This is a genomic window from Rhodocaloribacter sp. (genome assembly GCF_056451265.1).
In genome coordinates this window covers 1-57,671 of sequence record NZ_JBWOPL010000125.1, presented here as the reverse complement: position 1 = coordinate 57,671, position 57,671 = coordinate 1, and the positions used below count along the sequence as shown (strand labels likewise).

At 64.7% G+C, this 57,671-nt stretch carries 48 protein-coding genes (1 of these 48 running past the window's edge); 22 read left to right on the top strand and 26 right to left on the bottom strand.

Translation table 11 applies throughout. The features are described from left to right. Nucleotides 1-1,420, bottom strand: partial view of an asparagine--tRNA ligase gene (locus tag AC1HIY_RS18165; RefSeq protein ID WP_479578300.1) — the 5' portion only. The gene continues 86 nt to the left of window position 1, outside the view; only the first 1,420 of its 1,506 coding nucleotides appear in the window; it begins with the start codon at nt 1,418-1,420; its stop codon lies beyond the left edge, outside the window. 518 nt (nt 1,421-1,938) lie between these two features. Between AC1HIY_RS18165 and AC1HIY_RS18160 the strand changes: the two genes are divergently transcribed. Both AC1HIY_RS18160 and AC1HIY_RS18155 read left to right on the top strand, forming a co-directional pair. Further along, nucleotides 1,939-2,520, top strand: coding sequence for a hypothetical protein (locus AC1HIY_RS18160; RefSeq protein WP_479578297.1), 582 nt, complete (start codon nt 1,939-1,941; stop codon nt 2,518-2,520). Nucleotides 2,521-2,732: 212 nt separating this feature from the next. After that, nucleotides 2,733-2,990 carry a hypothetical protein gene (locus AC1HIY_RS18155; RefSeq protein WP_479578295.1) on the top strand — a complete coding sequence of 86 codons (258 nt, stop codon included), beginning with the start codon at nt 2,733-2,735 and terminating at the stop codon, nt 2,988-2,990. Nucleotides 2,991-3,405: 415 nt separating this feature from the next. Here AC1HIY_RS18155 and AC1HIY_RS18150 read toward each other — a convergent pair whose 3' ends face one another. The 3 genes from AC1HIY_RS18150 to AC1HIY_RS18140 form a co-directional block, all read right to left on the bottom strand. Then, nucleotides 3,406-4,332: an NAD-dependent epimerase/dehydratase family protein gene (locus tag AC1HIY_RS18150; protein ID WP_479578294.1), complete on the bottom strand. Its 927-nt coding sequence runs from the start codon at nt 4,330-4,332 to the stop codon at nt 3,406-3,408. A 54-nt stretch (nt 4,333-4,386) separates the two neighbouring features. Further along, entirely contained in the window at nt 4,387-5,514 is a 1,128-nt protein-coding gene (locus tag AC1HIY_RS18145) for a 6-phosphofructokinase (RefSeq protein ID WP_479578293.1), read from the bottom strand. Nucleotides 5,515-6,245: 731 nt separating this feature from the next. After that, on the bottom strand, nt 6,246-7,394 hold the full coding sequence (locus AC1HIY_RS18140) for a hypothetical protein (protein ID WP_479578291.1): 1,149 nt from the start codon (nt 7,392-7,394) through the stop codon (nt 6,246-6,248). 191 nt (nt 7,395-7,585) lie between these two features. Between AC1HIY_RS18140 and AC1HIY_RS18135 the strand changes: the two genes are divergently transcribed. The 4 genes from AC1HIY_RS18135 to AC1HIY_RS18120 all read left to right on the top strand — a co-directional run bounded on the left by AC1HIY_RS18135 (nt 7,586) and on the right by AC1HIY_RS18120 (nt 12,975). After that, nucleotides 7,586-8,500, top strand: a complete 915-nt coding sequence (locus tag AC1HIY_RS18135; protein ID WP_479578290.1) for a dihydrodipicolinate synthase family protein — start codon at nt 7,586-7,588, stop codon at nt 8,498-8,500. 280 nt (nt 8,501-8,780) lie between these two features. Beyond that, complete coding sequence (locus AC1HIY_RS18130) at nt 8,781-10,568, top strand: PAS domain-containing sensor histidine kinase (protein ID WP_479578289.1); 1,788 nt, start codon at nt 8,781-8,783, stop codon at nt 10,566-10,568. A 201-nt stretch (nt 10,569-10,769) separates the two neighbouring features. Continuing rightward, entirely contained in the window at nt 10,770-12,131 is a 1,362-nt protein-coding gene (locus AC1HIY_RS18125) for an NfeD family protein (RefSeq protein ID WP_479578288.1), read from the top strand. Nucleotides 12,132-12,183: 52 nt separating this feature from the next. Beyond that, nucleotides 12,184-12,975 (top strand): slipin family protein, encoded by a 792-nt coding sequence (locus AC1HIY_RS18120; protein ID WP_479578287.1) that lies wholly within the window; start codon nt 12,184-12,186, stop codon nt 12,973-12,975. 11 nt (nt 12,976-12,986) lie between these two features. Here AC1HIY_RS18120 and AC1HIY_RS18115 read toward each other — a convergent pair whose 3' ends face one another. The 8 genes from AC1HIY_RS18115 to AC1HIY_RS18080 all read right to left on the bottom strand — a co-directional run bounded on the left by AC1HIY_RS18115 (nt 12,987) and on the right by AC1HIY_RS18080 (nt 21,867). Beyond that, nucleotides 12,987-13,457: an aminoacyl-tRNA deacylase gene (locus tag AC1HIY_RS18115; protein ID WP_479578286.1), complete on the bottom strand. Its 471-nt coding sequence runs from the start codon at nt 13,455-13,457 to the stop codon at nt 12,987-12,989. Nucleotides 13,458-13,634: 177 nt separating this feature from the next. Then, nucleotides 13,635-14,873, bottom strand: coding sequence for a nucleotidyltransferase domain-containing protein (locus tag AC1HIY_RS18110; RefSeq protein ID WP_479578284.1), 1,239 nt, complete (start codon nt 14,871-14,873; stop codon nt 13,635-13,637). 65 nt (nt 14,874-14,938) lie between these two features. After that, a complete protein-coding gene (locus AC1HIY_RS18105) occupies nt 14,939-16,522 on the bottom strand; it encodes a nucleotidyltransferase family protein (protein ID WP_479578281.1) in 1,584 nt (527 codons plus the stop codon). A 712-nt stretch (nt 16,523-17,234) separates the two neighbouring features. After that, a complete protein-coding gene (locus tag AC1HIY_RS18100; RefSeq protein ID WP_479578279.1) occupies nt 17,235-19,169 on the bottom strand; it encodes an asparagine synthase-related protein in 1,935 nt (644 codons plus the stop codon). A 64-nt stretch (nt 19,170-19,233) separates the two neighbouring features. Beyond that, complete coding sequence (locus AC1HIY_RS18095; protein WP_479578277.1) at nt 19,234-19,719, bottom strand: lasso peptide biosynthesis B2 protein; 486 nt, start codon at nt 19,717-19,719, stop codon at nt 19,234-19,236. Next, nucleotides 19,716-19,982: a lasso peptide biosynthesis PqqD family chaperone gene (locus AC1HIY_RS18090; protein WP_479578275.1), complete on the bottom strand. Its 267-nt coding sequence runs from the start codon at nt 19,980-19,982 to the stop codon at nt 19,716-19,718. The genes AC1HIY_RS18095 and AC1HIY_RS18090 overlap by 4 nt, the downstream gene beginning before the upstream one ends. A 98-nt stretch (nt 19,983-20,080) precedes the next feature. Continuing rightward, nucleotides 20,081-20,941, bottom strand: coding sequence for a sulfotransferase domain-containing protein (locus AC1HIY_RS18085; protein WP_479578273.1), 861 nt, complete (start codon nt 20,939-20,941; stop codon nt 20,081-20,083). Continuing rightward, entirely contained in the window at nt 20,938-21,867 is a 930-nt protein-coding gene (locus AC1HIY_RS18080; RefSeq protein WP_479578271.1) for a hypothetical protein, read from the bottom strand. The genes AC1HIY_RS18085 and AC1HIY_RS18080 overlap by 4 nt, the downstream gene beginning before the upstream one ends. Nucleotides 21,868-22,061: 194 nt before the next feature. Between AC1HIY_RS18080 and AC1HIY_RS18075 the strand changes: the two genes are divergently transcribed. The 8 genes from AC1HIY_RS18075 (at nt 22,062) to AC1HIY_RS18040 (ending at nt 30,745) form a co-directional block, all read left to right on the top strand. After that, entirely contained in the window at nt 22,062-23,546 is a 1,485-nt protein-coding gene (locus tag AC1HIY_RS18075; RefSeq protein ID WP_479578268.1) for a S8 family serine peptidase, read from the top strand. Between the two features lie 75 nt (nt 23,547-23,621). Continuing rightward, a complete protein-coding gene (locus AC1HIY_RS18070; RefSeq protein WP_479578267.1) occupies nt 23,622-24,137 on the top strand; it encodes an N-acetyltransferase family protein in 516 nt (171 codons plus the stop codon). Between the two features lie 211 nt (nt 24,138-24,348). Continuing rightward, nucleotides 24,349-24,825, top strand: coding sequence for a hypothetical protein (locus AC1HIY_RS18065; RefSeq protein WP_479578265.1), 477 nt, complete (start codon nt 24,349-24,351; stop codon nt 24,823-24,825). 47 nt (nt 24,826-24,872) lie between these two features. Beyond that, complete coding sequence (locus tag AC1HIY_RS18060; protein WP_479578263.1) at nt 24,873-25,436, top strand: hypothetical protein; 564 nt, start codon at nt 24,873-24,875, stop codon at nt 25,434-25,436. An 84-nt stretch (nt 25,437-25,520) separates the two neighbouring features. Then, entirely contained in the window at nt 25,521-28,115 is a 2,595-nt protein-coding gene (locus AC1HIY_RS18055; RefSeq protein WP_479578260.1) for a hypothetical protein, read from the top strand. Nucleotides 28,116-28,425: 310 nt separating this feature from the next. Then, the gene (locus AC1HIY_RS18050) at nt 28,426-28,974 is read left to right on the top strand and encodes a hypothetical protein (protein ID WP_479578258.1); all 549 of its coding nucleotides are present in this window, start codon (nt 28,426-28,428) and stop codon (nt 28,972-28,974) included. A gap of 42 nt (nt 28,975-29,016) precedes the next feature. Then, nucleotides 29,017-29,649, top strand: a complete 633-nt coding sequence (locus tag AC1HIY_RS18045; RefSeq protein ID WP_479578256.1) for a hypothetical protein — start codon at nt 29,017-29,019, stop codon at nt 29,647-29,649. Nucleotides 29,650-29,722: 73 nt separating this feature from the next. Then, entirely contained in the window at nt 29,723-30,745 is a 1,023-nt protein-coding gene (locus AC1HIY_RS18040) for a hypothetical protein (protein ID WP_479578253.1), read from the top strand. Between the two features lie 85 nt (nt 30,746-30,830). On the opposite strand, the gene AC1HIY_RS18035 is transcribed toward AC1HIY_RS18040, so the two are convergent. From AC1HIY_RS18035 to AC1HIY_RS18025, 3 genes are all read right to left on the bottom strand, one after another. Next, nucleotides 30,831-31,163, bottom strand: coding sequence for an LPD29 domain-containing protein (locus tag AC1HIY_RS18035; protein ID WP_479578251.1), 333 nt, complete (start codon nt 31,161-31,163; stop codon nt 30,831-30,833). A 120-nt stretch (nt 31,164-31,283) separates the two neighbouring features. Then, complete coding sequence (locus AC1HIY_RS18030) at nt 31,284-31,505, bottom strand: hypothetical protein (protein ID WP_479578250.1); 222 nt, start codon at nt 31,503-31,505, stop codon at nt 31,284-31,286. Then, nucleotides 31,502-31,702: a hypothetical protein gene (locus AC1HIY_RS18025; RefSeq protein WP_479578249.1), complete on the bottom strand. Its 201-nt coding sequence runs from the start codon at nt 31,700-31,702 to the stop codon at nt 31,502-31,504. The genes AC1HIY_RS18030 and AC1HIY_RS18025 overlap by 4 nt, the downstream gene beginning before the upstream one ends. A 194-nt stretch (nt 31,703-31,896) precedes the next feature. On the opposite strand from AC1HIY_RS18025, the gene AC1HIY_RS18020 reads away from it, so the two are divergent. From AC1HIY_RS18020 to AC1HIY_RS18005, 4 genes are all read left to right on the top strand, one after another. Next, complete coding sequence (locus tag AC1HIY_RS18020; RefSeq protein WP_479578247.1) at nt 31,897-32,178, top strand: DUF427 domain-containing protein; 282 nt, start codon at nt 31,897-31,899, stop codon at nt 32,176-32,178. A 14-nt stretch (nt 32,179-32,192) separates the two neighbouring features. Next, nucleotides 32,193-32,696: a GAF domain-containing protein gene (locus AC1HIY_RS18015; RefSeq protein ID WP_479578245.1), complete on the top strand. Its 504-nt coding sequence runs from the start codon at nt 32,193-32,195 to the stop codon at nt 32,694-32,696. Nucleotides 32,697-32,786: 90 nt separating this feature from the next. Continuing rightward, on the top strand, nt 32,787-33,560 hold the full coding sequence (locus AC1HIY_RS18010) for a hypothetical protein (protein WP_479578243.1): 774 nt from the start codon (nt 32,787-32,789) through the stop codon (nt 33,558-33,560). A gap of 109 nt (nt 33,561-33,669) precedes the next feature. Continuing rightward, nucleotides 33,670-34,779 carry a PfkB family carbohydrate kinase gene (locus AC1HIY_RS18005; RefSeq protein ID WP_479578241.1) on the top strand — a complete coding sequence of 370 codons (1,110 nt, stop codon included), beginning with the start codon at nt 33,670-33,672 and terminating at the stop codon, nt 34,777-34,779. Here AC1HIY_RS18005 and AC1HIY_RS18000 read toward each other — a convergent pair. The 4 genes from AC1HIY_RS18000 to secA all read right to left on the bottom strand — a co-directional run bounded on the left by AC1HIY_RS18000 (nt 34,755) and on the right by secA (nt 43,277). Next, entirely contained in the window at nt 34,755-35,561 is an 807-nt protein-coding gene (locus AC1HIY_RS18000) for an inositol monophosphatase family protein (protein ID WP_479578239.1), read from the bottom strand. The two genes, AC1HIY_RS18005 and AC1HIY_RS18000, sit on opposite strands and share 25 nt — an antisense overlap. 123 nt (nt 35,562-35,684) lie before the next feature. After that, a complete protein-coding gene (locus AC1HIY_RS17995) occupies nt 35,685-37,943 on the bottom strand; it encodes a phosphohexomutase domain-containing protein (RefSeq protein WP_479578237.1) in 2,259 nt (752 codons plus the stop codon). A gap of 107 nt (nt 37,944-38,050) precedes the next feature. After that, complete coding sequence (recN, locus tag AC1HIY_RS17990) at nt 38,051-39,766, bottom strand: DNA repair protein RecN (protein ID WP_479578235.1); 1,716 nt, start codon at nt 39,764-39,766, stop codon at nt 38,051-38,053. A 103-nt stretch (nt 39,767-39,869) separates the two neighbouring features. Continuing rightward, nucleotides 39,870-43,277, bottom strand: a complete 3,408-nt coding sequence (secA, locus tag AC1HIY_RS17985; protein ID WP_479578232.1) for a preprotein translocase subunit SecA — start codon at nt 43,275-43,277, stop codon at nt 39,870-39,872. A 612-nt stretch (nt 43,278-43,889) separates the two neighbouring features. Between secA and porQ the strand changes: the two genes are divergently transcribed. The 4 genes from porQ to AC1HIY_RS17965 all read left to right on the top strand — a co-directional run bounded on the left by porQ (nt 43,890) and on the right by AC1HIY_RS17965 (nt 47,834). Next, a complete protein-coding gene (gene porQ, locus AC1HIY_RS17980; protein ID WP_479578230.1) occupies nt 43,890-44,855 on the top strand; it encodes a type IX secretion system protein PorQ in 966 nt (321 codons plus the stop codon). An 82-nt stretch (nt 44,856-44,937) separates the two neighbouring features. Next, a complete protein-coding gene (locus AC1HIY_RS17975) occupies nt 44,938-45,285 on the top strand; it encodes a hypothetical protein (protein ID WP_479578228.1) in 348 nt (115 codons plus the stop codon). A 58-nt stretch (nt 45,286-45,343) separates the two neighbouring features. Next, nucleotides 45,344-46,369 (top strand): type 2 isopentenyl-diphosphate Delta-isomerase, encoded by a 1,026-nt coding sequence (fni, locus tag AC1HIY_RS17970; RefSeq protein ID WP_479578224.1) that lies wholly within the window; start codon nt 45,344-45,346, stop codon nt 46,367-46,369. A 94-nt stretch (nt 46,370-46,463) separates the two neighbouring features. Further along, nucleotides 46,464-47,834, top strand: coding sequence for an MATE family efflux transporter (locus AC1HIY_RS17965; RefSeq protein WP_479578222.1), 1,371 nt, complete (start codon nt 46,464-46,466; stop codon nt 47,832-47,834). On the opposite strand, the gene AC1HIY_RS17960 is transcribed toward AC1HIY_RS17965, so the two are convergent. The 7 genes from AC1HIY_RS17960 to AC1HIY_RS17930 form a co-directional block, all read right to left on the bottom strand. Then, the gene (locus AC1HIY_RS17960) at nt 47,817-48,338 is read right to left on the bottom strand and encodes an HmuY family protein (RefSeq protein WP_479578219.1); all 522 of its coding nucleotides are present in this window, start codon (nt 48,336-48,338) and stop codon (nt 47,817-47,819) included. The genes AC1HIY_RS17965 and AC1HIY_RS17960 overlap by 18 nt on opposite strands. Nucleotides 48,339-48,436: 98 nt before the next feature. Further along, nucleotides 48,437-50,617 (bottom strand): PAS domain-containing sensor histidine kinase, encoded by a 2,181-nt coding sequence (locus AC1HIY_RS17955; RefSeq protein WP_479578216.1) that lies wholly within the window; start codon nt 50,615-50,617, stop codon nt 48,437-48,439. 497 nt (nt 50,618-51,114) lie between these two features. Next, a complete protein-coding gene (locus AC1HIY_RS17950) occupies nt 51,115-52,866 on the bottom strand; it encodes an ABC transporter ATP-binding protein (protein WP_479578306.1) in 1,752 nt (583 codons plus the stop codon). Between the two features lie 137 nt (nt 52,867-53,003). Then, complete coding sequence (locus AC1HIY_RS17945) at nt 53,004-53,945, bottom strand: ribonuclease Z (RefSeq protein ID WP_479578214.1); 942 nt, start codon at nt 53,943-53,945, stop codon at nt 53,004-53,006. Nucleotides 53,946-54,109: 164 nt separating this feature from the next. Next, nucleotides 54,110-55,912, bottom strand: a complete 1,803-nt coding sequence (locus tag AC1HIY_RS17940; protein WP_479578212.1) for an ABC transporter ATP-binding protein — start codon at nt 55,910-55,912, stop codon at nt 54,110-54,112. A gap of 197 nt (nt 55,913-56,109) precedes the next feature. Beyond that, nucleotides 56,110-57,258, bottom strand: a complete 1,149-nt coding sequence (locus AC1HIY_RS17935) for a hypothetical protein (RefSeq protein WP_479578210.1) — start codon at nt 57,256-57,258, stop codon at nt 56,110-56,112. Beyond that, the gene (locus AC1HIY_RS17930) at nt 57,248-57,610 is read right to left on the bottom strand and encodes a hypothetical protein (protein WP_479578208.1); all 363 of its coding nucleotides are present in this window, start codon (nt 57,608-57,610) and stop codon (nt 57,248-57,250) included. The genes AC1HIY_RS17935 and AC1HIY_RS17930 overlap by 11 nt, the downstream gene beginning before the upstream one ends. Nucleotides 57,611-57,671: the final 61 nt, after the last annotated feature.

The window sequence follows — 57,671 nt, the reverse complement described above, 5'->3', positions numbered from 1 at the left end:
CGAGGCCGAGACCGAAACCGCTGTGGGGCACCGAGCCGTACCGCCGGAGATCGAAATACCATTTAAAGGCTTCTGGCGGGAGGTTGTGCTCCGCCACCTGTTTTTCGAGGAACGCCAGATCCGTGGCCCGCTCGCCGCCGCCGATGATCTCGCCGTAGCCCTCGGGCGCGAGGACGTCCATGCCCAGGGCAAGGCGCTCGTCTTCGGGGTCGCGCTTCATGTAAAACGCCTTGACGGCGGCGGGATAGCGGTGCACGATGATCGGCCGGTCGAAGTGCCACGTGAGGACCGTCTCGTCGCTTCCTCCGAAATCGCCGCCCCACTCGAAGGTGCGGGCGGATTCTTTCCATTTCGGCAGATTGCGAAGCGCCTCCTCGATCTCCGCCATCCGCTTCCGGATCTCGATCTCCCGCGCATCGAGGCGGCGTTTCTCGCTTTTTTTGGCCTGCCCGTACCGCTTTTTGTTCTCCGCCAGTTCCGTTTCGAGCGCCCGTTCCTCTTCGCGGAGGGCCTCCATACGGGACGTGAGCATCTCCGCCGTTTCATCACTGCGGAGAAGCGCCACCGCCTCGTCATACGACAGGCGCGGGAACGGCGGGCGCACCCGTTCGAGCGGCGCGAGATCCCGCCCGAGCACTTCCAGTTCCGTCCGGCTCTCCCGGAGCACGTCCGCTACGATGCGCGAGAGCAGATCCTCGGCCAGCTCCATATTCATGTCGAGATCGTAAAACGCCATCTCCGGCTCGATCATCCAGAACTCGGTCAGGTGCCGACGGGTCTTCGACTTCTCGGCGCGGAACGTGGGGCCGAACGTGTAGATTTTGCCGAACGCCATCGCCATCGCCTCGCCGTGAAGCTGCCCGCTCTGCGTCAGGTACGCCTTGTCCCCGAAATAGTCGATCTCGAAGAGCGTAGAGGTGCCTTCGACGGCGTTGCCGGTGAGGATGGGGGCGTCCATTTGAACGAAGCCCTGCTCCTGAAAGAAATTGTGGATCGACATGATGATCCGGTTCCGAATGCGGAGAATGGCCCATTGACGGCGGCTGCGGAGCCAGAGGTGCCGGTGGTTCATGAGAAACTCGACGCCGTGCTCCTTGGGCGTGATGGGGTACTCCTCGGCCCTGTGAAGCAGTTGCACGGACGACGCCTGCACCTCGTAGCCGCCCACCTGCCGTTCGTCGCGCCGTACGACGCCGGTGACCACGAGCGCGCTTTCCCGCGTCGCAGCTTCCGCCGCTTCCCACGACGCCTCATCCACCGCATCTTTCGCCACGACGCACTGCGCCAGCCCCGTCCCATCACGCAGAATGAGGAAATACAGCCCCTTCGAGCCGCGCTTGTTGTAGAGCCACCCCTTCAGCGTAACCGTTTCGCCTTCGTGTTTGCTCAGGTCTTCTATGTACGTATGATCGAGCTTCATGCCGGAGAATTGCCTGGTGGAGTGGATCAGAGGAAGCGGGAAAATCCGAAATCCCCCCGGAGGAAACAAACACACGCGACGTCCCTCCGATCCCATCCGCGTGAAGAATGAAGAAAAGCGCCCCTTCCCCGGTGAAACGGACGGGGCGATCCCTCCCCCGGACCGCCGCGTGTTCGAACGAAGGAAAGCCCGGTCCCTTGCGAGACCGGGCTTCTCCACCCAGAACCAATCAACACTGAGCTGTGCCCCACTGACATCGAGCCGCGATGCGAACCATAACATCGGAACCCTTTCGATCAGTGGCTATCGGTTAGATACCATCTTTCCGGCGCAATTTCTATCGGGGAATCTACGCTTGTGCGTGTGAGCGAAGACCCCACACCCGCTCCCTTTCCCCTTCCTCTCCGGATTTCCGTTTTCTTAAGGAGCCTGCAAACTTACCGAAACCGGGAGACATGGGATCCGGCGAATTCCTGAAGGTCCCCCATCATTCCACACCATATTTCAGGAGAACACACATGAAACGTTTCCGCATCAACCTGACCACCGGGTTGCTGTGTTTGACGGCGACGTTCTTTTTCGGATGCGACTCCGTTCCAGACACCATCGTCTCTTTCGAGACGCAAGAACCGGTACATGAACCCCAGCTCGACGCTTTTTTCTTCGGCAAACGAGACGCCGGGAAAAGCCGCGCGACGTCGATGGTGGACAATTACGGCTCCGCGTGGACGCTGACGGCCGCCAACGCCGAAGGCGAGCATTGCGTGCAACGCGAAGCCTCGCTCGCCGGCAGTTCGGACGCCTTTCCCACGGCATCGGCCTCGGGATACGTATGCAAAGAGGAGCGGACCGTCTACCTGGAGACGATCAACGAAGCGCCGGACGACTGCCGAAGCCATTCGGATGCCTTCGTCTATGAGGGCGAGAACACCGGTTATCTGACGTTTGCCGGTGTCTGGACGAGCTATTGCGGGGAGACGGCCATCGCCTCCGGAGCCTGGGACGGCGTCTTCGACGCACCGAAGGCCGAGCGTCCGGCGCTGCGCCCCGACGGCGTCCGCCCCACCATGGGCCGCACCGCCCTCGGTCTCACCCGCTGACCAACCGCTCCGCGCGCGCTCCATCTCTCGAACCGTCACATTTTTCTGTGTTTCGGCTTCAGAATCGCGCACCGGGTCCGATATCAGAACCAGGAAAAGGCCTGTTCTCCAGGCTCACCCCAAAGACGGAGAACGACCACGACGTACAGGGTTTTGTATCTACCACGAAGAGAGGTACCCAGATGAGTCCGATTTCAAGCTCGGTTCCGCAGATGATGCCGCCCGAAGTGGCCACGCAACGAGCAGATCGCTTTTCAGAGAAAGTGGATGCGCGCCGCGAGCAGTTCGCCGGGAAGGTTGACCAGCGACGCGCCAAGATCGAGCGTCACGCCGCAACGGCTGATCCGGCCAAAGTCGAGGACCGCCTCGAACGTCTCGAGACCAAGAGCAGCGAACGCACGGAGCGCTTCGAGGAAAAGGCAGAGAAACACCGGAATCACGCGGGCAGTCGCATTGACGTGTTCGCGTGATCACTCGAAAAAACTGAAACGATAGCGGCTATCACCGGACCCGCACCGGGGGCATCCCGAGCCTGTCATAATCATTCATGCTCCCGGTGTGGATCTGCAGCCGTCCCCGACAAATGATCCGTGGAGGGGAAAATCGGCGTTTCGCCGTATCGGTCGGGCTCTTTTCCGATCGCCCGTTCACATACTTCTCGTTCTTCTTCATCGGCTACGCACTTCAGCTGAGAGACTTTTCCTAAAGAACGCGAAAACTCCTGATTTTGACTTCGGGACAGCCGTGGTCACCGGTTTTTCACAAATGAACGCCTTCCGGGCGGAGATCGGTCTGCGAGATCGGGCCACGACTCCCCCGAGCCTGGAAGACTTCGGCTTAAGCGGCGGCGTGGGGAGTAGAAAATCCCCGGAGGCTCTTCGAACGTCACACCCGCAGCTTGAGATAGGAAAGATGCTCCGGGGTGAAGGGACGGTAGGTCAGGTCGAAGTCGCGATACAGGGCAGTGGGATCGCCGGTGTTGCCTTCGATGAGCATTTCGAACTGGTCCGGCGTGATGGGCAACAGACCGAGCCGGCCGACGGTGTGTATGACGGGCCGCACGAGCCAGATCGGCTGAGGGAGCTTGGGTTTCGGTGAGAGCCCGAGCGCGCGCGCGATGACGTCGAGGATTTCGGCGTACGTGTACACCACTTTGCCCACGGCCACATAGGTTTGCCCCGCCGCCTCCCGACGCGTGAGCGCCTGCACGAACGCCGAGGCGACCTCCTCGACCGAGATCGGCTGCATCGGAATCTTTCCGTCGCCGAAGACGGGCAGGATGGGAAAGGGCTTCACGAGCGTCCGCGCCAGGCGCGTGGCGAAATCCTCGGCGCCGTCCGGCCCGGGGTCGCCGAAGACGAGCGAGGGGCGGAAGACGACGGCATGCGGAAACGCTGCCTTCCCGAGGTACTGCTCCGCTTTCCACTTCGTCGTCTGATAGGCCGAGACGCCGTCTTCCCGCGCGCCGTTGGCGCTCATGAGGACGAACCGCTCGATGCCCGACGCTTTCGCCTCGTCGATGACGTGCGCCGCACCCTCCCAATGGATCCGCTCGAACGTGACGCCCCTGGCGGGCTGCTCCTCGATGATGCCCACGAGGTGCAGCACGGCGTCGCACCCGCGCATCGTGCCGGCGAGCGACTTCGGGCGGGTGACGTCTCCCTTCACACGTTCCACCTTCTCCCGATCCTCGACGGCAAGTCGCGCATCGGCGTTCCGTACGAGACATCGCGCCGTGTGCCCGGCCTCGATCAACGCGCGCAAAACGTAGGATCCAACGAATCCCGTTCCCCCGGTGAGATATACGTGCATGAGCTTCGAAACGTCTTTATGCGCCGGGCGCCGCCCCCGAGGGTGGTGCGCCGGTCATGATACCGTCGGGGTTATTTCCGTGCCGGAGAAGCGGTGCGTCAGGTCGGTGACCCCGAACGAGGTGCCGACGGCGAGCGCGGCCGCGAGCATCGGTGCGTCGGGGGGGACGGTGCGCGTGCGGTTGGCCACATCGGCGATGGGCACACTCGTGATCTGATTGTGCCGGAGCGCGACCATGCGCCCGAACGCCCCGGAAGCGACCATCGCGGCGGCATACGTCCCGAACACCGTTGCGAGATTGCGGTCGTAGGCCGAGGGCGTGCCGCCGCGTTGCACGTGCCCGAGGATGGTCGTGCGCACCTCACTCTTGACCCGCTCGCTCAACTGCATCTCGAGGATGCGTCCGACGCCGCCGAGCCGGATCGGGTCCGGACTCTCTTCGACGATGTCGCGCACGACGAGTTCGCCGCCCCTGGGCTTGGCTCCTTCGGCGATGACGATGATCGTGAAGCTGCGTCCGTAGCTCTCCCGCTCCCGGATGACCCGCACCACCTCATCGATCTCATAGTCGAACTCCGGGATGAGGATCACGTCCGCTCCGCCGGCCACGCCCGCATACAACGCGATCCAGCCGGCATAGCGCCCCATCGTCTCCACGATCATCACCCGCTGATGGCTCTGCGCCGTCGTGTGCAGCCGGTCGAGGGCCTCGACGACGATGGACACGGCCGTGTCGAAGCCGAAGGTGCGGTCGGTAGCCATGAGATCGTTGTCGATGGTTTTCGGCACGCCGACGATGTTGAGGCCCATCTCCTGAAGCCGGTGCGAGATGGACATGGTCCCGTCTCCCCCGATGGCCACGAGCGCATCGAGGCCGAGGGTATGCGTATACTTCAGGACCTGCGCCGAGACGTCGGCCCCTCCGCGTTTGTAGAAATTGAACGGGTTGGCTTTGTTGTGGGTGCCGAGGATGGTGCCGCCGCGCGTGAGAATCCCGCTGACGTCGCTATACGTGAGCGTGCGGACCCGGCGTTCGATCAGCCCGAGAAAACCGTCCTCGAAACCGAGCACTTCGGCGTTGTGCTCCAGGATGAGGCTTTTCGTCACGGCACGAATGACCGCATTCAGTCCGGGACAGTCGCCGCCGCCCGTCAAGACGCCCACACGTAATAACTTCGACATTGGAAAAACGGATGGATCCGGGATAAACGAGCCGCGCGGGATGTGCCTTCTTCCGAAGACACCACAAAGGCCCAACATGCTGTGTATGATAGACTTGACCCATGCAGGATCAGCCTCCCATTCAGTATACCGCTTTCGCCGCAGACAAGCGCGATGCTCGACGTCAAATTATCTTTTCCACCGTTTTTTCGGGATCTCTTCCACCGAACCGACGACATGTCCCCGTCGCATAAAGACCCGCCGCATGAGGCGCGGTCCTCTCCAGTCCCGGCTACCCCTTGATTTTTCTGATCTTAATCGTTTTACCCGACGCCTGAGCGACCGATATCGAGAGAAAGTCCTTCCCATTCTTTCTCGAGGTCTCCATGCGCAATCCGATCGATCAGGCCATTCGCAATATGACCTTCGGTGCGGGGATCGTGAGCCTGCTCGTCCTGACGGTGTTCACCCTCCTGTGATGCACACCTTCCCGGCGCCACTCCTCTCGTCGAATCGCCTCCGTCAGATCCACGGCCGCGGGGCGTGCGCCCGGCTTCCGAAGCGGTCTGCGGCGAGCCCGAAGAAGCGCCCGCCGCGACCAACGCCGACGCCGCCCCTCGGATGCCCCGCCTCGGACAATCCTCTACCCGCCGACGTATCGTATCCCGCCGCGAAGCCGGGGAAGGCCGCCGCAAACACCCCGAAGCCGGTCTTCAACCAGGCGCGCCGAAGCCCTTCCGCACACACAGGCCTCAGGCTCGGATCGCATAGACGGAGACGGCGTCGACGGCCGTGCGTTCGTGGGTCGTCCCTGCCGCCTCGACGTGAGCGCTCACGTCGAGAACCGTCACGGGAGACGGAAACGTGAGACGGACCTGCTTCGGCGAGACGGATACGTCGCCGCGCCGAAAGCTGTCGGCCGGCTGCCAGACGAGGAGATAAAAGACGCCGTCCCGCTTTTGCAGAAGGAGCGTGCGCACGTCGTCCGGCGCATCGAGCTCGCACACGAGGCGACCGGGTTCGAACGCCGGACCGCGATCCGAGAGGAGCACGATCAATTCATGCAACGCATAGAAGGCCGGCTTCGGCGTGAGGTCGCCGCGGATGAGACCGAACTTGTTCCGTTTCGCGCCCTCGCCCGCGTCGTCCATGAGTTCGAAGAGGTACGTCCGCTCGACGCCGCGAAGAAAATACTCGGCGAACAGGCGCGGGATGTATTTCGCGGCGGCTGCCTCGGAGACGTGCGGCTGTTTGCCGGGGACGGAGCGGGTCAGATAGCCCGTCTCGGTGGCCCACAGCGGCTTCCCGTCGAAGAGGCGCTTCATCTGTTCCACCACCCGGCCGATGTTCGACTCGGGGGGACGACCGCCGGGGTACGAGTGCGTATTGCTCTTGTCGAGGTACGGGGTCAGGTCGGGGGCGTCGCGCCATGCCTTTCCCTTGGCCATCGAGGGCCCGACCACGACCGTCTCGGCCTGCTCGTACAGGGCCTTCTGGTATTTCAGAAGGTTTTCTCCCCAGTTTTTGTCGGCCCGGAGGAGGTGGTCGTACTCGTTCGGCCCCTCCACGGCGACGAACACGTCCGGGTGCGCGTGCACGGTGGCGAGAAGGCCGGGAATGCCGCCGGGATCGAGAAGGCGGGGCCGCCCGCGTCGCCGACTGTCGACGAGGGCGAGGATGCGGATGCCGAACGCATGATAGAGATCGAGCATCTTCGAGACCTTGTCGCGTTGCCTCGGCCCGTAGGCCACGTCTCGGACGTGCCGAACGCCGAGCGATTCGAGGTGGCGACGGACCTCCGCGTAGGCGCGGACATACGGCCGGGAGCCGTAGCCGAATTTGGTGTTGATGCCGATGCTCTCGACGAAGGCATCGGCGGAGCGGGCTTGAAGGGTTCTCATGAGGCTTTTCGGAGGAAGGGAGGAATGCCCGGTCGGCCTCTCATACCGCGACGTCAGATTTCGGTTGCGGGGAGGCTGTCACGGCCCTGTGCGAAAAGCATGACATCGGTCCATATGCGCCGCTCCCGGTCTTTGCTTCGGGTAAGGAGAACCGTTACCTTCTCCCCGATCTTCACCCACCGTCGTGCCCCATGCTCCCGCCCTCGCGCGTGCCCAACGGCGTCTATGCCGCCGCCCTGACCCCGCTCCGGGCCGACCTGAGGGTCGACCACGCCGCACTCGCCGCCCACTGCCGCAGGCTCCTCGCACACGGCTGCGACGGCGTGGCGGTGCTCGGCACCACCGGCGAGGCCAACTCGTTTTCGGTGGACGAACGTCTCGAACTCGTGGACCGGCTCGTGACGGCGGGCCTTCCCGCATCTCGTCTGCTCGTCGGAACGGGGGCCTGCGCCCTGCCGGACGCCGTCCGCCTGACCCGGCACGCCGTCGAACACGGGGCGGCGGGGGCGCTCGTGCTTCCCCCCTTCTATTACAAAAATGTGCGCGACGAGGGCCTCTTCGAAGCCTTCGCCCGCCTCATCGAGGGCGTGGGCGACGACCGGTTGCGCCTCGTCCTCTACCATTTCCCCCGCATGAGCGGCGTCCCCGTCACCCGCCCCGTCCTCGAACGCCTCCTCGACGCCTATCCGGACGTCGTGGTTGGCATGAAGGACTCCGGCGGCGACTTCGCGCATATGCGCGGACTATGCGAGGCTTTTCCCGGCTTTCAGGTCTTCACGGGGACGGAACGCTTCCTCCTCGACCTCCTGCGCGCGGGCGGCGCGGGCTGCATCACGGCGACGGCGAACGTGACGGCTCCCCTCGCGGCGGAAATCTTCGCGGCTCCGGAGGCTCCGGAAGCCCGCGCGCGGCAGGCCCGGCTCTCCGCGATACGGGGCGCGCTCGAACCCTTTCCGTTCGCCCCGGCCCTCAAACGCCTCATGGCCGACCGGACGAACGCTCCGGACTGGCTTCACCTTCGCCCGCCGCTCTCGGCGCTTCGCCCCGGGGAGGTCGAAGCCCTTCGCGATGCCGTTCGCGCGCAACCCCTTCCCCCGATCCCCTGAAACCCACCCGTCCGGCCGGATGTACTCGAAGAGGAAAACAGGGCCGTGATCCCATGACGGGACGCTTTCAACCACCGACCACCCGCGCGACGGGAACGCGCGAGGTCGTCAGACCAGCAGAGGACCGGGCGACCCGGTGGGTAAGCAACGCACGGTTCTCGACCGGGCATCGCTTCTTCCCTTGAACGACCCTTGCCCTTGAGCCCTCTTTTGCCCTTATATTGCCTCCATGATCCGAGCTAATTGATTTCCCGCCATGGCTCCACCGCCCCGACCCGCCATGTCCTCCCCTTCCGAAGAGAAGACCTTCGCCGCACCTTTCCTCACCGAGGAGACGTTCCGGTGGCTGGTGACGCACATCGAGAACTGTGCGATCTTCATGCTCACGGCCGACGGAAGCATCGCCACCTGGAACGCCGGTGCGGCCCGCCTCTTCGGCTATGCGGAGGAGGAGATGGTGGGCCAACCCTTCTCCCGGTGCTTTCCGGCGTCAGACGTCGAGGCCGGCGAACCCGAACGCATCCTTCAGCAGACGAGGACCGACGGCCCGCGCGCCTTCGTCTCCCGCCTTCTCCGAAACGACGGCGCAAGCTTTTGGGGCGCCCTCGACCTCTCGCCTCTCCGGAGCGAAGCCGGTGACATGCTTGGCTTTGCCGTCGTCCTGCGAGACATCACCGACGAACGAGCCATGACCGAGGAGAGCCTCCACACCCAGGCTCGTCTGCGCTCGCTTCTGAACACCGTCCCCGGATACATCCTCAGCCTGAAGCCCGACGGGACCATCACGTACATCAACCGGACGTACCCGGGGTTCTCCCCCGAAGCGTTCCTCGGACGAAACGTGATAAACTGGGTTCCGGAGGAAGACCGCAAAGCCTTCCGTGCGGCGCTCCGCCGGGTGGTTGCCACGGGCAAGACGGTGGAACTGGAGACGCGCGGCCCGGGCCCGAACCGGCAGACCGCCGTCTTCCTGACGCGCATCGGGCCCGTCCTTCGCGACGACGTGGTGGAGTCGCTCACGATGGTCGCCACGGACATCACCCGGCACAAGGAAGCCCAGGCGGCGCTTCAGGCGCGTGAGGCCTACCTCCGCGCGGTGGTCGACACGGCCGTGGAAGGCATCATCTCCATCGACGAGCAGGGCATCATCCAATCCTTCAACCGCGCCGCCGAACGCATCTTCGGATATTCGGCGGAAGAAGTCACGGGCATGAACGTCCAGGTGCTCATGCCCTCGCCTCATCGGGAAAAACACGACGATTACATTCGAAACTACCTCACGACGGGGCGGAGAAAGATTATCGGGATCGGGCGCGAAGTGATGGGGCTCCGAAAGGACGGCTCGCTCCTGCCCCTCGACCTCTCCGTGAGCGAGTTCCGATACGCCAACCAGCGCATGTTTGCCGGGATCGTGCGGGACATCTCGGAGCGAAAGGAACTGGAGCGCTACCTGGCCGAAGCCGCGAGCGCCGAACAACAGCGGATCGCGCAGGACCTCCACGACGGTCTCGGCGGGCAGATGGGCGGCATCGCCATCCTCGCCAGTTTCCTCCACCGCCAGCTCAGCGCCGCCGGATCGCCCCAGGCGAAACTCGCCGCCGAACTCGTCGAGCACATTCAACAGGCCGGGCAACAGTTGCGGGACGTAGCCCACGGACTGCTCCCCGTGGAGGTATCCGCCAATGGGCTCATGCTCGCGCTCGAACGGCTGGCCGAGCACACCAACCACACCGACCGCCTCACGTGCACCTTCACGTGCGACGGACACGTAGATCTGTTCGACAACACCGTCGCCACGCACCTCTATCGCATCGCACAGGAAGCCGTCCACAACGCGATCCGGCACGGCAAGGCGCGCCACATCGACATCGCCCTGACCCACGACGGCCCGAACGTCACGCTCACCATCACCGACGACGGCGTAGGCATCCCCGACGATGCCATCAAGCGCGGCGGCATGGGCCTGCGCACCATCCGATACCGGGCCGGCGTCATCGGAGCGCGCCTCGAGATCTACCGGAACGGAGACCACGGAACGACCGTCACCTGCAGCCTCTCCTCCGACTGAACGCACGAGGCGGAGACGCGCGGGCGCGCCACCTTCGGGATCACCGTGCGCCCTGCGCACAGGTTTTCCGTACGGATTTCACCCACGTTGCGAAGCGGCCTCTCGGGGCTTTTGCTTTTGTCTCGATGCGTGTTTATTAAGGGTATCTGAGCCGAGCGCTGCGTCAAAGCCCGTTCGGCGCATTCCTTCCGGAGAACCGTCATGCGTCTGCTCCTCCCCTTCCTCCTGCTTCTGGGAACGGTCGCCCTCACGCGTCCGGTCGCCCGGTCGCCGGATGCCGGTCAGGCGGGCGCGCCGGTGGTGTGGCTCCGCCTCCCCGACGAAGCCATCACGCCCGTGACGGCCCGCTACATTGCGCGTGGGCTGCGGGAGGCGCGTGACCTGCGCGCGGCCGCGCTCGTGCTCGAACTCGACACGCCGGGCGGGCTCATGGAATCCACACGGGACATCGTGATGGCGATGCTCGACAGCCCCGTCCCCGTCGTGGTGTACGTCGCGCCGTCGGGGGCGCGGGCAGCCTCGGCGGGCGTGTTCATCACGATGGCGAGCCACGTGGCGGCGATGGCCCCGGCCACCCACATCGGCGCGGCGCATCCCGTCTCCATCGGCGGCGCGCCTTTCGGTCCGCCCGCCTCGCCGGACTCTTCGCAGGCGCCGGGGGTGATGGAGCAGAAGATCCTCAACGACGCCGTGGCCTGGGCGCGCTCGCTGGCCGAACTGCGGGGCCGGAACGCCGAATGGGCCGCTCGCGCCGTCACCGAGAGCGTCTCGATCACCGCCCGCGAGGCCCTCGCCGAGGGCGTCATCGATCTCGTCGCAGCCTCTCCGGACGAGTTGCTCGCCGCCCTTGACGGACGCGAGGTGGAGACGGTCGTGGGGCGAAGCCGCCTCGAAACGGCGGGCGCGGAGATCCTTCTCCTCGACATGTGGTGGGGCGAACGCCTCCTCGGCATCCTGTCCAATCCGAACGTAGCGTTCCTCCTGCTCATGTTCGGCTTCTACGGGATCCTCTTCGAGTTCTATTCGCCCGGGTGGGGCATCGCCGGGACGCTCGGCGTCGTCTGCCTCGTGCTCTCGTTCTTCGGCCTGGCCGTGCTCCCGATCAACTATGCCGGGCTCGCGCTGATCGGGCTGGCGCTCGGAATGTTCGTCGCGGAAGCCTTTTTCACGAGCTACGGAGCGCTCACGCTCGGCGGGGTGGTGTGCCTCGTGCTCGGCGGCGTCATGCTCGTGGACACGCCCGTGCCCGTGATGCGCGTCTCCTTTTCGGTGCTCCTTCCCGTGGCCGCGGCGACGGCTCTGGTCACGTTCTTCCTCATGACCCGCATCTTCAAGGCCCAGCGCAGCCGCGTCCGGACCGGAGCCGAAGCCCTCCTCCATGAAGAAGCCGTAGCCGTGGAGGCGTTCCGGCCCGAGGGAGCGCGCTATCGCGGGATGGTCCGCATACACGGGGAACTCTGGCAGGCCGAGGCCGCCGTCCCCGTCGCGGCGGGCGCGCGCCTCCGCGCCACCGGTCGCGAGGGCCTCCTCCTGACCGTCGCACCCACCGAAGACCGCCCATGACAGGACCTCGCTCCGATGGGAGCGCCCTCATTCACAAGACCCGAACGGACCGATGATTCTGCAATACGTAGGCATCACGCTGGGCGTCATCGCCCTGTACTTTCTCAGCTGCATCCGCATCCTCTTCGAATACGAGCGGGGCGTCGTTTTCCGGCTCGGACGGGTGCTCCCCGAGCCCAAAGGGCCGGGCATCATGATGATCTTCTGGCCCATCGACCGGATGGTGCGCGTCAGCCTGCGCGTGATCGTGCAGGACGTCCCCACACAGGACGTCATCACGCGCGACAACGTATCGGTGCAGGTGAACGCGGTCGTGTATTACCGCGTCGTCGATCCGATGAGAGCCATCCTGGAGGTCGAAGACTACAATTTTGCCACGAGCCAGCTTTCCCAGACGACGCTCCGGAGCATCGTCGGGCAGGTGGAGCTCGACGCGCTTTTGTCCGAACGTGACAAGATCAACCGGCGGCTTCAGGAGGTCATCGATCAGCAGACCGACCCGTGGGGCATCAAGGTGGGGCTGGTGGAAGTGAAGCACGTGGACCTGCCCGAGCACATGAAGCGGGCAATGGCCAAGCAGGCCGAGAGCGAGCGCGAACGACGCGCAAAAGTCATCCATGCGGAGGGCGAGTATCAGGCCGCCGCCCGCCTTCGCGACGCGGCCCTCACCATCGAAAAGCATCCGATGGCCATGCAGATGCGCTTTCTTCAGACGCTCGTCGAGGTCGGATCAGAGAATAACACGACGGTGGTCTTTCCCGTCCCGCTCGACCTCGTGATGCCGTTCCTCAACCCGGCGACCCCTTCCGGGGACGACGCCGAGGAATCTCCCGGCGAGGGCTAGGTCCCACACGCTCAGGCCGTCACCATCGCGAACTGAAGCTCGACGGGTTGGACCAGCCGCACATAGTCGGGGAACGCCATCTTGAGGAGTTCGGTATGCGTGCCGGCATTGAAGACGATCTCCTCATCCTCGGCGAGCGTCGCCGCCATGAACACATCCATCCCGTAGAGATTGCCGAACGGCGGCATTGCGCCCGGTTCACACTCGGGGAAAAGACCTTTGAACTCCTCCTCCGTCGCCAGTTCGAGGCGCTTCGCCCCGACGGCCCGCCGGAGCTGTTCGAGGTCGACCTTGCACGTGGCCGGCAACACCGCCATCGCCATCTTCCCGTCCACTTTGATCATGACCGTCTTGGCCATCTCTTTGCCCGGGATGTGCGCCGACGCCGCCACTTCCTGAGCCGTGAAAGCAGGCGAATGACTGATGGTGACGTACTTGATGCCGTTCTCGTCGAGGAAGGCTTTGAGTTTTTTGATGGGCATAGCGCTTACCTCCTTGTTTTTTTGGTTGATGAGCCGGGTTTTTTCTCATCAGGCCTCTTATCTGTCCCACACCACGCTCCCGTAAACGTTCCCTTTTTCAAGATAATCCTTCCCGCCCGCAAAGCCTGCGGTCGATCCCGGTGATTCCCTGTAGGGCAAAGCCCGTCGCGCGGAACGTCACGTCCCGGAGGCCGTCCCGACCGGGGGCCGGGAGCGTGGCTTACGGAGCAGACGGCGCGTGAAGAGTTCGGCGGGGCGAAGCGCGAAGTAGAGGGGAAAGAGCCCGGGCGGCAGGCGTACGCCCTCGAAGGTAGAGAAGCGCGGCACGACGGTATAGTCGAGGAGGGCTCGTCCTTTGCCGAGCAATCCCTGACGCACGCCCATGTGGAAGCGCACGTCGCGCCATCCCAGCGCCGTCGGATCCTCGTGGAAGAGGCGGAGGCGGGGGATGAGTCGTCGGAGCGTCGGAGCGTCGGCGTGGAGGGGCGCGTGAAACGCCTCCGGCAGCGGCGCGCCGAGCAGGTGGTGGGCCAGCGAAGCGCCGAGGAGCGTCATCCGCAGGCTGCCCTCCCGGCGCGCCCGTTCCAGTGCGTCGTCCCAGTCCATCTCCGCGTGCCGCTCCATGAAGGTCGCGAGGTCGCACAGCCAGGAGAGGCGTTTCCATGAGTCCTTCGCCCCGTGCATACACAGGTAGCGGAAGAGCTCCGGCCCCGCCATGATCGGGACCGTTTCGCCCGCCAGCGCCACGGTCTCGAGCCGCTCCCAGAATGCCGCTTCGTCGACGGGGATGAAACGGTCCCTGGGGCTCAGCCCCCAGTGCACTTCGAGCGTGACGCCGCTGCCGGGATGCACGAGCGTGAAGGTGTAGTCCCCGAAGAAGCGCATCAGCGCCTCCGTCTCGCGCGGGCTGACGTCGGCGGCGGGGCGCGCGAGGCGATAGCCCATCGCCATGACCGACTCGAGGGCGCGCGGATAGTCGGCGCGGGGCGTCAGGACGTCGAGGTCGCTGAACTGGCGCAGGGCCAGATTGCCGTAGAGCGTCTGCGCCAGCACCGGGCCTTTGAGCGGCAGCACACGCGCGCCGGCCTCGTGGAGCGCCCGGACGACTCGGACCAGTTCGGTGCTCAGGTGCAGGTTGAACCGCGCATTCGCCTCGAAGCGGCTCTTCAGGTCCTCGAGCACGGCGGAGGGCACGGCGGCTTCGGCTTCCTCGCGGAGGGTGGTATAGACGAGCGGCAACACCTTGTTCGCCCTCGCCAGCGCCACGGCCCGCGCCCAGTCGATCCCTTCCGCGAGCAACGCGTGGAGACGTCGCCGATCCTCAGGCGCGAGCCGCACCCGCGCGACCAGGCAAAGCAAACGCTCCTCCGGCGCAGCCGCAAGCCTTTCGATGATGTCCACGCCTTCGGTTTCCATGGCGCCCTTGCCCCGGCGAAAAGACGACCGCGCACGACGGTGAACACGGAGCGGCTTCCCCGCCGTCACGTCACTTCCCAGAGATAAATATGCGAGAGTTGGCCGGGCGCGGGCGAAACGACTTCAGCCTTGCGCGGGGGCCAGCTTTTGAAAAAGAAATCGTGCGAGACGATGCGGGCGCCCGGGCGGAGGTCCCGGCGGAGCTTTTTGAGGAGACGGGGAAAGGCGAAATCCTGGAGATAGATGGTCACGACGGTAGCCGGGGAGAGATCGGCCTCCATGACGTCGCTCTCGATGAAGGTGACGAGGTGGGAAACCCCCTCCTCCGCTGCTTTTTGGCGCGCTTCCGCCACCAGTTCGGGGTCGAAGTCGATCCCCACGCCGCGAGCGCCGAAGAGCTTTGCCGCGAGGATCACGATGCGCCCGTCGCCGCATCCGAGGTCATAGACCCGATCCTCGGGCCCGACCTCCGCCAGCCGGAGCATCTGCTCGGCCACGGCCATCGGCGTCGGTGCATACAACCCGATATTCTTCGCCTCGTCGCGAGAGCGCATCGCTTTCTTCCACGCCGCGCGCAGGTCTTTTCGGCCCTGTCTCCAGACGTAATCCGCTTTCGCCCCGAGGCCGGACTTCAGGCCGACGCGAAAACGGAACCGTTCCGGATAGGCGGGCGCATCGCCAAGCGCGGCGGCTTTGACCCGCTCTGCCGCGCGCTGCACCACGGGCCTGCGCACCTGTTCCAGGACCGGCTCCGGCAACGCCACCCCAAGGAGATCCTGTGCGAGGGCCAGTTGAAGCGTCACCTCGCGTTCGAGGCCGGTCTGCCGCGCCGTCTCCAGCGCCTCGGTCCACGAGAAACCGTCGGGATGACGCACGAGCGCGCCGATTTCGACCAGACGTCGCCAGTGCAACTGATGGTGCGCGATCTCCTCCCGGCAGAGGAACAGCAGCATGTCTTCCGGCGCGAGGGTCTGCACGCGACGGCTGCCGAGCGACACCGCCTTCCGACGCGCCCACATCTTCTCGAACAGCGCCGACGACGCCGGCCGTCCCACCGACAGCCCGGTATGCCAGATCACCTTGCTCCGCGTCACGCCGAACTTGTACAGCCGGATCAGGTCGGGATCGAAGACGTAGCCGAGCGGCGTCAGGCGTTCCTCCAGGCCGGGGATGTCCTCCGGGCGCACGAGATAGCGCAGGCGAATGAAGCGCGACTGCCGAAGCGCGAGGTTGCCATGAATGAGCGCGGCCTGCGGCTGCCCGCCGACCGGGATCACGCGCGCGCCCGCAGCAGCAAAGACCTCTTCCAGTTCGAGGAACTCCCGGCTTTGCGTGAGGCTGTACAGCCCGTTGACCTGCACCTGTCGCTTCAGCCGGGCCATCACCTCGGACGGAACGGCATCGGCGTAGCGGCTCAGCCCCTCATAAAGCGGGGGAAGCACCTTGTGCCGACGCGTCATCCACATCACGGCGGCCCATTCCGCTTCCGTCAACAGCGCGCGGAACGCGGCTTCATCGACCTCGCCCGACCCCCCATGCAAGAACGACCGAAGGCTCCCCCGGACGATCTCGTGGATGCGCGCGGGGCTTTCCTCGCTCGCGCGCCCACGCGCCCGCGTCTCCTTTTCCGTCATGACGACCGTTTTCATCTGACCCGTTCGCTCCTGAATACCATATGCACCCCGCGCCCTCATCGACAAAGGCAATCTATTGGAGACCTCTTCACCAAAGCAAGACAAGGCGTCCCCGGTTCCACCGAATACGCAGGTTCTCCACGCGCCACTTTCGCCCAAAGATGACGCCTTATTGTGGCAATTCTATGTTAGAACACCTCCGGCATTGCGATCATTGGCTTGAATCGCTATTTTGGAGAAAATGGCTTCACCGGGCGCTGAGGAGAAGTTTTCTTCGTTCCCGCTATTAATTTCGTTGAAAACCCTTTGAGCAAAGTGTATATTGCGCCGCGTGCGCGAAACACTTGCGTGCAAGATAGGAGCTCCCCTTTTCCATTAAACTACGCTTGATGATGAACCAAGAGCATACGCGTCCCGACATGAAACGGCGACAAGAAACTGCTGCGCGCGCTTGGCAGCCCCCGTCCTACAGCCGCCTTTCCGCCGCACACAACACCAACTTCGGCGCCGGCGGTCTGGTCAATGACGGCGCTACGATGAAATCCACTTCGGCGGCCTCTTAACGGCCCGTCAAAATGCTCGTCGGGCTTCAGTCTTCAGTCCGGCAGACCATTGGCGCCTGATCTCCATTGAACGGAGACCCTCATTCCGAGGAGACCGATGCTTCGGCGTCGGTCTCCTCGTGTTTTTTTTGGGTTCGGCCTGACGTCGCCAGAGGCCCGGACGTTCAGGAGCGGGCGGCGTCGAACCACTGGAGAAAGCGGGTGGCATAGAGGCCGTTCTGCAGCGTCACCATCGCACGCCTGACCGGTTCGCTCGCCATCGCTTCCGTTTCGGAAGGGCACCTCCGGACCACGCGGGCCGCTCCTTCCATTTTCTCCATATCGAGATAGGTCTGCGCTGCCGACGTGTCCCGCGCCGCCTCTACCGCGGTCGTCAGTTCTTCGCGCGCGTTCCAGAGTCTCCGAAAATGATCCGGGGAGAAGGGTTCTTTGGTGGTGCGCCACTGGATCTCCGGGGGCAAGATGCCCTCCATCGCGCGCCGGAGCAGATAGCGTTTCCAGCCTGCGTGCACTTTCACCTCATCCGGCGCCGCGAGGCAAAACTCGATCAGCCGCACATCCTGATAGGGGAACACCGTCTCCACACCCTTCTCCCGCGCCCAGAAGGCCGACGGCTGCCGGGAACGTTCGAGCATCCAGACCTGATTGGCCCGTATGCTCCGATGCGGGTACGAGATGAGGGCCAGAGACTGTTTCACGCGCTCCATCACCCCTGAGCGCGCGGCGAAATCCGGGCGTATCACCGACCGGTCCAGCCGGCCCATGAGTCCTCCCCCTTTCCGTTTCTGATATCGTGCCCGAAGCACCGGCGAGAGCAAAGGCGCGATCACTCTGGAGCGCCAGAGCCGCATAGCCGGGACGCCCTGTTTCTCGGCCATCGCGCGCACCTCGCGGGCCAGGCGCACCCATCGCCCCCGCAACGCGAGCGAAACGTGGAAGCCGTACCCGTGAAACGTCGGCCCGAATTCTCCGCCGCCGCCATCGAGCATCACGCGCGCTCCTCGCCCGGCGGCCGCGTGAAAGAGGGCGTCGTAGCGGTACGGGAAGTACGTCATGGAGAAGCTCCCCGTTTGCGCGAAGTACCGTTCGAGGCTTGCCCCGAAAAGCGGCCAATCCTCCGCCGTGACGTAGTCTACCTCCAGGTTTTCCTGATCCCGCACGAGGTCAATGTAATACCGCTCGTCTCTCTCCGGACCGGCGTACCCTTCCGGCAACACGGACGAGACGGCGAAGAGGGAACGTCCTTCGCGGCGAAGGGCTCGGGCCGCCATGCAGACGACGGCCGAGGAGTCGAGGCCGCCGCTGAGCATGCCGGCCACGGCGCCGGGCGTTTGCGTACGGCATCGGACGGCTTCGGCAAGCAGCTCGCGGAAAGCCTCGAAAACCTCGTCGATGGAGCGATAGGAGAGACGCCGTTCGGGGTCGGGTTGCCAGTACGTGCGGCAGGCGCTCCCGGAGGCGTCGACCACGAGCGAGCAGCCCGCCGGAAGCGCGCGCACCCCCTCGAAGCACGTGCGCTCGGGATCTTCTGCCTCCACACCACCGACGAGCACGTTGGAGAGACCGATCTCATCGATACGCGCCGGGACGCCGGGCAGATCGAGCAAGGCGCCGGCCTCGGTGGCAAAAGCGAAGAGCCGGGGATCGAGGTGGTAGTACAGAGGCCGCCGGCTCATCGGGTCCGTGGCGCAGAAAAACCGGCGTGCTCGCTCGTCCCAGAGGGCAAAGGCGAAGTCTCCCACGAGGTGGGCCGGGCAGTCGAGGCCCCACCGCTCGTAGGCAAGCCGGATCAACGCGCCGTCCGGGGTCGCCCCCCGTTCGGCGGGCGCGATCCCGAAAAGGCGGCACAGGTCGTCCCGGTTGTCGAGGCGGGCATCGGCGGTGAGGACCAGGCGCCGGGCGTCGTCCCGCGCGGGCATGGCCTCGCATCGGGCGGCCGGCAGTGCGCATAGTGCGAGGTGCCCCACCGCGACGTCCTCCCGATCCCAGCGTCCGCGCCCGTCGGGGCCATGGTGATCCATCCGGGCCATCAGCCGCTTCAGTGCGTCCGCGGCCTGCGGCGCTCCGTCCCGAAAATAAACCCCGGCAATGGCGCTCATCGTAACTTCATCCGGTTGTACACGCTCCTCCTCCCCCTCGGCATGAACAGGATCGTCCGGGCATTCACAGAGGATCTGCGAAGTGGGTCAGCACCGTGAACGACTCGTGGCCGTCGCCCCCGGTGACGATGTACGAGCCGCACCGAAGCCACGCGTGCGCGTCGAAGGCGCCGTCCTCATCGGTGCGCACACCGAAATAGAGGGTGCTCGGGATGCGCCGCCGCACCAGCATCAGCCGACCGGCCACCGACTGCGTCAGGCACTTGCACTCCCACGGCACGGCGGCGGCCGAAGCCCGCAAGAGTTGCCCGAGCCGGCGCACCCGCCGGAGATCCTCCGGCAACAGTTCGTCTCCGGTCTCGGCGTGCTGTTTTCCGAAGAATCGAGCCAGCGTGCGAAACGGGACGACGCCCACCGCCGCCCGCGCGATCCCCAGCATCATCACGGCCTCCGCCACGATCACGAGATCTCGCCCTGACAGGCGACGCAGTTTCCGGCGCCACGACTTCATGCTTCGCCCCGTCATGCCCGTGCGATGCGCGCCGTTCACACGACCTCGATCAGTTGATCCGCGCGCATCTGATTGAGAAAATTCAGCACGTCGCTTTCACACTGCCCCCGCGCCACGTCAAACTCGAGCATCAGCAGATCACAGAGATCCGAAACGCGTCGGGGTTCATCGAGGAGGGTCCAGATCCGGCTTCCGATCTCGTCGATGCGGAAATACGAACCGTTTTCAATGCTCATCAACACCACTTCGCCATCGAGTTCACACGAGACGAGATCCTCACCGTGCGCGACGACGGTATCCAACCCGATCCTTCCCTGTTGTTCTTGAACACGCATACGTTTGAATAGATTGCCTTATCATTAGAAATTCCCTGAGATGCGCCGGCGCGAGGCCGGAGCATTCAATACACCGCTTCGCCCGTGGAGGTCAGATACCCGAACCGCCGCATGACGTCGCCGTGGTCACGGATGATACGCATCGCCTGTGCCTCGGTCAACCGCTCGCGCCACCCCCCGATCCGGCCTTCGCGAAAAAATGTTCGGGTACCGGCCTCGCGCTCACAGAAACCACGCTCCCGCTCCTGCCGCTTCATCTCGCCAAAATCACTGAAACGGACGGCGCGGGCGATGCGCTCCGGGTCGTCGCCCGCGCCCACGAAGGCGGCGACGGCGGCGAACGTCTCCATCGGGCGCCGGTGCATGTCCTCGTACCGGATTCCGAGCACCGGCAGGCCCGAAGCCCTCCAGCCGAGCACGTGTTCACTCCAGCTCTTCAGACGCTGCCGAAGCTGTGGAAAGCACTTCCCCGGATTACCGGCCACACACGCCTCGGGATCGGCCATGAAGGCCGCCGCCCTGTCGAAGTTTTCGTGCCTTCTATGATACGCCCACGAAACGCATACGTCGAGCGGATTGCGGATCACGTAAATCACGCCACGGGTCACATCGGCGGGGATGAGCGGCCGACCGTCCGGAAGATGGACGTAGGCATCGTGGACCTTGAAGTAGATCGTATCCTCGGCATGCCGGGCATAATGGGCATACACCTCGGGCCGGAGGCGGTCCACTTCGTCAAAGGTCAGGTTGGCGGCTTCGTAGCCGACGGCGCGGTCGAAGAGCGAACGGGCGCCGGCGACGGGGGCGAAGTCGAGGCGGTTGATGTCGACCGGATGCGACGAGTCGCTGAGCAGATTGGCCAGAAAAGCGCGGAGCCACGTGTTGCCCGATTTCGGGTACGAGGCCAGCCATTGGATGCGCTTCATGAAGCAAAATCGTCTTCCAGCCGGGCCACGAGTTCGTCCAGCAGGTACGGCTTTGCCGGCCGAGACACGCGCACGACGGGGCACACGGCGGCGAGCGCGCCCGCCTGCCGGAAGTGATCCACCTTCCGGGCCAATGCTTCGAGGAACTGCACGCGATAGGTGAACGCCTGGATCGCGAGAAACTTGTCCGACCCTTGCAGGGACGTCAGGTGGATCTCCGGCTCGTTCGAGCGGTCCAGCATATAGAGACGCCGGAGCGGTCTCGGCGTGGTGCGGAACGCTTCGCGCACCGGGAGCGCGCGTTTTTCGAGCTTCGGTCGGATGCGCGGGAGCGCCGACGGGTCGAGTTCCAGTTTCTCCAGCGCATCCCCCCAGAGCTTCAACTGGGGATACCCCGGCACCACGACGGGCGCGCCCCCGGCGTCGAAATCGACCACGCAGACGTCGTCGGTGAGCACCGTATAGCCGCGCTGATGGAAAGCCGTCGCCAGCGTGGATTTGCCGATGCCCGAGGGGCCCATGAACGCGACGGCCCCCTCACCCACGGCGATGGCGCTCGCATGCAACGCCAGTAATCCTCGTTGCTGCAAGAGCGCGCCGAAGGCCGAGCCTTGCAAGAAGAGGCGCACGTCGTCATCGGTTGCCCCCGGCGCCCGATCGATGACAATCTCACGTCCGTCCCGCACGAGGTAGCGGGCCACGTCGTCGACGATGAGGAGCAACCGCCCGGGAGCCGCCTGAAACCGAACGCCCTTCCAGACCGCTTCCGGAAGTTCCTCCGGCGCCGCGCCATAGCGAATGGTCACGTCGCACTGGTCTCCATTGCTTTCCAGAAAAGCCGGTAGGGGGAGACAGGAAGCGATCTGCAAGCCGAAGGCCTGATGCAGGAAGGTCGTCTGAACGGGGTTAGCCTGATCAATCATCATCCCGCTAGATCCAATGGTCGTGCACGCATGAGGAACGCTGAAGATAGGGTGCGTCCGCGTGAAGGTCTCGTGTGAAATATCCTGAATTCGCGCTTGATGTACAACGAAACCCCTGCGCGGGTCCCATCGTAGCCTGAACTCATGCACGTTCTCCGCGGGTTCGCCTGATCGCGCGCCCTCAAACCCCTACGCCGATGCACGTCTCCGCCCTTCTCACAGTCGCCGCGTTCATGCTCATCGCCTGGGATGCCTCGCGCCGCGAGCGTAAGCCGCTGGTTGCGCTGGCGGGCATCGGTCTCTTCGCGGGTGCGGTGCTCGTGCACCTGTTCTCGGGGGCGAGCCTGCTCCACTCGGCCACGACGCTGGCCGCCGAAGTGGGCGTCGGATTTCTGCTGGCGGCGGGTCTGTCGGCGCTCCGGCGCGCGACGGCCAAGCCGTTCTTCGCCCTGGGCTTGCTCACACTCGGCCTTGCCGGTCTGCTCTTCGGCGCCGAACGCCTGCTCGGCGTCGATGCCGCAACGGAGGCGGAGTCTTTCCTGATCGAGCTCGGCCCGGACGACGACATCGAAGAGATCGCGCCCGTGCTCCGGCCATTCGGAGTCCGCTACGAGCGCGCCTTCCCGAAGCTCACCCGCGCCCTGGACGAGGACCTGGCGCAGACGTACCTCGTCTTTGGCGACCCCTCGACGTTCGCCCCGCTCATGGACGCCCTCCGTCGCGACCGGGAGAACGTGGACCACGTCGAGCTGAACCGTGTGATCCGGCTGGAGCCCGTGCCGGAGGCGGAAGGCCCGGCGACCCGGGACGAGCGCGTGCTCGAAAACGACCCGCTCGTGGCCCGGCAATGGGGCCTCGACGCGATCCACGCCCATGAGGCGCACGCCCTGCTCCGCGACCTCGAGCCCGTGCGCAAGGCCGTCGTCGCCATCGTTGATACGGGCGTCGATGCCGGGCACGAGGACGTGGGCGGCGTCTTCCGAAGCAGCCCCGGCGCATCCGACGAGCACGGGCACGGCACCCACTGCGCGGGCATCGCCGGAGCCGTCACGAACAACGGCGTGGGCGTAGCCTCCCTCAACTGGGAGGGACGCTTCATCGAGGTGACCGGCTACCGGGCGCTCAACGCCGGAGGGATGGGCACGCTCGAGCAGATCGCGCAGGCCGTCATCGATGCCGCCCGCGACGGGGCCGACGTCATCTCGATGTCCCTCGGCGATCGTTCCCCCGTTCCGCCGAAGGTGATCGTCGAAGCCATCACGTTCGCACAGGCGCAGGGCGCCGTCGTCGTCACGTCGGCCGGCAACTCGGACGAAGATGCCCGCTATCACATGCCCTCGAACGTCGAAGGCGTCATCACGGTCGCCGCCGTAGACGAGCAGTTGGAGAAGGCGCGGTTCTCGAACACGAATACGAGCCTGGCCCGCCCCCTCGCCGCGCCGGGCGTCCACATCCTCTCGCTCCAGCCGAACGACCGGTACGTCTCGCTCAGCGGCACGTCCATGTCCACGCCGATGGTCGCCGGGCTCATCGGGGTCCTGCGCGCGCTCGACCCCGACCTCTCCGCTGAGGCGATCTACGCCCTCCTTCACGAGACCGGAAGCACGCTCCCCGCCTCGGACCGCGTCGGTCGCATGATCAACGCCGAGGCCGCCCTCCGCGCGGTCCTTTCGGGCAGCTGAGACGCGCCGGCGCGTCCCGCCTCACCGGAGGGTTCGTATATTGTTTTCGAACCCTCCGGTGAAAAGAGCCCGACCGTGCCCATCCGCGACGCCCGCCCCGAAGACGCAGCCGCCATCGCCGCCATTTACAACGAGTCCATCGCCGCCGGCGACAGCACGATGGACCAGGCGCCGCACACTGCCCGCGATGTGCTCGGCTGGATGGAGCGCTTCAACGACCGCGAGGCGCTCCTCGTCATGAGCGAAGCGGGAGAGGTCGTCGGCTGGGGCATCCTCAAGCGCTACAGTTCCCGACCCGGCTATCGTTTCTGCTGCGAGACTTCGGTCTATGTGAGAAGGGACCACCGTGGTCGCGGGTGCGGCACACGCCTCCAGGCCGCGCTCATGACCCGATGCCGATCCTACGGCTATCACCACGTGGTGGCTAAAATCTGGGCCGAAAACGAAGCCAGCCTCTCCCTCCACCGGAAATTCGGTTTCGAACGCGTCGGTATTCAGCGAGAGATCGGTTTTCATGAGGGCCGGTGGATCGACGTCGCGATCTTGCAATGTCTCCTCGACGACCTCTCCTCGGACGATGCGCCCTTGTAGCGTCGGCTCCGCTTCCCCCTTCGACGCCGGGGCCCCTCTCCGCCCGGAGCGCGAACTTGGCCCTCTCCTCTTTCCACCCGCGCGGCCCTTCCGGGTGATTTAAGATTTTTTTTCGTTTGCCGATACACCTTTCGACAGCTCTCACTGTTTGGTTTCCACGCCTCCGGGATCGGCCCCCGGAGAAACGCAAAAAGCACAGAGACGAACCGTTATGTCGCAAACTCTTCTGGCCCTGGTGGCCCTGCTCATCACGATGCAGATTTCGCTGGTCAACCAGCGCTCGATCCTGAACGCGCGCGTGACGATGGTTGACAACGAGATTGAGACCATCGCCACCGGAGCAGCTCTCGACATCCTCGACTACATCGGCTCGAAGCCCTTCGACGAGGCAACGGCTACGGGGTTCGTCTCCAACGTCGATGACCTGACGCCGCTGCCGTTCACGACGGGCGGCGTTTACGATCAGGCCGAAGACATCGATGACTTCAACGGGATTCAGCCCTACATCTACGTCTCCGATTACGAAGACATGGGCTTCACCGTGGAGATCGAAGTGCATTACGTGGATGAAGACGACATTACTCAGGTTTCGAACACACCGACATTCTCCAAAGAAGTCGTCCTGACGGTCACCCACCCCAGCCTTGAGCAGCCCATCACGCTGAACCGAGTGTACTCATACCCGTGATTTTTCACCGACCAAAGCTCGTTTGCTTTCACCCCTGAAGAAGGTTTATGCAAGTACTTCTCGATCATATTACGGCAACCATGATCGGCGGAACGGTAATCCTGATTCTCGCCGTTTCGCAGTTTCGCACGAGTGAAGCCGTGGTGGATCAGACCAGCTATTATGCCTCCAAACGTCAGATCCTGGAGATGTCCGAGATGATCGAGTTCGATTTCAAGAATATCGGACTCGGCGTTCCGGCAGGGACTTCGGTCTTCAACGAGGTCACCGAAACCACCATCGAGTTCCTGATGCTCCTCGACCCCGACGATACGGCGCTCTCGGTGGTGCGGTACACGGAAGTCCCGACCGACACCCTGGAGCTCGATGGTGAGGAGATACCGCTCTTCGAGGTCCGGCGAATCGTCAACGGAACGATCTCGGGGCGCAGTCCTGCCCGTATGAGCGAATTCGTCGTCGAGTTGCGCAATGTGGAAGGCGACCCCGTGAGCTCGCCGGAAGAAGCCAAAACAATCCACGTTCGCTATTCGGTGATCCCTCCCTTCAGCGCCGACAAAGGGTTTCTCAAGGCATCGAACTGGTCAAGGACCTTTACCCCGGCCAACCTTTGATTCACCGACGAAATAAAACGCACCATACAAGCTCTTTGTAACACCAAAGCGCTGATATCCCTGCGCACCAGACGGTAAAAAACCATGGGAAAACTTGCACTCATTCTATCTGCAGCAGCGACGCTGATGCTTACGTCGATGATGATCGGTGTGCAGCGATCGTCTTTCGAAACGACGCAGATCAGCGCGAACTATGAAGAAGAGGTTCTCGCCCGTGAAATCGCGAACTCGGCCATGAACGCGGTGACCAGCAAGGTGCGGCGGGAATACGACACCGAGCGTCCCCAGAACGACGTCTCGGGGTATATGGGCGGTTCCTTCGATGCCTATGCCAGCGGTTCCTCCGCCGGCCCCGTGGTGGTTTCCGCCACGGGCACGTACGGGGACGCTTCGTACACCGCCCAGGCCAAGCTCACGCGCCTGAGCTCTCTCCCCTCGGCCGTCGTAGTGGACTCCGACACCGCCGAAGTCAACTTCAACGGGACGGACTTCCTCATCAGCGGGAAAGACACCCGACCGACCAGCGAGACCGAGAACATCCCCGAAGGGAGTGGATGGGGCACACCCGTCGGCGGCATCTGGACGCGAACGAACGACGTCATGGAGTCCTTCACCCAACCACTCGCTGATGGTCTCGAAGAACGGGTGCGCGGCCTGACCAACCAGGACAATGTCATCAACGCTACGATCCCGGTCGACCTCGACCAACTCTATGAGGAAGCCGTGGCCAATGCCGACGAAACGTATGACGGCGATCAGGTTTTCTCGACGAATGAAAGCTTCGGCTCGGCCGACTATCCGACGATCGTGGTGGTCAACGGCAGCGCGACGCTCACCGGAAATATGTCGGGCTACGGTATGCTCGTCGTGAATGGCGATTTCGATATGCAGGCCAATGCGCGCTGGAACGGCATCGTGCTCGTCTCCGGCGAAGGCGACCTGTATGTCACGCACGAAGGTTCCTCGGTCCTCTTCGGCAGCGTGCTCGTCCGCCATGAACGCGGCGAGGGCGCAGCGGAGAGCGGCTCCGACGACGACGGCTCCGACGACGACGGAATCTCTAACGATGACGACGACGACGACGGCTCCGACGACGACGGAATCTCTAACGATGACGACGACGACGACGGCTCCGACGACGACGGAATCTCTAACGATGATGACGACGACGGCTCCGACGACGACGGAATCTCTAACGATGACGACTCCGACAATGACGGCGAGGTTACGTTCGACATCGACAATGACGAAGTCGTGCCTCAGGAATGCTTCAATGCATCCGTCACCGTACTGGGCGCAGCCATCAGCGCCAGCGGGGTCTACGACCTCATGGTCACCACCGAGTTTGAAATTGGCGGCGACGTTTACGCGCCCTGGGGATCGCTCAACCTCCCGGTAGACGCCAATGTCAACGACGGCGAAAACCCGCGCACCTACATGGTCGAGAACGACTATCCCGCGGGTACGTCCATCAACATCACGGGGCGCGCATGGCTCAAGAAAAAATCCAGCTATAGCGGCAACAGCAACAGCCACTGGAAGACGTACATGACCGTGGACTCCGACGGCGGATCGTCCAACGTCATCGTGCTGCGCAACGGCGATCCCGTGCCGGATATCTCGGGCTTCATGGGCCAGGAAGACATCATGTACTTCGTTGCGCCCTATGTCGACAACGACATGATGGTGCTGGACCCGAATCAGGTCATCTACCTGTTCGAACTCGGGACGACCAACCTCAGCAGCTCGGCAGCGGACTTCCAGGATCTCGTTACCCTGGTGACGCTCTCAGAAGGAGATGGATGCACCACCTCCATGAACACCGGCCGGACGCCCGGGACGGAACTGCCGCCTGACGTTCCTCCCACGCTGGAGGACCTCATCGCGCAGAATCCTCCGCCGACCCCGGCTGAAAGCGTCGCATATCCGGAACTCGCAAACCTCAGGGCCGCCGGCCTGGCCGGTCCGGCCGGGCTCGGAGACGACTATACCATCTGCCACGTGGAAACGAACACCACGATGGAAGTCGGTTTCTTCGACGCGCTCGGACACATCTTCCACGGTGACTACTGGGGCTCCTGTGAAGCCGACACCGAGGACGACTACGAGAACGATTCCGGCGACGACGACGACAGCTATGAATCCGAGTCCGACGACGACGAAGGCGACGTCTGCGGCGAAGACGAGGACGGCGAAGACGAGGACGACTGCGCCTCCGAAGACGACGACGAAGACGACGAAGGCGACGACGACGAAGGGCAGAACAAAGTGACCATCTGTCACATCCCGCCCGGCAACGTCGACAACGCGCATACGATCATTATCGGCGAACCGGCCGTCGATGCGCACCTCGCGCACGGCGACTACGTCGGCTCCTGTGCCGAATCGAACGCGAGCGACGACGACGACGACGACAGCGGCGACTTCGACGACGACGGCGGCGACTTCGACGACGACGACAGCGGCGATAGCGATGATGACGGCGCTAGCGAAGACGGCGATGACGACGACGAAGGAGCCGAGGTCCCCCGCGGAGCCCTGCACTTTACCATGCAGAACCAGGCCCAGATCTATTACAGCACCGAGACCATCGGCAAACTCGCCTCTCGTCTCTCCGCGCTGAAATCCTCGTCATGGATCGTCGCTCACGACCAGTGGGGAGGCAAAAACGATCAGTAAAACTGATCCGGCTCCACCGGTCAGATACCCTCTAACCAGGAGAAGGAAGGCGTGCTCCGGCGCGCCTTCCTTCTTTTTTTGGTGGGCCGGGCGCTTGTGGAAATGTCCGAGAAAAAGAGGAGGGTTCGTTTAAGATTGTCCGGATCACGACGATCAAAACCATACCCCCTTTTCCCAAAAACGAACCTCGGATAGAGAGCGGCGCAACCGAACCAAAAAAACCCCGGCCTCCTGCCTTCCATCCATGCCGAAGGCAGATCCCGTTCAGGTTGCCGCCGCATTTGTCGCTCACGCTCGCCCGGTACGAATCATGCCGCAGACGCTGCTCGCCTTCGTAGCCATCATGCTGGTGACCACCTATACGCTGAACGTCCAGCAACAGTACGTCTTCAACCAGCAACGAGACGTCACCCGCGAAATCGAAGAGATGGCCGGCTCGGTGGCCCTCGAAGTCATGGAGGTCATCCGCGCCCGTCCGTACGATCAGGCCGTCCTCGATGGCGCCGTCACCGGCACGCTCGCGGACCTCGACCTTTTCTCTTTCGTCAACGCCACGGATCACTTCACCCCCGGTCATGGGTGCAGCGTCTTCGGCGCGGGCGTAGACCTGTGCGACGACATCGACGACTTCCACAAGATGCAGACCGCCCTCATCCCCTTCGCGATGGGCGTCGACACGGTCTATTTCAACGTCGATGTGGAAGTCTATTACGTGGATGAAAACCTCGAACGCTTCGACGGCCGCACCTTCAGCAAGGCCGTGACCGTCACGGTCGAAGACACCTGGCCCGGCAGCGACCTCGAACCCTACCTCGCACAGCCGGTGCAGTTGTCCCGCATCTTCTCCTACGAATTCTGAGCCGGGCGCCTCGCGGGGTCCGCTCCCAGACCGTATGCATGCATGACCCTCTTGTTCGACAACATGAGCGCTGCGCTCGTCGGCGCCACGGTGATGCTGATGCTGCTCAGCCTGCAACTGAAGCTCTCCGGCATGAACCTGGAGCAGACCTCTACTTACATGGTCAAGAACCAGGCATCCGACCTGGCCACGTGGATGGAGGAGGACCTCCTCAAACTGGGGGAGAACATCGACAAGACGAAGGAGGTCCCCTTCACCAACCCCATCGACTCCGCCGGAGTGACCATCGACTATACGTTCTCCCGCGACTCGCTCGACACCGGCGTGACGCCCCCGGACACCATCCGCATCGACACCCGCTATCAACTCCACAAGACCGGCGCCCGCGTCATCGATCACGAGACCATCGACGTGTTTCGTCTCTCGCGCTCGGTGCGCTACGACGGGGGCGTATGGCAGGATGCGGGGGGCAGTTCGTCGCTGATCGGCTTCTTCAAGATTGAGATGCTCGACCGTGACGCCGCCCCGGTCTCCGATCCCGTGGCGACGGCGACCGCCGACCCCGCGGCGATCCTCAACACACGCATCCGCTTCTCGATGGTGACACCGTTCGAGACCGAGACGACGGCGGTGCGCAAAGTCTATTACGGCTCCACACTCCTCATTCCAAACTGACCAGGCATGCCCGGAGGGGAAGGCATACCCGAGAGGGTTTTATTTCCAGATCATCTGCAGCAGGGAGGTTCTTATGGGTAAGCTTGCAATCTTACTGGCGACGGCGTCCATCATCGGTGGCAGCACGTTGCTCTTCCAGTACAAACAATCCTCCGTTCAGACCGACTGGCGACAGGCGGAACGGCAGGGCCAGATGGTGGCCCGTGAGATCGCCCGCTCGGGGCACAACGCCGTCCTCTCTCGGACGCGCCGGCTCCAGCGCGAGTATCCGGACGATACGCTCGAAGAAACCATCGACCGCGTCAACGGAACGCAGGGCTACATCACCGGCTCGTATCAGGGCGGCTCCTATGAGGCGCGCGTCTATCTCACCAGCGCCTCTACCTTCGCCGTCGAGTCGATCGGCTACTATGCGATCAACGAGCACGAGATACGCTCCGAGTCGGACGAAGCGGGTTTCCTCGACGACGGCATCCTCGAGGTGACCGAACCGAGCACGCTCCGCGTCTCCTTCCTCGAATCGATGGCCGGGTACTGCTCGGCGATCTACCTTCAGCGCATCTTGCCCGACACGGCCCCGGAGGATCAGCCCGAGCCGGAGCTCATCTTCACACCCGGTCACAACCGAGACGGCGCCACCACCGAACCGCAGGACATCGTCCTCGACCCCGGCACTACGATGAATTTCATCATGGCCGTCGACGCCGACTTCTCGTGCGAAGAGGAGGGGCATGTGATCCCGATCACGGACGACACCTACGAATATACCCGCGAAGCCCTGGTCTCCGACGTGGGGAATCTCGAAGAGATGACCGAGGGGAAATACGCGATGATTCAGGAGAACCCCGATCGCCCCGGCGTCTGGCGCATCGCCTTCGAGGATCTCTTCTTCAGCGACGAAAAGCTCTCCGACACCAAACAGAACGGCTACGGCTCTACCTCATGGGACTCCGAAAACCAGACGTATGGCGGCAACGGGTGGACCGAGACGGACAGCAACGGCTACTGGCTCCTCGAAGATTATGGTGGAAAACCTGACTTCAGCGACCAGGTCATCGAGGTGGAACTGCTCCCGGTTGGCGAAGAAGCGCTCTGACCTTCAAGACGTTCGACTCGTTTGACGTCGGTGCGGCGGGCGGGCCCAGGCTCGTCAGCCGCACCGATGTTTGAGGCCTCGCCGATCACGCATCGAGCGGTCCCTCACAGAAGATGTAGTCGGCGCCGTACGTGACGCGCCGCAACCCGCCGTTCGCATCCACGAGCCAGTGGGTAGCCCGGCGCAGCCTGCCGGTGCGCGGATCCCATTCGATGCCCTGAAACCGCTCGACGGCTTCGGCCACGGCTTCCCGGCTGGGCCCCTTCAGCCACACGACCTCGATGCTCCGGCGACCCGGCTCCTCCGCAAGGTCGGCCAGCACGGGCGCGACGAGCCGCACGGCGAAAAGGACGTCCGGAAACGTTTTTTCCAGGGTTTGAAAAACCAGTTCGACGGTTTCTTTCGGGGAGAGGTGCATGTAACGGCCGGTCCTGAAAATGATCGTTCGCGCGCACGCGCCCCCCGCTTCGGAGGCCGCGCCCTTGCCTATACGTAAACGCTCGATTCCCGGAAATTCGCACGCGTGCGACCGGTTCGTTCACCGTTTCGCGCGACCCTTTCGGAACCGTTCCCCCAGCGCGCCGCCGAGCACGTAGAGCGCCGCTCCCGCGACGATCCACCCGAGCGAGAAACGGAACATGCCCAATACGGCGATGAGGACGCCCCCACCGGCCACGATCCCACACGCACGTATCGCCAGCCTGTGCAGGATGCCGCCCCCCTTTCGGTCGGAACGACCGCGCCGCACGTCTGCGCTCATAACGCCCGTGGATGGTCGTCGTCGAAGGCCTGTCGGATGGCGACGAGATCCTCGAGCGACCGATGCAACGCGTTCAGATGCGCCGTCTGCACATGACTGACCGTGTCGGTGAGCGCATCACTCCCTTCGAGCAGATCGAAGGCGGCCCGGAACACTTCCCGCATCATGAAAAAAATATCTTCTCGTTGCACCCTCATGGCAACCTCTTCTCATTGACGGTTCTTTCGTCGTTCGTCCTCACAGGTATCGGCTGCGCATCATAAGACAAAAAGCACTTTCGAACAATAGGTGAAATCCATCCTCCGGCCCCCACGAAACGCATCGGCGGCGGCCGAGTAGAACCCCTCCCGAAATACGCGCCATCCATTCACCGGACTGATCAAAGGTTTTCATGAAAGCAATCTGGAAGGGGACCGTCCTGGCCGAGAGTGACGACACCGTGGTCGTCGAAGGCAACCATTATTTCCCGGCGGACGCAATCAATCCCGCCTATTTTGAGGCCAGTGAGACGCGAACCATGTGCCCCTGGAAAGGAGTGGCCGCCTATTATTCCATCGTCGTGAACGGCGCGCGGAACAAAGACGCCGCGTGGTTTTATCCCGACCCCAAACCCGCCGCTGCTCAGATCAAGGACCGCGTCGCGTTCTGGCGCGGCGTGAAGGTGCAGCCCTGACCCCCGCCCGACGCATGCCCGCCCCGATGCCCACCGAGACCGACCGCGCCGCGCTGTACGAAGAGACGCTCGCCCGCATCGATGCCCTCCTCGACGGCGAAGACGACTGGATCGCCGCGATGGCGACGGTGGCGTGCGAACTCCATCATAGCCTCCCGCATTTCGACTGGACGGGGTTTTACCGCGCCGTCGCGCCGGATCTGCTCGTCATTGGACCGTATCAGGGGGGGCATGGCTGCCTCCGCATCCCCTTCAGTCAGGGCGTATGCGGAGCCGCCGCCCGCGAGCGCCGCACCCGGCTCGTCCCGGACGTCGAGGCGTTCCCCGGGCACATTGCCTGCTCTTCTTCCACACGCTCGGAGATCGTCGTGCCCGTCCTCACGCCCGACGGACGCCTCCTCGCCGTCCTCGACGTGGACTCGGACGCCCCGGCCGCTTTCGACGAGACGGACCGGCTTTTCCTCGAACGACTCTGCCGAAACCTCGGCGCACAATTCGCAGCGACGAAAACGCTCTGAAAGACCGCCGAACCCGTAACACCTGCCCGGCGCCAGACACTACAAGGAGATACGCGCTCCCTGCATCGCTACCCTTAATCCAGTCAGCCCATGCCCTCAAGAGTCACCACCCTTTATGTCCCCTTTTCCCGCTCCTCCCTTCTCTCCCTCTTCTTCCTGGCTCTCCCCGTGATCCTCTTCGGGTGCGACGCCGGCGGGCAAACCGTGGGAGTCGTCGAACAGGAGAACCCCTCCTCGAACGTCTCACCCTTCGTCCAAAAAGCACAGGCAGGCCCGACCCACTTCGGCTTCGTCGTCGGCTTCAGCAACACGAAAGGCACCGCAGAAGCCACGGAGCGGATCGGCTATGCCGGCGTCTTCGCCCCCATGAACGTGCTTCAAAAGGACGAGAAGATCTTCGTGAGCCCGCGCCCCGACGACCGCAACTATCTCTTCAGCGGGCTTCGCAATCAGTACTCCTATTCCCAGCAAAACCACGAACGCCCGACCTTCATATACTGGATGATCGGTATTCAGGGACAGGAAACGCCTACGGCCTCCCTCGCTCAAAAGGAACAGGTGGCGGATCTGCTGGCCCTCCTGCAGCGCATCAGCCGGGGCGCGCCCATCCTGATCAATCCGATGTCCGACTATACCGAGGATTCCTGTGAGACGCCCGGTCCCTACGGTCCCGAAGTGGCCGTCGAACTCGTGGACTATCTCGAAGCGAATTTCCCGGACGATTTCGTGCGCATCGAGCGGTTCCCTACCCTCGCGCCCGAAGACACGCGCGACGGCTGTCACCCCACCGACGAGATCTACGAACGCGACGCCGAAATCCTCGTCGACGCCATCGAGAACGTGCTCGAGATTCCCGGAACGTGAAGCTTACGCCCCGTCCCGCCGCTCTTTTTCGTCGGATGCTTGTAGAGCCGCTTCGCGTTTCTTAGAATGACCGCCCGTCCGTTGCTTCCGGTCCGGTCCGAGAACGCTCATGAGGCTCGACGTCATCCCTGCCGTCACGATCTTCGAGTTCGCGCCCGCCGCGGATGAGATATGGGGCCTCGAGCCGTCGCCGGAGACGGGCTACGCGCGCCGCGATCCGGTGCACGGCACGATCACCTTCCTCGACGTCCCCCGGCACGACGCGAAGATGCGCCCCCGCGTGAAGGCGCTCTATGCCGGCGGCAAGGCCACCAACGTCGCGCGCGTCTTCGATCGGCTGCTCGGCGCCCCCCCCGTCGCGATGCCTGCCCGCCGCGACGACCTCCGCGCCACGCTCGTCACGTTCCTCGCCGAGAGCCGACCCCGTGACGACGCGCCCCCCGCCCTCACCCCCGGCGCCGTGTTCGTGCAGGCCCTTCAGCGCCGGGAGATGCGGCGCATCACGCTCACGTATGAAAGCTTCCCCCCGCGGGAGGGCCTCATCGCCGACCGCCGGTGCATCCACCTCTTCGACGAACGGAACCGGACCGACCTGCTCAATTTCAGTCCCCGGCTCCACTGGTCCGACGCCGAGCAGACGGTCGTGCTTGGATCCCTCCGCCGCAGCCCGCCCACCGGGCTCGTGGTGCTCGCCGGCTCGGCTCCGCTCGGCGTGGAGACGCTCTACCGCGAGATCATCACCACGCTCCGGACGACCTCTCCCGGCATCCGCATCGCCGTGGACATCGACGTGCCGTCGCTCGTACGGTGTCTCTCCGAAGGCGCGCCGCCGGACTTCGTCTCGATGAATCGGAAGGAGTACAATGCCGTGGAAGCCCGGTTCTGGGAGGCGTTCGAGGGTGTCCTGCACGTCCACGACCACTCGGGCGCGTACGTCTGGCGCGGCGACGGGGCGCGGCTGCATACGAGCGACGCCGGCCTCTTTCACGCGTCGGTGTCGCCGCTGACGACCCGCTTCGGTCCGGCCACGGGTCCCACCATAGGCGCGGGTGACGCCGCACATGCGGGCTTGCTCTTCGGGCTCCTCGCCGGGCTCGACCTCCACGCCGCCGTCCGTCTCGGGCAGGCCGTGGCCGGAGACGCCGTGCGAAACGCCGAGGGCACACGCGGGCTCGAACCCGAGCGCATCCGCACCTATCTCGACGCCCTCGGATCCTGAAGTGGTTCCTCCGGCCCGGCGTCCATGCAGCCGAGCTCGGCTTTCACCCGGCCGCACAGCGTCTCCGGCCCGGCGACGATGCGCTGCCCCGCCGTCTCGTACCGCCCTCCGGCCTCGGTCATGATGAGACGGGCGGCGGCCACGTCGTGCGGCTTCCAGCCGCTGCCGAGGTTCACGTACACGTCGAAGGCGCCCGAGGCGCACAGGCACAGCCCGATGGAACTGACGCCGACGATGCGCACGCGCTGGGTGTGGCGGATGAGCGCTTCCAGCCGTTCGAACGCCCACCGCTGCTCCTCCCCGCCGGCGTGGCGGCTCGGGATCTCGACGCACGGCATCGCCCGTTCGAGCGCCGTCTCCTCCGAGACGTGCAAAGGACGCCCGTTGAGGGTCGCGCCCGCCCCGCGCTCCGCCACGTAAAACTGCTCCACCTCCGGAACGTACACCACGCCGAGCACTGAGGTCCCGTCCCGAAGCAGCGCCAGCGACACCGAATACATCGGGTTGCCGCGCACGTAATGCTTCGTCCCGTCGATGGGATCGAGCACCCACACGTGCTCCGCATCGGTGCGCTCGCCGCCGCGCTCTTCCGAAAAGAAGCCGTGTTCGGGGAAGGCGCGCCCGAGTTGCGAGAGGATGTGCGCCTCCACCGTCAGGTCGGCCGTCGTGACGAAGTCGCCCTGCCCCTTGTCCGCGCGGATGTCGATGCGGCGGATCATGTCCTTCGCGATGATCCCGCCTTCGCGGACGAGCCGCACCGCTGCTTCCCTATAAGCGCGCATCATATCCCATCCGGTGAAACCGCCGCCGTTGGCGGAGCTGAGGTGCATCCGACGAGAGTCGCCCGGTGGAGCCGACGCCGCCTTCCGGAAGCGGGACGCCCCGGATCCCCGATCGCGCGGCGTTTATCCGCGCGGCGCTTTGAGCACCTCACGAAGGGCGTCCATGAGAGCCGTTCCCCGCTCCTTGAGCGCCTGTTTCGCCGCCACGAGCCCCTCCGCCGCCGGGACGGTGTGAAGCTGGATGTGGAAACGAAGCGAGTTGCCCGTGCCGGAGGGACGGATCGTCAGGTGGTTGAGCTTTTCGTCGTCGAAATAGAACCGGATGCCCTCGTCGGGGAACTGGAAGTGCCACGTCGCCGGATAGATGGAGTCGTACTTTCCGGTCCGGTAGATCGTGGCGGACTTGACGGGCACGCCCCCGATTTCGAGGTCGCCGGCGAGCGCGAGTTGGAAGAGCGCGAGCGCGCGGCGGAGGATGGCGAGCTTGATGCGGTCGCCCTCGATGCCGGGGTATTCGCCGTCGAGCGGGTCGGGTTCGTAGAACGTCATGAACAGCCCGATCTCGGGATCGAGGTAGACGTGCCGGTCGAGCAACTCGATGAGGTTCGTGCCCTGCTCTTTGGCCCACGCTGCGATCTCGGCGACGAGGAACGCCGCGAAGGTGCCGTCTTTGTCGCGCACGTGTCCGCCGACGCCGAGCGAGCGGTTGTCCGGCGGCGGACCGCCGAGGAGCGAGAAGCCGTTGCTCTGCTCCATCGCGCCGATGTTGAACGAGCGCCGTTCGTCGAGGTCGTACGCGGTGCACACGAACGGGTGGCAGAGGTCCACGTACTGGTCGTTCCGCCCTTCGTGAAGGCTCGCGATGAGCTTCTGTTTGCCCTCCCACACGTCGCGTGTGGCCGCCGAGAGCGCCGCAAAGCCGACCCACGTCTTGACCGCGCCGATGCCGTATTTCTGAACCAGCCGCACGAGGCTCTCGGACGTCGTATGCGAGAGCGTGATGAACTTCTCCTCCGGCTTCCTCACCGCGCCGTAATGCTCGATCTCCCGGAAGAGCCGGTACCAGATCAGGAGCGTCCACAGATCATCCGATGGCATGAGGTAATAATCCTTGCCTCCGTAGACGTCGCGCTGATCTTCCGGCGCCTTCACCACCACGCCGCACCGGTCGGCGTCCGGGTCGGTGCCGATGAGGATGTCGATCTCATCCCATGCCGCTTCGCCGTACTCGGCCTTGAAGGCATTGACGGCGATTTCCGCCGCGCGGGGGTCGCCGGGATCGGGCTGCTGTTCCTCTCCGGGATCGCTCTTGAACGAAGGGAACAGGCCGTTCAGGTCGTTCAGGCCGTTGTGATGGATGGCGCGGACGCGCGTCAGGCCGACGTCGTTGAGCAAACGCGGCACGGCCTTCCGCCCGGCCCCGTGAAAGGCGCAGTACGCGATCTCGAGCGGATCGTCCGAGGCCGCCTGCCGCTCGGCGAGGTCGGGCGTGAGCAGAAAGGTCTTGACGTGCGCCTGGTGCTTCGCGTGGATGTCGATCAGGTTGCCCTCACGCCCGCCATAGTCGAAGCCCTCGACCGGCGCCGCCCCTCCGAGGAAGTAGAGCCGGTCCTCCGGCGCCTCGGCGAAGCTCATGAGCTTGATGCCGTCGGTCGTGGCCGTGGCGATGTAGTCGTTGTACATCTCGTTGCGCTCCTTCGGGTCGAACTGGGAGCCGTTGGCCGAAGAGAGCTTGTATCCGTTGTACCGGTAGTCGTTGTGGCTGGCCGAGATGAGGATGCCCACGTCCGCCTTGAGGTGCGGGATGGCGAACGTGACCTCCGGATACGGACACGGCTCATCGAAGAAATACACCGTGTAGCCGTAGGCGAGGAAGAGTTCGGCGATCATGCGGGCGAAGTCCTGCCCCCGCACGCGGCTGTCGTAGCCGATGACGATGCGCTCGAAGGCCGGGTTCTGATCCTTCCCGAACTGCGCAACGCCGACGGACGTCTTCAGAAAGACGATCTCGTTGATCGTGTTCGGCCCCTTCAGGATGGGCACGTCTATGCCTTCGTCGAACATCTGCACGATGGAGTCGCGGTCGAAGGCCATCATGCCGCGAATGCCGCCCGTACCGAAGCGGAGGTTCTGCCGGTAGGCGTTGACGAGGTCTTCCCACCGTTCGCCCTCGATGGCGCGGAAAACACCTTCTTTCAGGCGTGAGGAGATCCGGTCGATGTTCGGATCTTCGAGCCAGAGTTTCAGGTTCGGCGTCGTGTTTGCCACGGCGGTCCGGTACAACTGTTCGTCGATGCGTCCGGCGTCGCGGGCTTCGTTCAAATAGGCCAGGACGCCGGCCTCGGCGCGACGAAGCATCTCCGCCGTTTTGTCGGTGACCATCGGCATGTTCTCCGTGATGTGATTCTGAAGGATGCGTGCGTGGAGCGTGCGTGGAGCCTGTGAGGCGCCGGGGCGCAGGATGCGGAGACCCGAAACATACGTCCCGCCTAATCTTTCTCGCTCCGCCGCCCGACGGCGATCAGTTCGCGCGCGCTTTCGAGGGCAGCTTCGGTAATTTCGGAACCGCTGAGCAACGTTGCCACCTCTTCGGCGCGTTCGAGTTCGGAGAGTCGGCGAATTCTCGTCTTCGTGCGCCCCTCCTCGACGTATTTCTCGACGGCGAAGTGCACGTCGCCGAGCGCGGCGATCTGCGGCAGATGTGTGATGGTGATGATCTGGTGATAGAGCGCGAGGTCGTGCAGGCTCTCGCCGACCTTGTGGGCCACGGGTCCGGAGACGCCCACGTCGATCTCATCGAAGACGAGGATCGGCAGGCGGTCGCTCTTGGCGAGGATGGTTTTGAGCGCGAGCATGATGCGGCTGATCTCGCCGCCGGAAGCCACACGCGCGAGCGGGCGAAGCGCCTCACCGACGTTGGTGGAGATGAAGAACTCGACCTGATCCATGCCGTTCGGAAAGGCCGTGAAGCGCTCGCCGTCGGTGAAGGTGATCCACCCCTCGGCGTCTTCCCGACGCGTGAACCGGACCTCGAAGCGGCTGCGCTTCATGCCGAGGCGCCCGAGTTCGGCGGCGATGGCGTGCTCGATGCGTTCGGCCACCTCTCGCCGTTTCGCGGAGAGGCGCTCGGCGGCGGCGGAAAGCTCCGCCTGCGCCTCGGCCACGCGCCCGTTCAGCCGCGCGATGGCCCCCTCGAAGTCGGCGGCGAGGTCGTATTGCGCGCCGATCCGTCGCCGGTATTCGAGCACGGCGGCGAGCGTCCCGCCGTACCGGCGCTTGAGCGACTCGAGCTCGCCGAGCCGGAGCCGTATCACTTCGAGCCGCTCCGGGTTGAACTCGATCCGCGCATTGTATTCCTGGAGAAACTTCGCCACCTCGGAGACGATGATCTGCGCCGAACGAATCTCGCCGAAGGCTTCCTCGAAGTCGCGGTCCACGCGGGCCAGGTCCTGAAGCGCGTTGCGCGCCACGACGAGCTGATCGTGAACGGCGGCGTCCGACTCGTAGAGCATCTCATAGAGCTGCGCCGTCACCTCATAGAGCCGTTCGGCGTTTTCGAGGACGCGGCGTTCGGCCTCCAGCGCCTCCTCCTCCCCTTCTTCGGGCGCCACCCGGTCGATCTCTTCGATCTGAAAACGGTAGAGTTCCTGCTGTTGACGAAGCTCCCGTTCGCGGCGCACGAGCGCGTCTCGCTCCCGACGCAGGCCCGCGACCCGCTCGTATTTCCGGCGATAGGCTTCGAGGAGGCTGCCGAGCCCGCCGAAGTTGTCAAGCAGTTCGAGGTGCGTCTCGGTGCGGAGGAGCGACTGATGCTCGTGCTGCCCGTGCAGGTCGATGAGTTGCGCCGCCACGGCCCGCATGAGTGAGACGGTGGCGGGGGTGTCGTTGATGAAGGCCCGGCTCTGCGTCGCCGAGATCTCGCGCCGGAGGATCATCTGCGACTGCACGTCGATGCCGTGCTCCTCCAGCAGCGCGCGAAGCTTCGGCGGGTTCGCCTCGTCGAAGACCCCCTCGATCACGGCCTTCCGCGCCCCGGAACGGATCACGTCGGTGGAAGCGCGCTCGCCGAGGATCATCTTCAACGCCCCGATGAGAATCGACTTCCCCGCACCCGTCTCACCGGTAATCACGTTCAGCCCGCTGTCGAACTCGACCTCGAGCGCCTCGATCAGAGCATAATCACGGATGTATAACGACCGAAGCACGGGCGGATTTCAGACGTGGTTGGATGTCCGGGGGTGTGGGTGAACTTGAGGCGGAGCCGGGACGCGAACCGAAGGGCGAGCCCTTGACGGCGGCGCGCCGCTCTCACGCGTGCTTTCCATGACAGTGCTTGTACTTCTTGCCGCTGCCGCACGGGCACGGATCGTTGCGCCCCACCTTCTCGCCGACCACCACGGGCTGCGCCTTGGCCGTCGGGTCGCGCTCGGCGGCGCTCTGTTTGCCCGCCTTCACGCCGTAGGACTGCGTCGAGACGTGCGAGGAGCGGGCGCGTTTGGGGTCGAGGCGACGGCGCTGCGTGCTGCGGGCGGGACGACGCGCCTGCTGCCCGTCCACGAGCGGGCCGGCGCGGAAGACGAACGACACCATGTCGTGGTTGACGGCGCCGATCATGTCCTTGAACAGCTTGAAGGCCTCCATCTTGTACTCGATGAGCGGGTCGCGTTGCCCGTAGGCCCGCAACCCGATGCCCTCCTTGACCTCGTCGAGGTTGCGCAGGTGCTCGGTCCAGTGCATGTCGATGAACGAGAGCATCGACACCCGTTCCAGCGCGTCGTTGACCTCCTGCCCGCGCGTCTCGAGGGCGTCCTCCACTTTCACCACCGCGCGCATGACACGCTTTCCGTCGGTGAAGTCGACGAAGACGCGCTCGGGCTTGTTCTCCTGATCGCTCTCGGCGATCTGCCGCATGCTGTTGTGGAACGGCTCGGCCAGCACGTCGCGCTTGCGCTCGTAGAAGTTGACCGCAGCCTCATAGACGCGATCGATCATCCCGTCTTCGCCGAGGCGGCTGAACTCCTCCCGGTCGATGGTGAAATCGAGGGCGATCGTGCGGAGGAGTTCCTCACGCATCTCGTCGAGCGCGCCGTTGTCGTAATGCCGGCTGACGATCTCTTCGACGACCTCGCGGACCATGTCGAGGAGGTCGCCGTGGAGCCGTTCGCCCTTGAGCGCGTGCACGCGGCGGTCGTAGATCACCTGCCGCTGGGCGTTGAGCACGTCGTCGTATTCGAGCTGGCGTTTCCGGATGGCGAAGTTGTTCTGTTCCACCTTCATCTGCGCCCGTTCGATGCTCTTGTTCACCCACGGATGCGTGATGACGGCGCCCTCTTCGAGGTTGAGCCGGTCCATCACCTTCGCGACGCGGTCCGAACCGAAGAGGCGCATCAGGTCGTCTTCGAGCGAGACGTAGAACTGGCTCTCGCCGGGGTCGCCCTGGCGCCCGGCGCGGCCGCGAAGCTGCAGGTCGATGCGGCGACTCTCGTGCCGCTCGGTGCCGAGGATGGCCAGGCCGCCCACCTCACGAACGCCCTCGCCGAGCTTGATGTCGGTGCCGCGCCCGGCCATGTTCGTCGCGATGGTGACCGCGCCCCGCTGCCCCGCCTCGGCCACGATGATCGACTCCTGCTTGACGCGGTCCTGGCGCGCGTTGAGCACGTTGTGCCGGATGCCCTCCCGCTGCAGCAGGCGGCTGAGCATCTCCGAGACCTCGACGGTCGTCGTGCCGACGAGCACCGGCTGCCCCCGCTCATGGTATTCCCGAACCTTCTCGATGACGGCGCGAAACTTCTCCCGCTTCGTCTTGAAGACGAGGTCGTCGAGGTCTTTCCGGATCACCGGGCGGTTCGTCGGGATGACGACGACGTCCATCTTGTAAATTTTATAGAACTCCTCCGCTTCGGTCTCGGCCGTGCCCGTCATGCCCGCCAGCTTGTGGTACATGCGGAAGTAGTTCTGGAGCGTGATCGTCGCATACGTTTGCGTGGCGGCCTGCACCTTCACGTTCTCCTTCGCCTCGATGGCCTGATGCAACCCTTCCGAGTAGCGCCGTCCCGAGAGCACACGCCCCGTGTGCTCATCGACGATCATCACCTTGCCGTCCTGCACGATGTATTCGACGTCTTTCTCATACATCGTGTAGGCGCGCAGCAACTGTTCGATGGCATGCAAACGCTCGGCGCGCTCCGAGTATGTGGTATAGAGTTGCCGTTTCTGCTCCTCCATCTCTTTCCGGAGCAGACGGAGGTCGTTGTCCAGCTTGTGCGCGCGTTTCTCCTCCGTCAGCGACGTGTCGGCGGCCAGTTGCTCTTCGAGGTCCCGGACCTTCTCCCGGTGCTCCCGCTCGATGCGAGCGATCTCCTCGCCGAGGTCGGGCAGGACGAAGAGGTCCCTTTCCAGACCCGCGACCTTCGAGGTGAACTCGCGTCCCTTCTCGGTCATCTCGATGGAACGCTGCTTTTCGTCGAGGGCGAAATACAGGTAGTCATCGACGAAAGGCATGTTCTTGGCGTTGTCCTGGAGGTAGAAGTACTCCGTCTTCTGACGCAGTTTTTCGACCCCGGGCTCGCCGAGGAGCTTGCGGAGCTTTTTGTTTTTCGGGAAGCCGCGCCAGGACCGGAGCAGCGCCAGGCCGGCCTCTTCTTCGAGCGCTCTCGCCTTCTTGTTGTCCCCCGCTTCCAGCGCCTGGTCGCGTTCGTTGAGCAGCTTCTCCGCCTGTGTGACGAGGCTGGCCACAAGCTTCTTCTGGGCAAAGACGAGTTTCTCGATGGACGGTTTGAGTTCTTCGAAACGGTTCTGCTCCGCCTGCGGGACCGGGCCGGAGATGATCAGCGGCGTGCGCGCTTCGTCGATCAGCACCGAGTCCACCTCGTCGACGATGGCGTAGTGATGCCCGCGCTGCATGAGCTGATCGGGGTCGATCACGAACGAGTTGTCGCGGAGATAGTCGAAGCCGAATTCGTTGTTGGTGCCGTAGGTAATGTCGGCGCGGTAGGCGGCTTTGCGTTCGGGCGAGTGCGGCTCGTAGCGGTCGATGACGTCCACCTTGAGGCCGAGGTACTCGAAGATCGGCCCCATCCATTCGGCGTCGCGTTCGGCCAGGTAGGGGTTCACCGTGACGAGGTGCACGCCGCGCCCGACCAGGGCGTTGAGGTACATCGGCATGACGGCCACGAGCGTCTTGCCCTCGCCCGTCTTCATCTCGGCAATGTTGCCCTGATGCAGCACGATGCCGCCGAGCAGCTGCACGTCGTAGGGCACCATGTTCCACTCGACCATCTGGCCGCCCGCTTCCCACGACTTCCCGACCATGCGGCGACAGGCCTCCTTCACGACGGCGAAGGCTTCCGGCAGCAATTCGTCGAGCACGTCCTCGACCGTGTCGAGCCATTCCTGTTCGAGGCGGTCGATCTCGTCGTAGAGCTCCTGCCGATCGTCGAGCGTGAGACGCTCTTGCTCGCGCGCCTGTCCGTCGCCGCCGACGACTTCCTCGGGCACCCTGCGCAGCCGCCGCCGGATGGCTTCGAGGTCGGCTTCGATGTCGGCCACGGCCTCCCGGATGCGCCGGCGAAACTCGTCCGTCTTGCCGCGCAGTTCTTCTTCGGAGAGGTCCTGGAGTTGTTCGAAATGGGTGTTGATCTCCTCAACCAGCGGCCACAGCTTCTTGAGCTTACGCTCGTTACTGTCGCCGAAAACTTTCTTTATGATATCCAGCATAACTTGGGGTTCATCGGGGTCCGGGGAAGACCGGTGACAAAGTTGCAGGCGTCCGCGCCCGCTTCGGGTTCCGAAACGAATCCTGCCATCCTGACGCAGCGACGGGCAAAGGACGCCTGATTTAAAGGTCGGACGTGTGAGAACGAAAAATGTGCCAACCGCACGAGCGGGTCGCCGGTCTTCGCTTCGCTTTCGGGAATACGCGTTCGCCCTCACACGGAACGAGCGCTCCGGACCGAAACGCTCGCCCGGCAAGGGCCGCCTCTCTCACGCCGCGCCCGGGCGATCCGTTCCCGCGTGAGGCGGAACATCACACGCCTCCATCCGCTGTGGATCCCTCGTTTTTCCCCCTTTTTCCGTCTCGCCCGGCGTGTATCTTATGCCGAGGTACGATCGCTTCTCTTCCAGAACCAAGCCCCGTCCCCGCCGTACAAGCAACCCCTCTCGCCCCCTCTCTTTCGCCTATACGCCGCTTCGTTACGACGCGCTCGATGAAGGTCTGCACGCCGCGCTTCTCCCGCGCGCGCCCCGCCCGTTGGGTAACCGCTTCCGCTGAAGTGTACCACCGCCGGGGGTTCTTTCCCTTTCCACCCGCACCACCCGAGATTCTTCATGCGTCTGCGTTGTCTCTTGCTGTGTCTCCTGGCGGCCTCCTTTACACGGGTCGAGGCTCAGCCCGGCGAGTTGACCGGCTTCTCCTTCCTCCGCCTCGAACCTTCGGCGCGCGCGGCGGCCCTCGGCGGATCGTACGCCGCCGTCTACGGCGACGACGTCAACGGAATGTTCTATAATCCGGCGCTGCTCAACGAACAGATGCACGGCGCGCTCTCGCTTTCGTACCTGAACCACCTGAGCGACGTCAACGCGGGCTTCCTCGCCTACAGCCGCCATTACGAGGGCCTCGGCACGTTCGGCCTCGGTCTGCGTTTCCTGAGCTGGGGCTCCTTCGAGCGGGCCGACGAAACCGGCCAACGCCTCGGCGCCTTCGGCGCATCCGACGTGGCCCTCACCCTGGGTGCGGCCCGCACGTACGACGAACGCATCCGGTACGGCGCCAACGTGCACCTGATCTACAGCAGCATCGACGCGTTCAACGCTTCCGCCCTGGCTGCCGACCTCGGCGTGCTGTACCACATAGCCGAACGCAGCCTGACCTTCAGCGCCTCGGTGAACAACCTCGGCGTGACGCTCTCCTCCCTCGGAACCACCCGGGACGACCTGCCCCTGGACCTGCGCGTAGGCTTCAGCAAACGCCTGACCCACCTCCCGCTCCTGATCTCCGTGATGGGGTATAACCTCCACAACCTCAACGACACGCCCGACAACGCCACCGCCGTCGACAACGCGCTCTATCACCTCGCCTTCGGCGGCGAGTTTCAGTTCAGCGAGGCCTTTCAACTCCGTTTCGGATACAACCACCGCCGGCACGAGGATCTCAAGCTCAAGAGCCGTCTCGACCTGGCCGGTCTCGGCCTCGGCGTGGGGATACGGATCCGCCGCGTCCGCATCGACTATGCCTTCAACTCATGGTCGTCGCTCGGAGGACTGCACCAGTTCACCCTCAGCACCCACCTCTGACCGCGCGCCGCCGCCATTTGGCTTTTTGAGGAAGAATTGCGATATAGCTTTTCCCGGATCATCCGCGCTCTTCCGTCATCCCATGACCGCAAAATCCGAACACCGCCGCGCGCCCTCACACCGGCATAACCGCCCGTGGCACGTCAAGTATCGAAAGCTTCGGAGATGGCCGAAGCCGTTCGTCTTCTGGCTCACGCTGGCGATGGGACTGGCGAGCGCCGGGCTCATCTACCTCAGAGGCCTTCGCTTCGCCGTGCTCGGGGCGCTGGCTGTCCTCTTCGTCGTCCGCGTGCTCTATATCAACGACCACAAGGGCTTCGGAAGCAGTCGCGACCGCTGGGGGGTGCGCTATTTCGGCTCCATCGAACGGGTGCTCCTCCTCGGCGTGGTGCTTCTGAACATCATCGTTCTCGCCTACCGTTTCATGTGACCCCGCTTCATGTGACCGGCAGGCCCCTCTGCCCTCTACCCATGCCGTAGCTCTCCTCATGAAAGGCCGCCCCACCGACCCCGAAGGCGCCCGCGACCGCAAAGCCGAGCACATCGCTCTGTCGCTTCAGGCCGGCATGCAATCCGACCGAAACCCTTTCGACGACTACGTCTTCGAGCACGAGGCGCTGCCGGAGCTCGACTTTGCCGAGATCGACACGCGCGCGCGGTTCCTCGGCAAGCCTCTGGCCGCGCCGTTGCTCATCTCGTCGATGACGGGGGGGACGGACGCGGCGGCGGCCATCAACCGAAACCTGGCACTGGGCGCCGAGCAAGCCCGCATCGCGCTCGCCGTGGGCTCCCAGCGCAAAGCCCTCGAGGACCCGGCGCACGCCGCCTCTTTCCGCATCCGCGACGCCGCCCCCACGATCCCGCTCCTGGCCAACCTCGGCGCGGTGCAGTTGAACTACGGCTTCGGCCTCGACGCCTGCGAAGCCGCCGTCCGCATGATCGACGCCGACGCGCTCGTCTTTCACCTCAACCCCCTTCAGGAGGCCATTCAGCCGGAGGGACAGCGCAATTTTGCCGGGCTGCTCGCGAAGATGGAGGCCGTCGCGGCGCGGCTGAGCGTGCCGGTGGTCGTCAAGGAGGTGGGCAGCGGCATCACGCGGGAGACGGCGTGGGCGCTGGCCGGGCGCGGTCTCCGCCTCATCGACGTGGCGGGCGTGGGCGGCACGAGCTGGGCGCGCATCGAAGGACGGCGGGCCGACAACGACGACCTCGGCGCAATTTTCGCCGACTGGGGCCTCCCCACCCCCGAGAGCATCCGGCAGGTGCGCGCCGTCCCGGGCGTGACGCTCATCGGCAGCGGCGGCATCCGCTCCGGCCTCGACGCCGCAAAGGCCATCGCCCTCGGCGCAGACCTCGTGGGCATGGCCGCCCCCTTCCTCGCCCCCGCCCTCGACGCCCCCGAAAGCGTCGCCGCGAAAGCCGAGCGCATCATCCACGAACTGAAGATCGCCATGTTCTGCCTCGGCGCGCGCACCCTGGACGACCTCAAACGCGCGCGCATCGTGCGGCGCTGAGCCTCTCGCGGCGGCGGCCGGGGTCGATCGAAACAAAACGCGGCGGTGAGGGTGTGTGGCGCATCCGCACCATCTCTGCAAACGGCGCTTCGTCTTGCCCCTGACTGCATCCTCCGAACACCCTTTCGTCCGTCGGCCGCACCGCACGCTCGTCACGCTGTCGGTCCCCGTCCTGTTCTCGCTCATCGCCGAGCCGGTGACGGGGCTGGTGGATACGGCGTTCGTGGCGCATCTCGGCGCGGTTCCGCTGGCGGCGCTCGGGGTGGGGACGATGGTCCTCTCGAGCGTCTTCTGGATCTTCAACTTCCTGGGCATCGGCACGCAGACCGAGGTGGCGCAGGCCTACGGAGCCGGAGCCGCCGCCGACGCCCGGCAGATCAACGGGCTGGCGCTGGCGATGAGCGCGCTCTTCGGCTTCGTGATGATCGGCGTCGGCTGGATGGGGTCGGGGCCCGCCGCCACGCTGATGGGCGCTTCGGGCGAACTGCACGCCGTCGCCGTCGCATACATGCGCATCCGGTGGTTCGGCGCGCCGGCGGTGTTGATGACGGTAGCCGCCTTCGGCGCCCTTCGCGGGCTACAGGACATGCGCACGCCCCTGTGGATCGCCGTGACGGTGAACGGGCTGAACGTTGCCCTCGACGCCGCGCTCATCTTCGGCCTCGGCCCCATCCCCGCCTTCGGCATCGCAGGTGCGGCGTGGGCGAGCACCGTCAGCCAGTGGCTCGGCGCGGCGTGGGCCCTCGCCGTCGTTTTTCGCCGCCTCGGCCTCGCCGAACGCCTGCGCCTGCGCGATGCGGCCCGTCTGCTCCGCGTCGGCGGCGACCTCTTCGTTCGAACGGGGCTGCTCACCCTCTTCCTCCTGCTCACCACACGCACGGCCACACGCATCGGCGCGGACGCGGGCGCGGCGCATCAGGCCGTCCGGCAGGTCTGGCTCTTCACGGCCCTCTTCCTCGACGCCTTCGCCATCACGGGACAGAGCCTCGTGGCCTATTTCGTGGGCGCGGGGCGGTGGGCGCAGGCGCGGCGCGTGGCCTTCATCGTGTGCGCGTGGAGCCTCGGCACGGGCGCCGTCCTCGGCCTCGCGATGTGGCTCGGCGAAGACCTTGTGCGCCGCCTCCTCGTCCCGCCCGCGGCGGCGGCGCTCTTTCACCCGGCCTGGCTCGCCGCTTCCTTCTCCCAGCCCGTCAACGCGCTCTCTTTCGCCACCGACGGCCTCCACTGGGGCGCCGGCGACTACCGCTTTCTCCGAAACGTCATGCTCCTCGCCACGGGCCTCGGCGCATCGGCCCTCCTCTGGCTCGACGCCACCCACCCCACGCTCACCGGCGTCTGGCTCGTCACAGTGGGATGGATCACCGTTCGGGCCGCTTTCGGCGTGATCCGCATCCGGCCCGGCATCGGGGACAGCCAGTGGCTCGAAACCGGCGCCCCCGAACCGGCTTCAATCGAACGCGCGTGATCCGTCGGGCTGAAACGCGTAGCGGATCGTATAGAACCGCGCCGGTCCCGAAGGCGCGCCGTCGGGGCTGTCCTTGTAATAGCTCAGGATCTGCACCTTCGCATACTTGCCGTCCTTCGTCTTCACGACAAGCACCCGGTCCGGGACGGGAATCACGACGTGGACGTCGGCCTGATAGAGAAACCATCCGTCGCCGCTTCCGCCCGGCAGCGCGTCTCCGTTCACATAGCCCTCTTCGGGCGCTTCGTCGAGGTCCTCGAAGGCCTCGTCCACATACTGCGCCATCCCGTTGACCCTGACCTCGGCCCCTTTGAATGCCAGATCCCAGGCGTCGGCATTCTCGTCTTCGACCGGGACCACCTTGTTCTCGCGCAGGCTGAAGTACGTGTACGCATCGCCCGAGGCATCGATGTTCGCGGCCGTCCTCGGCGCGACCTGTGCGAAGGCCGCCGGTCCGCCGGCCCACACCGTCATCGTCAGGATCATCAGGAAGAAAGGCTTCATTCGTCTCATCGGTTTTCGGATAGAATGGGTGGGATCGTCCGAAAAAGTACGGGGGGCGGGGGCCTGCCGCGCCGTTTCGGCGATGAACTCGGCGTGAACTATGCGCCTTCGCACGGAAGGGTGAAAAAGAATGTGCTGCCCCGATCGAGGCCTTCGGACTCCACCCAGACGCGCCCGCCGTGCCCCTCGACGATGCGCTTCACGAGCGCCAGCCCGATGCCGGTCCCTCCCGCACCCGTATCCAGACGTTCGAACAGGCCGAAAATCTTCTCGTGGTACCGGGATTCGATGCCCAGGCCTTTGTCGCGCACCCAGCACAGCACCTCGCCCGCCCCGTTCTCGCGCGCGCCCACCTCGACGCTCGGGGCCCCCGACCCGCAAAACCGAACGGCATTGCCGATGAGGTTCTGAAACACCTCCACCATCCGCACGGGATCGCACGTCGCCACGGGCATGTCCGGCATGAGATCCACCGTCGCGCCCGCTCGCCTGATCTCCCCGGCGAGGAGCGTGACGGCCTCGGTCGCCGGCACGCTCAGCGAGACCCGCTCCTTGCGCGCGACGATCCGGCCCGTACGTGAGAGATGGAGCAACTCGTCGAGCAACTGCGCCATCCGGTCCGCCGCCGAGGCGATGTGATCGATGTCCCGCTTCGTCCGTTCGATCTCGCCGCCGGCGAGGTCCATTTCGAGGAAGCCGAGAAAGTTCTTGATCGTCACGAGCGGCGACTTCAGGTCGTGCGAGACGGTATAGGTGAATCGTTCGAGCTCGGCGTTCCGTGCTTCGAGCTCGTGGATCAGCCGTTCCCGTTCTCCGGCCGCCCGGCGCATCTCCGTCACGTCCCGGGAGATGGCCACCATACAGGCTTCCCCCTCCCACTCAAAGATTTCTGCAGAGAACAGGAAATCCAGCGTCTCCCCGGAACGAACGTGGAACTGCAGGGGCAAGTCGAGAATCCGCCGCGACGCCTTGAGCGCCGTCAGCATACGCTCGCGTTCGCCCGGCGGCCACAGTCCGAGCGCCAGAGCCGTTTTCCCGACGGCTTCCTCCCGAGAGAACCCGGTGATGCGCTCGAACCCCTCGTTGACTTCCAGCAACATTCCGTCCCGCAGGCGGGTAAGCGTGATCGAGTCCGGGCTCGAACGGAACGCGCGCATGAATTTCTCCTGCGAAACCCGGAGCGCTTCTTCGGCCCGTTTCTTCTCCGAGACGTCGTAGGTGATGCCGATCAGACATGTTTCTCCCTCGAGTTCGATGACCTCCGAGGAGATGAGAACGGCGCACACGTCGCCCGCTTTCGTCCGAAGAAGAGCCTCGACGTTCCGCAACCGCCCCTCCCGCTCGAGGATCTCGAAAATGCGGGAACGGTCGTCGAGCGCCCAGATCCCCAGTTCGTCCGTCGTCCTGCCGATGGCCTCGTCCCGCGAGAAGCCGGTCAGTTGTTCGAACCCTTCGTTGACGTCGATGAGTCGACCGTCGCGGAGGCGGGAGATGGCCACGGCGATCGGGCTGACCCGGAACGCTTTGGAGAATTTTTCCTCCGAGGCCCGTAAGGCCTTCTCGGTGCGCTCACGCGCGGTCACGTCGCGGAAGCTCCATACGCGCCCCACGATCCGCCCGCCGATCATCTGTGGACGCGAGTACCGCTCGAACACGCGCCCGTCCCGGAAGCGGAGGACGTCGAACCCCTCGCGCTCCGGGGTCTGGTAATACGCCTCCGTCCGCGCCATGACCGCCTCGGGATCCACGAACTGATCCTTGATCATGTGGACGAGCGCCCGCGCATCTCCCCCCTCCTTCATCTCCGGACCCAGACGCCACATTTCCAGGAAGCGCTCATTAAAAGCAACGACCTCCCGTTCAAGGCCCACGACGAGAATCCCGTCCGCCGTCGACTCGAGCGTGGACCGAAACAACGACACCGTGGATTCGAGCTCGGCCTGCGCACGCTTGCGCTCGGTGACGTCGATGAGCACGGACTGCACGGCCGGCTCTCCCTCGAACCGGATCGGCCGCTGATAAACGACGACGCTCCGCCGCCGGCCGTCCATCCGGACCAGGGTGCGCTCGACCTTCTCCGGGAGCCCGCTCGTCCCCACCCGGCGGAGATTGGCCCAGGCGTCCTCCTGCTCCTCCGGTATCAGAAACGCGACGGCCGTCGCGCCGAGGACGTCCTCCGGCCCGGATGCGCCAAGGAGGTTCACGCCGGCCTCGTTCGCATAGACGATCCGACCCTCTTTGCGAAGCACGAACATTGCGACCGGCGCCGTATCGAGCATCTCTCGATAAAAACCGGCGGCCCCATCCAGGCTTTCCCGGCTTTCCTCCGCGCGGTTTTCCGCTTCACGCCCCTGGCCCCGATCGCTCGACCTCACCACTCCCAACGTCAGGACGCCCAGGACCAACTCTAGCATCGTCGGCAAGCCGCCGGCGTCAAATAACCCTAACCAACTCATTGCAATACAATATCATACGACGATAGACAACGGGAGCCTCCCGGGACGCACGCACTGGAAAAAAACCGTCGTCCAAGAAAACGATACAAGGTAAAACACTAACGATGGCGTTGAAGGACGGCGGCATCGTCCCTTCTTCATGCGCCGCGTGTCTTGCGAAACGGCCGCTCCATCGGAAGACAAACGCTGCCTCCCGCATGGCGCGCGACGCAACCCCTGTTCCCGATGCGAACGCTCTGCCGGATCCGCACAAAATATATCATAAAGCGCGACCATTCCACCCATCCGGCGTTCCGCAGGGATTCCTTCGGCCGACACGCTCACGCGGCGCCGGCGCGTTCCTGCTCCTTGTACTGAAGTTCGTACAGTTTGCGATAGAGGCCGTCGTACGCGAGCAGTTCCTGATGCGTGCCGCGCTCGCGGATCTTGCCTTTGTGCATCACCAGGATCTGCTCGGCGTGCTGAATGGTGGAGAGGCGGTGCGCGATGACGATGGACGTGCGTCCCTCCATCAGCCGTTCGAGGGCATTTTGAATGAGGTGTTCCGTCTCCGTGTCGACGCTCGACGTGGCTTCGTCGAGGACGAGCACCTCGGGATCGTAGACGAGGGCGCGGACGAACGAAAGGAGCTGCCGCTGTCCGTGCGAGAGCGACATGCCGCGCTCGCGCACGTCGTGCCCGTATTTTGCCGGCAGCCGGCGGATGAAGGCATCCGCGCCGATCATGCGGGCGGCCTCCTCCACCTTCTCCTGCTCGATGCGCGGGTCGTCGAGCGTGATGTTCCGTTCGATGGAGCCGGAGAAAAGGAACACGTCCTGCAGCACGAGGCCGATGTGCCGGCGGAGGTCGGTCTGCGCAAGGCGTCGGATGTCCACGCCGTCGACGAGGATCTGCCCGCGCTGGGCTTCATAGAAACGCAGGAGCAGGTTGATGATGGTGGTCTTCCCCGCTCCGGTGGCTCCGACGATGGCGACCGTCTGCCCCGGCTCCGCGGTGAACGAGACGTCCCGGAGCACCCAGTCGACGCCGCCTTCCCGTCCGTCGCGCTGTGGGTCGTAGTCCGGAGGCGCGGTATACGAGAACCACACGTTTCGGAACTCGATGCGTCCCTGCACCCGATCGAGGCGCACCGGCTCCTCCGGCTCGGGGAGCGCCTCGTCGCGGTCGAGGAGGTCGAAGATGCGTTCGGCGCCGGCCATGGCGCTCTGAAGCATGTTGAACTGATCCGAGAGTTTGCGGATGGGCTCGAAGAACTGGCGGGCGTACTGGATGAAGGCGATGAGCACGCCGAGCGTGAGCGTGCCCGTCATAGCGCTCACCCCGCCGAACCAGATGACCAGCCCGAGCGCCGTCGAGGAGATCAGGTCGATGGCGGGCCAGAAGAGGGCGAAGAAGAAGATCGTCCGGATGTGTGCGCGCCGGTGCTCGTCGTTGATCTTGCGGAAGCGCCGCAGTTCCTCGGCCTCACGGTTGAAGAGCTGCACGATGCGCATGCCCGTGATGTGCTCCTGAAGGAACGCGTTGAGGCGGGCCACCTGCTTGCGCGTCTCCCGGTACTGATCGCGCACCCGCGCCTTGAACCACATCGTCGCCCAGAGCATGACGGGCATCACCGCGAGCGTCACGAGGGCGAGCCGCACGTTCAGGGTGAACATGAAGTACGCAATGAAGACGAGCCGAAAGAGGTCGCCGAGGATGGTGACGACGCCGCCGGAGAGGATCTGGCTGAGCGATTCTACGTCGCTCGTCACGCGCGTGAGCAGCCGGCCGAGCGGCGTCCGGTCGAAGAACCGGAGGGGTTGCCGGAGGATGTGGCGAAAGACCCGCGTGCGCAGGTCGTAGATGGCCTGCTGTCCGATCCACTGCGTCAGATAGGCATTGAGGAAGGAGAGCAGCCCCTCGGCGACGAGCACGACGATGAGCCAGAAGATCATCCGGTGGAGCCCGTCGAGGTCGCCGGAGACGATGTGCCGGTCGATGGCAAGCTGGACGAGCTTGGGGCGGAGCGGACCGAGAAAGGCGACCGTCATCACGGAGATGAAGGCAAGCGCCACCCAGCCTTTGTAGGGCATCAGATACGTGACGATCCGCCGCAACAGCTTCCCGTCGAAGCCGGCGGCGACGTCCTCACCCGATGATTTGCTCTTTGCTTTTTCCGCTGCCAAGTATCCGTTCGATCATGCCCGCCAAAACCCGCCTCGGGCGCTCGTTAACTCCGTTCCACCGATCCGCTCTCGAAAACGTATCGCCTTAACTCCTCAGCCGTCTCGGTGTTCTCAAAAACCTCCCGTGCTTCGGCCAGCAGCGGCTCGAGGTCGGCATACCGCGCGCTGAAGTGGCCGATGAGGAGGCGCTTCGCCCCTGCCGCCTTCGCCACGGCAGCGGCTTCGCGGGCGGTGGCGTGCTTCGTCTCGAGCGCCCTTTCGAGCCGGTCCTCGGTGAAGGTGGCCTCGTGATAGAGCACGTCGACGCCGCGGGCCAGCTGACGGCCGCCCTCGCACGGGCGCGTGTCGGTCACGTAGGCAAAGGACCGCCCCGGCTTCGGCGGGCCCACGACCTCCTCCGGCGCGACCACCCGCCCGCCCGGCAACGTGACGGCGCGACCGGCCTTGAGGGCGCGATAGTGCGCGTAGTCGGTCACCCCGAGCGCCCGCGCCTGCTCCACGTCGAGCGTGCCGGGGCGGGTCTTCTCCTCGAAGCGATAGCCCACGGTGAAGATGCTGTGCTCCAGCGGCCGGGCCGTCACCACGAAGGCGTCCGTCTCATAGACGATCGCGCGCCCGAAGCCCTCGTCGAGCTCTACGAACTCGATCTCGAAGGGAAAGCCGTTGCGGGCGAGCCCCGGCGTGGCGTGCACCGCCGCCGCGAGGCCCCTCGGCCCGACGATGCGAAGCCGTCCCTCGTACCGGAGCAGGCTCATCGTCGAGAGCAATCCGAAGAGCCCGTACAGGTGGTCGCCGTGGAAGTGGGTGATGAAAATGGCGTCGATGCGCGGGCTTTTCACGCCGGCGCGAAGCATCTGAAACTGCGTCCCCTCCCCGCAATCGAAAAGCAAGACGGCGCCCTCGTACCGAAGAACGGACGCCGAGAAATGCCGGTCGTGCGCGGGCATGGCAGAGGCGACGCCCAGGATCGTCAGTTCCATGATCATGGCTTCTTCGGTTCGGTTTTTGGGAAATGGAGTGGAGGCTTGAACGGTCCGGGGGTGTGGGTGAGCGAACTTGGCGCGAGCCGGAGGCAAGCCCCTGACGCGCCGCCGGGCGTCTATGACACGACCGAAGGGAGCCCCTGACGGTGAACATCGTGAGCCCCCTCCTATCCCAGCGCCGCGATCTCCTCTTCGAGCAACTGTTTGCGATAAAGTCCGGCATACAGACCATCGAGGGCGAGGAGTTCCTCGTGCGTGCCGCGCTCGGCGACGCGACCCTCGTCGAGGACGAGGATGAGGTCGGCGTCCTGCACGGCGGAGATCCGGTGGCTCACGAGCACGAGCGTGCGGCGGCCCTTGCGGCGGCGGAGATGGCCGAGGATCTGCCGCTCGGTGTTCACGTCCACCGCCGAGAGGGCGTCGTCGAGGATGAGGATGCGGGGATCGCGGATGAGGGCGCGGGCGATGGAGGTGCGTTGCTTCTGCCCGCCCGAGAGTGTGATGCCGCGCTCGCCCACGAACGTCTCGAAGCCCTCGGGGAAGTCGCGGATGGTGTCGAGCAACTCCGCCTCCCGCGCCGCCTCCTCGATGGCCTCCTCGGTCGCTTCCATGCTGCCGAAGGCGATGTTGCCCGCCACCGTGTCGCTGAAAAGGAAGACCTCCTGCGGCACGTAGCCGATGTGTTCACGAAGCACGCCCAGGGGGATCTCCCGCACGTCGCGGCCGTCGACTTCGACGACGCCTTCGGTGGGATCGAGCAGACGTGGGATCATCTCGACGAGCGTGGTTTTGCCCGAGCCGGTGCGCCCGACAAGGGCCAGCGTGCCGCCGGCCGGAATCTCGAAGTCGATGTCCCGGAGCACCCACGGCCCGTCCGGGCTATACCGAAACGACACGTCGCGGAACGCCAGCCCCCCCCGGAGCTCGGTGATCGTCTGATCGGTGTGCGCCTGCTCGGCCACTTCCGGCTGCTCATCGAAGATCTGATTGAGCCGCGCCATCGAGGCCGACGCCCGCTGCACCATCGTCGTGACGAAGCCGACCGAGGCCACGGGCCACGTCATCATCGCCACGTAGATGATGTATTCGGCGATGTTGCCCAGCGTGATGGCCCCTTCGATGACGAGCCGTCCGCCGACCCACACCACGATGATCGTCGACATACCCACGAGCATGAGAAAGACGGGCTGCCACGCCGCCTCGACCTTCGCCAGGTCGAGCATGCGCCGCCGGTAGTGGCCACTCTCCTCCTCGAACGCGTGCGCTTCGTCCTCCTCGCGCGTATACGCCTTGAGCACCCTTATGCCCGAGAGCGCCTCCTGCACGCGGCTCGTCAGCGTGGAATACTGCTCCTGCAGCGCGTCGCTCCGGACGTGCACCATGCGCGCGACAAAGAACACCGACAACGCCAGAAACGGCATCGGGATGAGGGCAAACATCGTCAGACGCGGCGAGATGACGAACATCGTCGTGATGGCCATCACCACCACCACGACGGCGCGCGTGACGTACATGATGGCGGGACCGATGTACCGGCGCACCTGCTCGATGTCGCTCGTCGCCCGCGTGATCAGGTCGCCGGTAGCGTGCCGGAGATAGAACCCGTACGAGAGGTTCTGTAAATGCTCGTAGAGGCGGTTCCGGAGGTCGTATTCGATGTGCCGGGAGGCCACCACGATGGTCTGCCGCATGAGAAAGGAGAACACGCCGCTGAAGAGACTGAGGCAGACGATGGCGAGCGCGAAGATCATCAGACTCGAAAAAAAGTCGACGTACAGATACGGCTGCACGGGCGTCCCGAGAAAGACCTTGTAGAGGGTCACCATGCGGGGGATGCTGTCCACGGCCTGCCGGACGACCATCGGCACGACGATGGAGAACGCCGCCGACGCCATCGCGGCAAACAGCCCCGGGATGAAGAGGCGCTTGTATTTCCAGTAATACCGGTTGAGTCGGGCGAGCGGCCCCATTCGCTTTCGGCTTTCGGGATCGGGACGCGGAAGAGGCTCCGCAAAGGACGGAAGTGCAAACGCGAGAAGCCCTCACCGGATCCGCCGCGCTTCCTTTTTCCGAACGCAGGAGTGGTGGGCTGAAGAGGTGGAGGGATGGGCGGGTGTGTCGGGGGGCTGGGGGTCAGTATGACGGCGAGCCGAAGAAGGTGGGGCGCTCAGAACCGGTACCGAAGCCCGAGTTCATAGACCTGATCCTCCTCGGCGTCGAAAGGGAGGCGGCCCGTGGTATAGCTCACGTACGGACCGAAGGCCGTGGCGAAGGCGAGCGTGAGGTACGTCGCCCGGTCGCGCCCGGCTCCTCGGATGGCCGCCGGCGCGTTCACCTCGGCATAGTGCCGGAAGTTGGCCTCGACGTACGCACCGGCGTTCACAGGCGTTTTGAAGGCGACCTCGACCTTCGCCCGCGTATAGCCGCCGAGTTTCCCCGCGAGGCGCTCGCGCTCCGGGTCGTCGCCGGGGGCCACCCGTTCGAGGCTCACGACCACCGTGGGGAACGTCGCGCCGAGGGGTTCGAGGTCGTCGTCATAGCCGGAGAGCCACCGGAGGGCGGCGGCGGGCCAGTCGAAGACGTTCAGATAGCCGTTCTTCCACAGCTTGAGGTCGAGGCCCAGACCCGCCCCGAAGACCCATTGCGTGGCGGTGAAATCCTGATTGGCTTCGAGGCTGCTCGCGAGGGAGAAGTCGAGGTAGAGTTGATCCCGCAGCCGCTCCCGCACGAGGTCCGTGAACGTGCGGCGGAGGGCGTCTCGTGCGGCATCGTCCCCGGCCCGGACCCACTCGTCTTCGAGCGCATTCAGCCGGTCGAAATAGTCGGGGTCCCGCGCCCGGGCCGTCCCGCCCCACGACTTGTACAGGTGAAAGGCGAGTGTCGTCGCCAGGAAATCCACCGGGTTGACCCGCCGCTCGAACGCCACGTTGCCCTCGGCGGCCAGCGAGAGGCCGAAGCCCGCCTGCGCGGCGACGCGGCGGTGCGTGAGGTCCCGCGCGAAGTCGTACGCCACCCCGAGCCCCGAGGCGGAATCCACGCCGCTGACCTCGAAGGTTTTGAACGAGAGGTTGAGGTCGGCCAGGAGGCTCGACCGGGGTTCGAGGTAGGCGCGGAGAAAGGCGTTGAGCGTCTCCGGATGGTCGAGGATGCCCCGAAGGATGTGTTCCTTTAGCGCCTCCGCGTCGAGGCCGAAGCGCGCGCCGTCCCGCGCCAGTTCGACGATGGCTTCGCCTACGCCCTGCGCCTGCGCGCGCGGCGTCCCCATGAGGACCGAGAGCGCTGCGAGGACGATCACTGCGTATCGGTCAGGTCGCATCGTTCTCCCTCCAGAAAAGGTAGAGGGCGTCGAAAAGCGCCGCGAGGTCGGCGACGGTGTTCTCGGGGCGGAGCAGCGCCTCGCGGATGAGTCCCGGCACGGCGTCGGGGTCCACGCCCGGTTCGTACACCGCCCCCCGGATGTCGCGGAAGACGTTGTCGATTTGCAGGGCCAGCGCGCCCGCCTGCACCCGCCGCACCTGCGCCGACGAGGTCAGCTTCCAGAAGGCGAGCCCGCTCATTTTTACGTCTCCGGCATCCCGGAACGAGAGGTCGCGGGGCAGTTGGGCCAGCACGATCAGCGTGGTGTACGTGGTCGTGCAGGCGCGATGGTTGACGCTCCATTCCGCCATCCTGCCGCCTCCCGCTTTCGCGCGCGTGGTTCGATGTCCTCGAAGCGGGCCTCCTCCGCTC

Excerpts from the sequence above, each read along its gene's own strand:
- AC1HIY_RS18160 (WP_479578297.1), top strand. The coding sequence starts at position 1,939 with ATGAAACGTTTCCGCATCAACCTGACCACCGGGTTGCTGTGTTTGACG.
- AC1HIY_RS18155 (WP_479578295.1), top strand. The coding sequence starts at position 2,733 with ATGATGCCGCCCGAAGTGGCCACGCAACGAGCAGATCGCTTTTCAGAG.
- AC1HIY_RS18150 (WP_479578294.1), bottom strand. The coding sequence starts at position 4,332 with ATGCACGTATATCTCACCGGGGGAACGGGATTCGTTGGATCCTACGTT.
- AC1HIY_RS18145 (WP_479578293.1), bottom strand. The coding sequence starts at position 5,514 with ATGTCGAAGTTATTACGTGTGGGCGTCTTGACGGGCGGCGGCGACTGT.
- AC1HIY_RS18140 (WP_479578291.1), bottom strand. The coding sequence starts at position 7,394 with ATGAGAACCCTTCAAGCCCGCTCCGCCGATGCCTTCGTCGAGAGCATC.
- AC1HIY_RS18135 (WP_479578290.1), top strand. The coding sequence starts at position 7,586 with ATGCTCCCGCCCTCGCGCGTGCCCAACGGCGTCTATGCCGCCGCCCTG.
- AC1HIY_RS18130 (WP_479578289.1), top strand. The coding sequence starts at position 8,781 with ATGTCCTCCCCTTCCGAAGAGAAGACCTTCGCCGCACCTTTCCTCACC.
- AC1HIY_RS18125 (WP_479578288.1), top strand. The coding sequence starts at position 10,770 with ATGCGTCTGCTCCTCCCCTTCCTCCTGCTTCTGGGAACGGTCGCCCTC.
- AC1HIY_RS18120 (WP_479578287.1), top strand. The coding sequence starts at position 12,184 with ATGATTCTGCAATACGTAGGCATCACGCTGGGCGTCATCGCCCTGTAC.
- AC1HIY_RS18115 (WP_479578286.1), bottom strand. The coding sequence starts at position 13,457 with ATGCCCATCAAAAAACTCAAAGCCTTCCTCGACGAGAACGGCATCAAG.
- AC1HIY_RS18110 (WP_479578284.1), bottom strand. The coding sequence starts at position 14,873 with ATGGAAACCGAAGGCGTGGACATCATCGAAAGGCTTGCGGCTGCGCCG.
- AC1HIY_RS18105 (WP_479578281.1), bottom strand. The coding sequence starts at position 16,522 with ATGAAAACGGTCGTCATGACGGAAAAGGAGACGCGGGCGCGTGGGCGC.
- AC1HIY_RS18100 (WP_479578279.1), bottom strand. The coding sequence starts at position 19,169 with ATGAGCGCCATTGCCGGGGTTTATTTTCGGGACGGAGCGCCGCAGGCC.
- AC1HIY_RS18085 (WP_479578273.1), bottom strand. The coding sequence starts at position 20,941 with ATGAAGCGCATCCAATGGCTGGCCTCGTACCCGAAATCGGGCAACACG.
- AC1HIY_RS18080 (WP_479578271.1), bottom strand. The coding sequence starts at position 21,867 with ATGATGATTGATCAGGCTAACCCCGTTCAGACGACCTTCCTGCATCAG.
- AC1HIY_RS18075 (WP_479578268.1), top strand. The coding sequence starts at position 22,062 with ATGCACGTCTCCGCCCTTCTCACAGTCGCCGCGTTCATGCTCATCGCC.
- AC1HIY_RS18065 (WP_479578265.1), top strand. The coding sequence starts at position 24,349 with ATGTCGCAAACTCTTCTGGCCCTGGTGGCCCTGCTCATCACGATGCAG.
- AC1HIY_RS18060 (WP_479578263.1), top strand. The coding sequence starts at position 24,873 with ATGCAAGTACTTCTCGATCATATTACGGCAACCATGATCGGCGGAACG.
- AC1HIY_RS18055 (WP_479578260.1), top strand. The coding sequence starts at position 25,521 with ATGGGAAAACTTGCACTCATTCTATCTGCAGCAGCGACGCTGATGCTT.
- AC1HIY_RS18050 (WP_479578258.1), top strand. The coding sequence starts at position 28,426 with ATGCCGCAGACGCTGCTCGCCTTCGTAGCCATCATGCTGGTGACCACC.
- AC1HIY_RS18045 (WP_479578256.1), top strand. The coding sequence starts at position 29,017 with ATGACCCTCTTGTTCGACAACATGAGCGCTGCGCTCGTCGGCGCCACG.
- AC1HIY_RS18040 (WP_479578253.1), top strand. The coding sequence starts at position 29,723 with ATGGGTAAGCTTGCAATCTTACTGGCGACGGCGTCCATCATCGGTGGC.
- AC1HIY_RS18035 (WP_479578251.1), bottom strand. The coding sequence starts at position 31,163 with ATGCACCTCTCCCCGAAAGAAACCGTCGAACTGGTTTTTCAAACCCTG.
- AC1HIY_RS18030 (WP_479578250.1), bottom strand. The coding sequence starts at position 31,505 with ATGAGCGCAGACGTGCGGCGCGGTCGTTCCGACCGAAAGGGGGGCGGC.
- AC1HIY_RS18025 (WP_479578249.1), bottom strand. The coding sequence starts at position 31,702 with ATGAGGGTGCAACGAGAAGATATTTTTTTCATGATGCGGGAAGTGTTC.
- AC1HIY_RS18020 (WP_479578247.1), top strand. The coding sequence starts at position 31,897 with ATGAAAGCAATCTGGAAGGGGACCGTCCTGGCCGAGAGTGACGACACC.
- AC1HIY_RS18015 (WP_479578245.1), top strand. The coding sequence starts at position 32,193 with ATGCCCGCCCCGATGCCCACCGAGACCGACCGCGCCGCGCTGTACGAA.
- AC1HIY_RS18010 (WP_479578243.1), top strand. The coding sequence starts at position 32,787 with ATGCCCTCAAGAGTCACCACCCTTTATGTCCCCTTTTCCCGCTCCTCC.
- AC1HIY_RS18005 (WP_479578241.1), top strand. The coding sequence starts at position 33,670 with ATGAGGCTCGACGTCATCCCTGCCGTCACGATCTTCGAGTTCGCGCCC.
- AC1HIY_RS18000 (WP_479578239.1), bottom strand. The coding sequence starts at position 35,561 with ATGCGCGCTTATAGGGAAGCAGCGGTGCGGCTCGTCCGCGAAGGCGGG.
- AC1HIY_RS17995 (WP_479578237.1), bottom strand. The coding sequence starts at position 37,943 with ATGGTCACCGACAAAACGGCGGAGATGCTTCGTCGCGCCGAGGCCGGC.
- secA (WP_479578232.1), bottom strand. The coding sequence starts at position 43,277 with ATGCTGGATATCATAAAGAAAGTTTTCGGCGACAGTAACGAGCGTAAG.
- porQ (WP_479578230.1), top strand. The coding sequence starts at position 43,890 with ATGCGTCTGCGTTGTCTCTTGCTGTGTCTCCTGGCGGCCTCCTTTACA.
- AC1HIY_RS17975 (WP_479578228.1), top strand. The coding sequence starts at position 44,938 with ATGACCGCAAAATCCGAACACCGCCGCGCGCCCTCACACCGGCATAAC.
- fni (WP_479578224.1), top strand. The coding sequence starts at position 45,344 with ATGAAAGGCCGCCCCACCGACCCCGAAGGCGCCCGCGACCGCAAAGCC.
- AC1HIY_RS17960 (WP_479578219.1), bottom strand. The coding sequence starts at position 48,338 with ATGAAGCCTTTCTTCCTGATGATCCTGACGATGACGGTGTGGGCCGGC.
- AC1HIY_RS17955 (WP_479578216.1), bottom strand. The coding sequence starts at position 50,617 with ATGCTCGATACGGCGCCGGTCGCAATGTTCGTGCTTCGCAAAGAGGGT.
- AC1HIY_RS17950 (WP_479578306.1), bottom strand. The coding sequence starts at position 52,866 with ATGCCCTACAAAGGCTGGGTGGCGCTTGCCTTCATCTCCGTGATGACG.
- AC1HIY_RS17945 (WP_479578214.1), bottom strand. The coding sequence starts at position 53,945 with ATGATCATGGAACTGACGATCCTGGGCGTCGCCTCTGCCATGCCCGCG.
- AC1HIY_RS17940 (WP_479578212.1), bottom strand. The coding sequence starts at position 55,912 with ATGGGGCCGCTCGCCCGACTCAACCGGTATTACTGGAAATACAAGCGC.
- AC1HIY_RS17935 (WP_479578210.1), bottom strand. The coding sequence starts at position 57,258 with ATGCGACCTGACCGATACGCAGTGATCGTCCTCGCAGCGCTCTCGGTC.
- AC1HIY_RS17930 (WP_479578208.1), bottom strand. The coding sequence starts at position 57,610 with ATGGCGGAATGGAGCGTCAACCATCGCGCCTGCACGACCACGTACACC.